The sequence below is a fragment of the uncultured Allobosea sp. genome (assembly GCF_945956895.1).
GTDB lineage: Bacteria > Pseudomonadota > Alphaproteobacteria > Rhizobiales > Beijerinckiaceae > Allobosea.
This window is the reverse complement of the sequence record NZ_CAMFJF010000004.1, coordinates 110,368-166,831: the sequence shown is the minus strand read 5'-3', so window position 1 is coordinate 166,831 and position 56,464 is coordinate 110,368. Positions and strand designations below refer to the sequence as shown.

Annotated in this window: 51 protein-coding genes (2 of these 51 running past the window's edge); 22 read left to right on the top strand and 29 right to left on the bottom strand. The window is 66.3% G+C overall.

Annotated elements, in window-relative coordinates:
* Positions 1-2,404: the 5' portion of a DNA polymerase I gene (polA, locus tag Q0Q02_RS04510; RefSeq protein WP_293807275.1), read on the bottom strand. It extends 641 nt beyond the left edge of the window; only the first 2,404 of its 3,045 coding nucleotides appear in the window; the start codon lies at positions 2,402-2,404; the stop codon falls past the left edge of the window.
* 112 nt (positions 2,405-2,516) lie between these two features.
* On the opposite strand from polA, the gene Q0Q02_RS04505 reads away from it, so the two are divergent.
* A complete protein-coding gene (locus Q0Q02_RS04505; protein WP_293807343.1) occupies positions 2,517-3,164 on the top strand; it encodes a nitroreductase family protein in 648 nt (215 codons plus the stop codon).
* A 241-nt stretch (positions 3,165-3,405) separates the two neighbouring features.
* Here Q0Q02_RS04505 and Q0Q02_RS04500 read toward each other — a convergent pair whose 3' ends face one another.
* Positions 3,406-4,344: an aldo/keto reductase gene (locus tag Q0Q02_RS04500; protein ID WP_293807273.1), complete on the bottom strand. Its 939-nt coding sequence runs from the start codon at positions 4,342-4,344 to the stop codon at positions 3,406-3,408.
* A 194-nt stretch (positions 4,345-4,538) separates the two neighbouring features.
* Here Q0Q02_RS04500 and Q0Q02_RS04495 point away from each other — a divergent pair, with 194 nt between their 5' ends.
* The gene (locus tag Q0Q02_RS04495) at positions 4,539-5,378 is read left to right on the top strand and encodes a universal stress protein (protein ID WP_293807271.1); all 840 of its coding nucleotides are present in this window, start codon (positions 4,539-4,541) and stop codon (positions 5,376-5,378) included.
* A 46-nt stretch (positions 5,379-5,424) separates the two neighbouring features.
* Here Q0Q02_RS04495 and typA read toward each other — a convergent pair whose 3' ends face one another.
* Positions 5,425-7,248: a translational GTPase TypA gene (gene typA, locus Q0Q02_RS04490; protein ID WP_293807269.1), complete on the bottom strand. Its 1,824-nt coding sequence runs from the start codon at positions 7,246-7,248 to the stop codon at positions 5,425-5,427.
* A 154-nt stretch (positions 7,249-7,402) separates the two neighbouring features.
* Positions 7,403-8,734 carry a TAXI family TRAP transporter solute-binding subunit gene (locus Q0Q02_RS04485; protein ID WP_293807267.1) on the bottom strand — a complete coding sequence of 444 codons (1,332 nt, stop codon included), beginning with the start codon at positions 8,732-8,734 and terminating at the stop codon, positions 7,403-7,405.
* 68 nt (positions 8,735-8,802) lie between these two features.
* Between Q0Q02_RS04485 and Q0Q02_RS04480 the strand changes: the two genes are divergently transcribed.
* The 3 genes from Q0Q02_RS04480 (at position 8,803) to Q0Q02_RS04470 (ending at position 12,740) form a co-directional block, all read left to right on the top strand.
* Complete coding sequence (locus Q0Q02_RS04480; protein ID WP_293807265.1) at positions 8,803-9,486, top strand: phosphoribosylanthranilate isomerase; 684 nt, start codon at positions 8,803-8,805, stop codon at positions 9,484-9,486.
* Complete coding sequence (trpB, locus tag Q0Q02_RS04475) at positions 9,483-10,700, top strand: tryptophan synthase subunit beta (protein WP_293807263.1); 1,218 nt, start codon at positions 9,483-9,485, stop codon at positions 10,698-10,700. The genes Q0Q02_RS04480 and trpB overlap by 4 nt, the downstream gene beginning before the upstream one ends.
* Positions 10,701-10,856: 156 nt before the next feature.
* A complete protein-coding gene (locus Q0Q02_RS04470; protein WP_293807261.1) occupies positions 10,857-12,740 on the top strand; it encodes a glycosyltransferase family 2 protein in 1,884 nt (627 codons plus the stop codon).
* On the opposite strand, the gene Q0Q02_RS04465 is transcribed toward Q0Q02_RS04470, so the two are convergent.
* From Q0Q02_RS04465 to Q0Q02_RS04435, 7 genes are all read right to left on the bottom strand, one after another.
* A complete protein-coding gene (locus tag Q0Q02_RS04465; protein WP_293807260.1) occupies positions 12,685-13,281 on the bottom strand; it encodes an SCO family protein in 597 nt (198 codons plus the stop codon). The two genes, Q0Q02_RS04470 and Q0Q02_RS04465, sit on opposite strands and share 56 nt — an antisense overlap.
* Positions 13,282-13,312: 31 nt before the next feature.
* Positions 13,313-13,489, bottom strand: coding sequence for a hypothetical protein (locus Q0Q02_RS04460; protein WP_156367053.1), 177 nt, complete (start codon positions 13,487-13,489; stop codon positions 13,313-13,315).
* A gap of 318 nt (positions 13,490-13,807) precedes the next feature.
* Positions 13,808-15,241, bottom strand: a complete 1,434-nt coding sequence (locus Q0Q02_RS04455) for an amidohydrolase family protein (RefSeq protein ID WP_293807256.1) — start codon at positions 15,239-15,241, stop codon at positions 13,808-13,810.
* A gap of 228 nt (positions 15,242-15,469) precedes the next feature.
* The gene (locus tag Q0Q02_RS04450) at positions 15,470-17,050 is read right to left on the bottom strand and encodes an ABC transporter substrate-binding protein (RefSeq protein ID WP_293807254.1); all 1,581 of its coding nucleotides are present in this window, start codon (positions 17,048-17,050) and stop codon (positions 15,470-15,472) included.
* 52 nt (positions 17,051-17,102) lie between these two features.
* Entirely contained in the window at positions 17,103-18,014 is a 912-nt protein-coding gene (locus tag Q0Q02_RS04445; protein ID WP_293807252.1) for an ABC transporter permease, read from the bottom strand.
* An 11-nt stretch (positions 18,015-18,025) separates the two neighbouring features.
* A complete protein-coding gene (locus Q0Q02_RS04440; RefSeq protein WP_293807250.1) occupies positions 18,026-18,967 on the bottom strand; it encodes an ABC transporter permease in 942 nt (313 codons plus the stop codon).
* Positions 18,968-18,982: 15 nt separating this feature from the next.
* Entirely contained in the window at positions 18,983-20,629 is a 1,647-nt protein-coding gene (locus Q0Q02_RS04435; protein ID WP_293807248.1) for an amidohydrolase, read from the bottom strand.
* Between the two features lie 325 nt (positions 20,630-20,954).
* Between Q0Q02_RS04435 and Q0Q02_RS04430 the strand changes: the two genes are divergently transcribed.
* The 6 genes from Q0Q02_RS04430 (at position 20,955) to Q0Q02_RS04405 (ending at position 26,688) form a co-directional block, all read left to right on the top strand.
* The gene (locus Q0Q02_RS04430) at positions 20,955-21,533 is read left to right on the top strand and encodes a cupin domain-containing protein (RefSeq protein WP_293807246.1); all 579 of its coding nucleotides are present in this window, start codon (positions 20,955-20,957) and stop codon (positions 21,531-21,533) included.
* Positions 21,534-21,655: 122 nt separating this feature from the next.
* Positions 21,656-22,228: a hypothetical protein gene (locus Q0Q02_RS04425; protein WP_293807244.1), complete on the top strand. Its 573-nt coding sequence runs from the start codon at positions 21,656-21,658 to the stop codon at positions 22,226-22,228.
* Positions 22,222-23,613, top strand: coding sequence for a TonB-dependent siderophore receptor (locus tag Q0Q02_RS04420; protein ID WP_293807341.1), 1,392 nt, complete (start codon positions 22,222-22,224; stop codon positions 23,611-23,613). The genes Q0Q02_RS04425 and Q0Q02_RS04420 overlap by 7 nt, the downstream gene beginning before the upstream one ends.
* 8 nt (positions 23,614-23,621) lie before the next feature.
* Positions 23,622-24,461 (top strand): alpha/beta hydrolase-fold protein, encoded by an 840-nt coding sequence (locus Q0Q02_RS04415; RefSeq protein WP_293807242.1) that lies wholly within the window; start codon positions 23,622-23,624, stop codon positions 24,459-24,461.
* Positions 24,458-25,570: an ABC transporter substrate-binding protein gene (locus tag Q0Q02_RS04410; protein WP_293807240.1), complete on the top strand. Its 1,113-nt coding sequence runs from the start codon at positions 24,458-24,460 to the stop codon at positions 25,568-25,570. Before Q0Q02_RS04415 ends, Q0Q02_RS04410 begins: the two co-directional genes overlap by 4 nt.
* Positions 25,571-25,581: 11 nt before the next feature.
* Complete coding sequence (locus Q0Q02_RS04405; RefSeq protein ID WP_293807238.1) at positions 25,582-26,688, top strand: siderophore-interacting protein; 1,107 nt, start codon at positions 25,582-25,584, stop codon at positions 26,686-26,688.
* 169 nt (positions 26,689-26,857) lie between these two features.
* Here the strand turns inward: Q0Q02_RS04405 and tam are convergent, their stop codons facing one another.
* The 8 genes from tam to Q0Q02_RS04365 all read right to left on the bottom strand — a co-directional run bounded on the left by tam (position 26,858) and on the right by Q0Q02_RS04365 (position 35,199).
* Positions 26,858-27,643, bottom strand: coding sequence for a trans-aconitate 2-methyltransferase (tam, locus tag Q0Q02_RS04400; RefSeq protein WP_293807236.1), 786 nt, complete (start codon positions 27,641-27,643; stop codon positions 26,858-26,860).
* Between the two features lie 261 nt (positions 27,644-27,904).
* Positions 27,905-28,696: a methyltransferase domain-containing protein gene (locus Q0Q02_RS04395; protein WP_293807234.1), complete on the bottom strand. Its 792-nt coding sequence runs from the start codon at positions 28,694-28,696 to the stop codon at positions 27,905-27,907.
* A 59-nt stretch (positions 28,697-28,755) separates the two neighbouring features.
* A complete protein-coding gene (locus tag Q0Q02_RS04390) occupies positions 28,756-29,541 on the bottom strand; it encodes an ABC transporter ATP-binding protein (protein ID WP_293807232.1) in 786 nt (261 codons plus the stop codon).
* Between the two features lie 3 nt (positions 29,542-29,544).
* A complete protein-coding gene (locus Q0Q02_RS04385) occupies positions 29,545-30,588 on the bottom strand; it encodes an iron ABC transporter permease (protein ID WP_293807230.1) in 1,044 nt (347 codons plus the stop codon).
* A gap of 197 nt (positions 30,589-30,785) precedes the next feature.
* On the bottom strand, positions 30,786-31,922 hold the full coding sequence (locus tag Q0Q02_RS04380; protein ID WP_293807228.1) for an ABC transporter substrate-binding protein: 1,137 nt from the start codon (positions 31,920-31,922) through the stop codon (positions 30,786-30,788).
* A gap of 262 nt (positions 31,923-32,184) precedes the next feature.
* Positions 32,185-33,222, bottom strand: a complete 1,038-nt coding sequence (locus tag Q0Q02_RS04375; RefSeq protein WP_293807226.1) for a phosphotransferase family protein — start codon at positions 33,220-33,222, stop codon at positions 32,185-32,187.
* Positions 33,223-33,226: 4 nt separating this feature from the next.
* The gene (locus Q0Q02_RS04370) at positions 33,227-34,444 is read right to left on the bottom strand and encodes an acyl-CoA dehydrogenase family protein (protein WP_293807224.1); all 1,218 of its coding nucleotides are present in this window, start codon (positions 34,442-34,444) and stop codon (positions 33,227-33,229) included.
* Between the two features lie 8 nt (positions 34,445-34,452).
* Positions 34,453-35,199: an SDR family NAD(P)-dependent oxidoreductase gene (locus Q0Q02_RS04365; protein ID WP_293807222.1), complete on the bottom strand. Its 747-nt coding sequence runs from the start codon at positions 35,197-35,199 to the stop codon at positions 34,453-34,455.
* A 120-nt stretch (positions 35,200-35,319) separates the two neighbouring features.
* Between Q0Q02_RS04365 and Q0Q02_RS04360 the strand changes: the two genes are divergently transcribed.
* Positions 35,320-36,039: a TetR/AcrR family transcriptional regulator gene (locus Q0Q02_RS04360; protein ID WP_367275014.1), complete on the top strand. Its 720-nt coding sequence runs from the start codon at positions 35,320-35,322 to the stop codon at positions 36,037-36,039.
* A 64-nt stretch (positions 36,040-36,103) separates the two neighbouring features.
* Complete coding sequence (locus tag Q0Q02_RS04355; protein WP_293807337.1) at positions 36,104-36,439, top strand: GIY-YIG nuclease family protein; 336 nt, start codon at positions 36,104-36,106, stop codon at positions 36,437-36,439.
* Between the two features lie 144 nt (positions 36,440-36,583).
* Here Q0Q02_RS04355 and lepA read toward each other — a convergent pair whose 3' ends face one another.
* The gene (gene lepA / locus Q0Q02_RS04350; protein WP_293807220.1) at positions 36,584-38,389 is read right to left on the bottom strand and encodes a translation elongation factor 4; all 1,806 of its coding nucleotides are present in this window, start codon (positions 38,387-38,389) and stop codon (positions 36,584-36,586) included.
* A 249-nt stretch (positions 38,390-38,638) separates the two neighbouring features.
* Between lepA and Q0Q02_RS04345 the strand changes: the two genes are divergently transcribed.
* Together Q0Q02_RS04345 and Q0Q02_RS04340 are read left to right on the top strand one after the other, a co-directional pair.
* A complete protein-coding gene (locus Q0Q02_RS04345) occupies positions 38,639-39,238 on the top strand; it encodes an XRE family transcriptional regulator (protein ID WP_293807218.1) in 600 nt (199 codons plus the stop codon).
* Complete coding sequence (locus Q0Q02_RS04340; RefSeq protein ID WP_293807216.1) at positions 39,235-39,771, top strand: GNAT family N-acetyltransferase; 537 nt, start codon at positions 39,235-39,237, stop codon at positions 39,769-39,771. Before Q0Q02_RS04345 ends, Q0Q02_RS04340 begins: the two co-directional genes overlap by 4 nt.
* 147 nt (positions 39,772-39,918) lie before the next feature.
* Here the strand turns inward: Q0Q02_RS04340 and Q0Q02_RS04335 are convergent, their stop codons facing one another.
* Both Q0Q02_RS04335 and hrcA read right to left on the bottom strand, forming a co-directional pair.
* Entirely contained in the window at positions 39,919-40,167 is a 249-nt protein-coding gene (locus Q0Q02_RS04335) for a DUF3297 family protein (RefSeq protein WP_257733185.1), read from the bottom strand.
* 281 nt (positions 40,168-40,448) lie between these two features.
* Positions 40,449-41,534: a heat-inducible transcriptional repressor HrcA gene (hrcA, locus tag Q0Q02_RS04330; RefSeq protein WP_293807213.1), complete on the bottom strand. Its 1,086-nt coding sequence runs from the start codon at positions 41,532-41,534 to the stop codon at positions 40,449-40,451.
* Positions 41,535-41,676: 142 nt separating this feature from the next.
* Between hrcA and rph the strand changes: the two genes are divergently transcribed.
* The 3 genes from rph (at position 41,677) to hemW (ending at position 44,371) form a co-directional block, all read left to right on the top strand.
* Positions 41,677-42,393: a ribonuclease PH gene (gene rph / locus Q0Q02_RS04325; RefSeq protein WP_293807211.1), complete on the top strand. Its 717-nt coding sequence runs from the start codon at positions 41,677-41,679 to the stop codon at positions 42,391-42,393.
* Positions 42,394-42,527: 134 nt separating this feature from the next.
* The gene (rdgB, locus tag Q0Q02_RS04320) at positions 42,528-43,175 is read left to right on the top strand and encodes an RdgB/HAM1 family non-canonical purine NTP pyrophosphatase (RefSeq protein ID WP_293807209.1); all 648 of its coding nucleotides are present in this window, start codon (positions 42,528-42,530) and stop codon (positions 43,173-43,175) included.
* A complete protein-coding gene (gene hemW / locus Q0Q02_RS04315; RefSeq protein WP_293807207.1) occupies positions 43,172-44,371 on the top strand; it encodes a radical SAM family heme chaperone HemW in 1,200 nt (399 codons plus the stop codon). The genes rdgB and hemW overlap by 4 nt, the downstream gene beginning before the upstream one ends.
* A 142-nt stretch (positions 44,372-44,513) precedes the next feature.
* On the opposite strand, the gene Q0Q02_RS04310 is transcribed toward hemW, so the two are convergent.
* The 5 genes from Q0Q02_RS04310 to ugpB form a co-directional block, all read right to left on the bottom strand.
* On the bottom strand, positions 44,514-45,593 hold the full coding sequence (locus Q0Q02_RS04310) for a sn-glycerol-3-phosphate import ATP-binding protein UgpC (protein ID WP_293807205.1): 1,080 nt from the start codon (positions 45,591-45,593) through the stop codon (positions 44,514-44,516).
* Positions 45,594-45,600: 7 nt separating this feature from the next.
* Positions 45,601-46,449, bottom strand: coding sequence for a sn-glycerol-3-phosphate ABC transporter permease UgpE (gene ugpE, locus Q0Q02_RS04305; RefSeq protein ID WP_293807203.1), 849 nt, complete (start codon positions 46,447-46,449; stop codon positions 45,601-45,603).
* Positions 46,449-47,198 carry a creatininase family protein gene (locus Q0Q02_RS04300; RefSeq protein ID WP_293807201.1) on the bottom strand — a complete coding sequence of 250 codons (750 nt, stop codon included), beginning with the start codon at positions 47,196-47,198 and terminating at the stop codon, positions 46,449-46,451. The genes ugpE and Q0Q02_RS04300 overlap by 1 nt, the downstream gene beginning before the upstream one ends.
* A gap of 151 nt (positions 47,199-47,349) precedes the next feature.
* Positions 47,350-48,231 carry a sn-glycerol-3-phosphate ABC transporter permease UgpA gene (ugpA, locus tag Q0Q02_RS04295; RefSeq protein ID WP_293807199.1) on the bottom strand — a complete coding sequence of 294 codons (882 nt, stop codon included), beginning with the start codon at positions 48,229-48,231 and terminating at the stop codon, positions 47,350-47,352.
* A 153-nt stretch (positions 48,232-48,384) separates the two neighbouring features.
* Positions 48,385-49,710, bottom strand: coding sequence for a sn-glycerol-3-phosphate ABC transporter substrate-binding protein UgpB (gene ugpB / locus Q0Q02_RS04290; protein WP_293807198.1), 1,326 nt, complete (start codon positions 49,708-49,710; stop codon positions 48,385-48,387).
* A gap of 226 nt (positions 49,711-49,936) precedes the next feature.
* On the opposite strand from ugpB, the gene Q0Q02_RS04285 reads away from it, so the two are divergent.
* Together Q0Q02_RS04285 and Q0Q02_RS04280 are read left to right on the top strand one after the other, a co-directional pair.
* Positions 49,937-51,115: a fumarylacetoacetate hydrolase family protein gene (locus tag Q0Q02_RS04285; protein ID WP_293807196.1), complete on the top strand. Its 1,179-nt coding sequence runs from the start codon at positions 49,937-49,939 to the stop codon at positions 51,113-51,115.
* A 97-nt stretch (positions 51,116-51,212) separates the two neighbouring features.
* Positions 51,213-52,910 carry a hypothetical protein gene (locus Q0Q02_RS04280; protein WP_293807194.1) on the top strand — a complete coding sequence of 566 codons (1,698 nt, stop codon included), beginning with the start codon at positions 51,213-51,215 and terminating at the stop codon, positions 52,908-52,910.
* Between the two features lie 6 nt (positions 52,911-52,916).
* Here Q0Q02_RS04280 and Q0Q02_RS04275 read toward each other — a convergent pair whose 3' ends face one another.
* Positions 52,917-53,813, bottom strand: a complete 897-nt coding sequence (locus Q0Q02_RS04275; protein WP_293807335.1) for a methylated-DNA--[protein]-cysteine S-methyltransferase — start codon at positions 53,811-53,813, stop codon at positions 52,917-52,919.
* A 264-nt stretch (positions 53,814-54,077) separates the two neighbouring features.
* Complete coding sequence (locus Q0Q02_RS04270) at positions 54,078-54,605, bottom strand: DUF2244 domain-containing protein (protein ID WP_293807192.1); 528 nt, start codon at positions 54,603-54,605, stop codon at positions 54,078-54,080.
* Between the two features lie 20 nt (positions 54,606-54,625).
* On the opposite strand from Q0Q02_RS04270, the gene nth reads away from it, so the two are divergent.
* Together nth and xylF are read left to right on the top strand one after the other, a co-directional pair.
* Positions 54,626-55,327: an endonuclease III gene (gene nth / locus Q0Q02_RS04265; protein ID WP_293807190.1), complete on the top strand. Its 702-nt coding sequence runs from the start codon at positions 54,626-54,628 to the stop codon at positions 55,325-55,327.
* A 142-nt stretch (positions 55,328-55,469) separates the two neighbouring features.
* A protein-coding gene (gene xylF / locus Q0Q02_RS04260) for a D-xylose ABC transporter substrate-binding protein (protein ID WP_293807188.1) crosses the window boundary here: on the top strand, positions 55,470-56,464 show its 5' portion. 52 nt of this gene lie beyond the right edge of the window; 995 of the gene's 1,047 nt are visible here — the first part of the coding sequence; its start codon is at positions 55,470-55,472; its stop codon lies off the right edge, out of view.

Here is a 56,464-nt window from a genome sequence, read left to right as displayed (position 1 = left end):
TCTCGGCGATATGGGCGAGCAGGCGCAGTTCGATCTGGCTGTAATCGGCCGAGACCAGCTTGAAGCCCTTTTCCGGCACGAAGGCAGTGCGGATCTTGCGGCCGGCCTCGGTGCGGATCGGGATGTTCTGGAGATTGGGCTCGGAAGAGGAGAGCCGGCCCGTCGTCGTCGCCGCCAGCGCATAGGAGGTGTGGACCCGGTTGGTCTCAGGGTTCACATAACCCGGCAGTGAATCGGTATAGGTCGATTTCAGCTTCGCGAGCTGACGCCATTCCAGAATCTTCGCGGGCAGCGCGTGGCCCTGCTCGGCAAGGTCTTCCAGCACGCCGGCGCCCGTCGCCCATTGGCCGGTCGCGGTCTTCTTGGCACCCTCCAGCCCCATCTTGCCGAACAGGATGTCACCGAGCTGCTTCGGGCTGCCGATGGTGAATTTCTCGCCGGCGAGCTCATAGATCTCGTCCTCCAACCGGGCGAGCCCTTGCGCGAAATCGCCGGAGAGGCGGGAGAGGATCTGCCGGTCGATGGCGATGCCGCGGCGCTCCATCTTGGCGAGGACCTCGACCATCGGCCGTTCCAGCACCTCGTAGACCGCCGTCTTCTTCTCGGCGACGAGCCGCGGCTTCAGCGCGCGCCAGAGCCGGAGCGTGACGTCCGCATCCTCGGCGGCATAGTCGGTCGCGCGGTCGAGCGGCACCTTGTCGAAGGTGACCTGGTTTTTGCCCGTGCCCGCGACCTGCGCATACGGAATTGTCTCGTGGCCGAGATGCAGTTCCGAGAGCTTGTCCATGCCGTGGCTGTTGATGCCGGCATCGAGCGCATAGGAGATCAGCATGGTGTCCTCGATCGGGGACACGCTGAGCCCATGACGCTCCAGGATGAGCAGGTCGTATTTCAGGTTCTGGCCGATCTTGAGCACACCGGCATCGGCGAGTAGCGGCTTCAGCGCCGCGACGGCCTGCGCCAGCGGGATCTGGCCTTCGAGCAAGCCCTCGTCGAAGAGCCCGCCATCGCCGGCGCGATGCTGGAGCGGGATGTAGCAGGCGCGGCCCGGCGCGACCGCGAGCGAGATGCCGACGAGATCGGCCTGCATCGCATCGAGCGAGTTGGTCTCCGTATCGAGCGCGACGTGCCCAACCTCGTAGGCCCAGCCGATCCAGCGTTCGAGATCGGCGAGCGTGCGCACGCATTCATAGGTGGAGCGGTCGATCTTGCCGGCGATCGCCTCGTTCTTGCGGGCAGCAACGAGATCGCCCGGCTTCAGCCAGCCATCTTCGCCAGCGGGCACGCCTGAGGCCGCAGCGGCAGTCACAGGAGAGGCGGCCGGAGACGTGGCGGAAGCGCCATCCTCAGCGGCATCGGCGCCGGCATAGAGCGCCTTGAGCTCGGCCGCGCGGGCGCCGCCCGGCGCCAGGGCCGGATCGGCGTCGACGGCACCGATATCCGCCTCATAGGCTTCGGCGACGCGCTTGGTGATGGTGGTGAACTCCATCGCCTTGAGGAAGGCGATGAGCTTGGCCGGGTCGGGCTGCTCCAGCGTCAGGTTTTCCAGCGGCGTCTCGACCTTCACGTCGTCGACGAGGCTGACGAGCTTGTGGGAGATGCGGACCTTCTCGATCACTTCGGGATTGGTCAGCGTCTCCCTGCGCTTCGGCTGCTTGATCTCGCCGGCACGCGCCAGCAGGGTTTCGAGATCGCCATACTCGCCGATGAGCTGGGCCGCCGTCTTGATGCCGATGCCGGGTGCGCCCGGCACGTTGTCGGTGGCGTCGCCGGCGAGCGCCTGCACATCGGTGACCTTGTCGGGCATGACGCCGAAATACTCGACGACCTCGGGCTCGCCGATGCGGCGCTCGGCGCGGAAGCCCGCGCCCTTCTTCTGGTCGCCGGAGGCGGGGTCGTACATCGCGACGCCCGGCTTCACCAACTGCATCAGGTCCTTGTCGGCGGAGACGATCAGGACATCGGCGCCGGCCTCGCGGGCCTGTTTCGCATAGGTCGCGATCAGGTCGTCCGCCTCGTAGACATCCTGCTCGACCGGGATGAGGCCGAAGGCGCGCACCGCCTCGCGCATCAGCGGGAATTGCGGAATGAGATCGGGCGGCGGATCGGAGCGATTGCCCTTGTAGGCCGGGTAGATCGCCTTGCGGAACGAGTTCTCCGACTTGTCGAAGACGATGGCGAGGTGGGTCGGGCGGACGCCGAGCACGCCCTCGCGCACGAACTGGAACAGCTTCGTCGCGAAGAGCCGGACGGCGCCGGAGGGCAGCCCGTCCGAGCGGGCATTATATTTCCGGTCCTGATTGATCGACTGGAAATAGGCCCGGAAAATGAAGTTCGAGCCATCGACCAGGAAGAGGTGGTCGCCGGGCTTCAGGGCGGGTGCAGTGGTGGCTTTCTCGCTCATGGCGCGGACCATAAGCGGGCCGACGCAACCGGTCCATTGCATCCAGCCTGCGATTCGCAGCAAGCTGGCCAAAATGCGTCAGGAGAGAAACGCCGTGAGCCTCTATGTCACCATGCCGCTCGTCTTCGAGGGCGTTCCGGAAGCCGAGATGCAGGGCCGGGCCGATGCCTTCCTCGCCCGGATGCGCAAGCGACGCACGGTGCGCGACTTCTCGGACAAGCCGGTGCCGCGGAAGCTGATCGAGACGGCGGTGCGCGTCGCCGGCACGGCTCCGTCAGGCGCCAACCAGCAGCCCTGGAGCTTCGTCTGCATCTCCGACCCGCAGCGCAAGGCGCTGATCCGTGTGGGCGCCGAGGAGGAGGAGCGCGCCTTCTATGCCGGCCGGGCCGGCGAGGAATGGCTGGACGCACTCTCCCATCTCGGCACCGATGAGAACAAGCCGTTCCTGGAGACCGCGCCCTGGCTGATCGCGATCTTCGCCCAGCGCTGGGGCGTCGATGCCGAGGGCAACAGGATCAAGCACTATTACGTGCCGGAATCGGTCGGCATCGCCACCGGCTTCCTGATCGCGGCATTGCATGATGCAGGCCTTGCGACGCTGACGCATACGCCGGCGCCGATGAACTTCCTCAACGCGATCTGCGGACGGCCCGACAACGAGAAGGCGCTGATCCTGCTCGTCGTCGGCTATCCAGAGGAGGGCTGCGCCGTCCCCGCCATCGGCAAGAAACCGCTGGAGGAGATCGCGACGTTCCTGTGAGCGTAGCCTGAGGCGGTGGTTTTCGGAGACGCGTTACTCGAACCTCAACCGTCATTCCGGGGCAGGCCGCAGGCCTGAACCTGGAATCCAGAACCGATGCCATTACCGATTTGGTCGATGACCCGACCACACCTTTCGTGGAGACCGTATCGGTTCTGGGTTCCGGGCTCTTCGCTGGCGCGAAGCCCCGGAATGACGGCGTAGCCACCATGAAGCCGAGGCGGCTAACTGCCCGCAGAGCCTATGCGGTGATCTTGTCGATCTCGGCGAGGTCTTCCGCGCTCAGCGCCCAGTCGGCCGCCTTGACGTTGGCCGCGACCTGCTCCGGCCTGGTCGCGCCGGCGATGACGCTGGAAACGACGGGCTGCGCCGCAAGCCAGGAGAAGGCGAGCTCGACCAGCGTATGGCCACGCTGCTCGGCGAAGGCGGTCAGGCCCTCAATCCGCCGCCAGTTATCGGCGCTGAAGATCTCATCGGCGCGCTGCGGCAGCTTGGTCAGGCGCGCGCCCTCGGGCATTGCCGCGCCGCGCTTGTACTTGCCGGTCAGAGCGCCGTTGGCGAGCGGGAAATAGGGCAGCAACCCCATGCCGTAATGACCGAGCGCCGGGATCAGGTCCTTCTCGGCGCCGCGCTTCAGCAGGCTGTATTCGTCCTGCGCCGAGGCGAAGCCGGGAAGGCCGAGATCGCGCGCCGTCCACTGGGCATCGGCGACCTGCCAGGCGACGACGTTCGAGCAGCCGATATAGCGGACCTTGCCCTGGCGGACGAGATCGTCCATGGCGCGCAGGGTTTCCTCGATCGGGGTCAGCGGATCGGGGCGATGGAGCTGGTAGAGATCGAGCCAGTCGGTCTTGAGACGCCGCAGGGAATCCTCGACGGCATTCATGATGTAGCGACGCGAGCCGCCCTTCTTCACGCCCTCGGCATCCATATCCATGCCGAACTTGCTGGCGAGCACGATCTGCTTGCGGCGCGCACCCAGCACTTCGCCGAGCGCCGTCTCGGAGCCGCCGCGCTCGCCATAGATGTCGGCCGTGTCGAACAGGGTGATGCCATGCTCGATCGCGGCATCGACGACCTTGCGCGTGGCATCGAGATCAATGCGGCCGCCGAAATTGTTGCAGCCGAGCCCGACGAGCGAGACACGCAGGCCCGAGCGGCCGAGATTGCGGAATTGCATGGTGGTGATCCTCCGTCCGCACACAGAATCAGAGCCGGAACAAGCCGACAAGTGCAGCCGCCGTCATCCACGCACTGCACCGGGCGCAGGGCAGAGCCCTCGGCCGCAGCAACCGTATTTGACCCAGCGCAAGGCGCGGGCACCATGATGCGGACAGCCTATGTCCTGGACATTGCGAACCACCGGAGATCTCGATGGCCCCGTCAATCAAGAGCATCTTCACCGCCTATACCGAAGAAGGCCAGGGCGAGCGCGAATCCGCGCTCGGCTATGCCCTGTCGCTCGCGCAGCAAGCGGGCGCGCATCTGACAATCCAGGCCGCGGCGATGCGCTACGCGATCCCGGCCTCGCTGATCGGAGACTTCGGCGTCGCCTTCGTCCACGCCGAGAACCGACGCATCGGCGTTCTGGCCGAACGTTTCGCCGAACTCGCCAAGACCAGCGCCGGCCTGGCCGGCGTGACCAGCACGATCGAGACGCCGCAACTGGTCTATGCCGAGCTCAGCGACCGGCTCGTCGCCCAAGCCCGCGTCCACGACCTCAGCGTGCTCGATCTGGAGAAGGATGCCGCCGAGCGCGACCGCGGCCTGATCGAAGCCGCGCTGTTCGACAGCGGCCGGCCGGTGATCATCGTGCCGCCGGGCTGCGAGACCTTCGCGGCCGGGCGCATCCTGATCGCCTGGGACGGGAGCGCGGGGGCGGCCCGCACGGTGGCGGAAGTCCGGCCGTTCCTGAAAGGCGCCGAGGTCGAGATTCTCTCCGTCACCGGCGAGAAGGATCTGTCGCGCTTCGTCGCCGGGGCGGAACTGGCGCCGCATCTGGCCCGGCACGGCGCTTCCGTAACCGTTCGAAACGTCGCGCTGAGCGGAAAGAATGACGTAGCCGAGACGATCCGGCAGGCCGCAACGGATTTCGGTGCCGATCTGATCGTCTGCGGCGCTTACAAGCACTCGCGGCTGCGCGAATGGCTGCTCGGCGGCGTCACGCAATCGCTGCTGAAATCGACGCCGCTGCCGCTGCTGATGAGCCGCTGAGCCAGGCCGAAATGAAGAGGGCCGCCAAATATGGCGGCCCAATTCCTCAGGCCACTTCGGCCTTCTGCTTCTGCGAGCGCTTGCGCTCGTTCGGGTCGAGGATGCCCTTGCGCAGGCGGATCGACTTCGGGGTGACCTCGACGAGCTCGTCATCGTCGATCCAGGCCAGCGAACGCTCCAGCGTCATCCGGATCGGCGGAGTCAGGCGCACCGCCTCGTCCTTCGACGTCGTGCGGATGTTGGTGAGCTTCTTGCCCTTGAGCACGTTCACCTCGAGATCGTTCTCGCGGGTGTGCTCGCCGACGATCATGCCCTGATAGACCTTCCAGCCCGGCTCGATCATCATCGGGCCGCGATCTTCGAGGTTCCACAGCGCGTAGGCGACAGCCTCGCCGGTCTCCATCGCGATCAGCACGCCGTTGCGGCGGCCGGCGATCTCGCCCTTATAGGGCAGATAGGCGTGGAAGAGCCGGTTCATGATCGCGGTACCGCGCGTATCGGTCAGCAGCTCGCCCTGATAGCCGATGAGGCCACGGGTCGGCGCATGGAAGACGAGGCGCAGGCGATTGCCGCCGGACGGGCGCATCTCCAGCATGTCGGCCTTGCGCTCGGCCATCTTCTGCACGACGACGCCGGAATGCTCCTCGTCGACGTCGATCACGACTTCCTCGATCGGCTCCAGGAGCTGGCCGGCCTCATCGCGCTTCAGCACGACGCGCGGACGCGAGACGCCGAGCTCAAAGCCCTCGCGGCGCATCGTCTCGATCAGGATCGCGAGCTGCAATTCGCCACGGCCGGAGACGATGTAGCTGTCCTTATCGGTGGCTTCCTCGATCTTCAGCGCGACATTGCCCTCGGCCTCCTTGAACAGGCGGTCGCGGATGACGCGGGTCGTGACCTTGTCGCCTTCGGTGCCGGCGAGCGGGGAATCGTTGACCGAGAAGGTCATCGACACCGTCGGCGGATCGATCGGCTGGGCCTTGATCGGGTCGGTGACGGCCGGGTCGCAGAAGGTGTCGGCGACGGTGCCCTTCACCAGGCCGGCGATCGAGACGATATCGCCGGCGACGGCCTCCTCGATCGGCTGGCGCTCGATGCCGCGGAAGGCGAGAATCTTCGAGATGCGGCCGGTCTCGACCGTCGTGCCGTCGCCCGAGAGCACCTTGATGGTCTGGTTCGGCTTCGCCGTACCGGAAGTGACGCGGCCGGTGATGATGCGGCCGAGATAGGGATTGGCCTCCAGCAGCGTGCCGATCATGCGGAACGGGCCGTCCTCGACCGCCGGGGCCGGGACGTGCTTGAGGATGAGGTCGTACATGGGCGCGAGGCCCTGGTCCTGCGGACCTTCCGGCGAGTGCGCCATCCAGCCCTGCTTGCCCGAGCCGTAGAGGATCGGGAAGTCGAGCTGCTCATCGGTGGCATCGAGCGCGGCGAAGAGGTCGAAGACCTCGTTGATGACCTCGGTGGTGCGGGCGTCGGGCTTGTCGACCTTGTTGATCGCGACGATCGGACGAAGGCCGAGCTTCAGCGCCTTCGAGACCACGAACTTGGTCTGCGGCATCGGGCCTTCGGCGGCGTCGACCAGCACGATGGCGGAGTCGACCATGTTCAGGATGCGCTCGACCTCGCCGCCGAAATCGGCGTGGCCGGGGGTGTCGACGATGTTGATGCGCGTGTCCTTCCAGACGACCGAGGTCGCCTTGGCCAGGATGGTGATGCCGCGCTCCTTCTCGAGATCGTTCGAATCCATCACGCGCTCGGCGACGCGCTGGTTCTCGCGGAAGGCGCCGGACTGCTGCAGGAGCTTGTCGACGAGGGTCGTCTTGCCATGGTCGACGTGCGCGATGATGGCGATGTTGCGCATGGACATGCGGGTCTGGGCCTTGCTTTCAAGGCCACGAGCCGGTCTGGAGCGATGCCCCGCCGGCGCAGCCTGTTTCACGTGAATCTGGAATTCGTTGCGCTGCACATAAACGCTGGCGGGCTTTTCGGCAACCGCCGAGGCTGCCGAAAAGTAAATAGGCTCAGGCTTCCGCCAGCGCCCGCTGCCTTTCGGCGACGGCCCGGCCGACCTGATCGATGGCGAGGCGGTAGGCGGCGAGCGCGGCCACGTCGAGATCGCCCTTGGCATAGTCCGCCAGCACGCGCGTCAGGATCTGGTCGGCTTCCTGGCCGAGACGCATCAATTCCGTCTCGTCCTCGCAGGAGCGGATGACGGCGAGCAGCTCCAGCAACTCGTCGAGGCCCGACATGGCGCGCCGGCGCCGGTTGGCGCTTTCGCGGCCGAGCAGCGCGGCGCCGCCCGTGCCCACGGCCGAGAGCGCCATGGCGCCGATATAGAACCAGTCGCCGTAGCGGTCGAAGAAGCTCTCCTGCTCACCGTCGATATAGGCGGCCGCGCCGGAATGGACCGGCAAGGGAGCATCCTTGTCGGTCGAGGGCGTCTCGAGCGCCTGCACCGCCGGCAGTTCCGAGGCCAGCGTCAGGCGCAGGCCGAGGATGTCCTTGGTCAGTTCACCGACAAGATTGTCGTCGAGGCTCTGCGCCGCGACGAGACGCGAGGTGATCGAGATGGTCGGCTGGCTCTCGGCCGGGCGGGGTGGATCGCCGCCGAGCGCGCCGCGCACGATCTCGCCGGATTCGATCGCGCGGTAATGCGCGGCGAGCGCGTCGGCCTCGCGAACCGGGATCAGGACAGGATCGTTGCCCCAGGCTTCGCGCAGACGGCGCAGACTGTCATTATTGGCGTGGGAGCCGACCGCATTGATCGAGAAGAAGACATCGATGCGCTTCTCCTTTGCCGCCGGCACGATCTCTTCCTGGCTCAGGCCGACGATCTCGACCTCCTCGGGCCGGACCTCGTACTGCGCCAGCACGCGCTTCAGCAGCGCGGCATTGCCGGCCGGATTGCGGCCGACACCGATCTTCCGGCCACGCAGGTCGGCGATGCGTCCGATCGCGGTCTCCGCCGTGGTGATGAAGAACGGAAAGGTCCGCCGCGTGATCAGGACCGTGTCCGCCGTCGAGGGCATGGCGATGTCGGCGCGCAACATGGCGAGATCGGCCTGGCCTGCATCGATCTTCTTGGCGCTGTCTTCGGAACCTTCGGTCAGGACGAGGCGCAGGCGCACGGAAGCCTTGTCGCGGTTGAGACCCTGCACGAAGGCTGCCGCCATGCGGGCATCCTCGGAGCCGAGCGGCCCGACGGCGAGGCGCAAGGTTCGGGGCTGGTTGATATAGTAGAACGTGGCCGCAACGAGGCCGGAGATGGCGAGCAGGCCCGCCATCATCGTCAGCCCGCGTCTGCCCATGCCCAGCCGGATCAACCCGTCCCCCTCTTCGCCTTGTCCGAACATGGCTTCCTTCGTCATCATGTCGCAAGTACGGCATGCGCCCGCGAACGGACCGTGCTAAACGCCGGGCCATGTCCATCGGTTCGCCCTTCCTGATCAAGATCTGCGGTCTCTCGACGCCTGAGACGCTGGAGGCCGCGCTTGCGGCCGGGGCCGACATGATCGGACTCAATTTCCACCCGAAGAGCCCGCGCTACGTGACGCTGGAGCGCGCCAGGGAATTGGCGGCGATCGCGCGCGGCAAGACGGAGATCGTCGCGCTCGTCGTCGACTGGAGCGAGCCGGAGGCGGCGGAGCTCGCGGAAGCGCTGAACCCCGACTGGTTCCAGTTCCATGGCCGCGAGACACCGGAACAGACCGCAGCGCTGCGCCGCGCCGTCGCCCGGCCGGTGATGAAGGCGCTCGGTATCGCGACGGCGGAAGACCTCAGAGCCGTCGCGGGCTATCGCGATGCCGCCGATCTCATCCTGCTCGATGCCAAGCCGCCGAAGGATGCGGCCTTCCCCGGCGGGCATGGCAGACCCTTCGACTGGGGCCTGCTCGCCAGTCTCGACCCTTCGCAGCGCTTCATGCTATCGGGCGGGCTCGATCCGGCGAATGTTGCCGAGGCCATCGGCATCACGCGGCCGGCGGGCGTCGATGTCTCCTCGGGCGTCGAAAGCGCGCCGGGGATCAAGGATCCCGCGCGGATCGCGAAATTCATCGCATCGGCCCGCAAGGCCGGGGCGGCACTGCAAGAAGGTTTGACGGCATGAACGCCCCCTCGACCCCGAACAGCTATCGCAACGGCCCCGACGAGAACGGCCGCTTCGGCCTGTTCGGCGGCCGCTTCGTCGCCGAGACGCTGATGCCGCTGATCCTCGAGCTGGAAGAGGCCTACAAAGCCGCCAAGGCCGACCCGGCCTATCACGCCGAAATGACCAGCGGGCTGAAGCACTATGTCGGCCGGCCCTCGCCGCTCTATCTCGCCGAGCGTCTGACCGAGCATTTCAACGGCGCCAAGATCTATCTGAAGCGCGAGGAGCTGAACCACACCGGCTCCCACAAGGTGAACAATGTGCTCGGCCAGATTCTGCTGGCGCGGCGCATGGGCAAGAGGCGCATCATCGCCGAGACCGGCGCCGGTCAGCACGGTGTCGCGACCGCGACGCTCTGCGCCCGCTACGGCCTGGAATGCATCGTCTATATGGGCGCGGTCGACGTCGCCCGGCAGGCCCCGAACGTCTTCCGCATGCAGATGCTCGGCGCCAAGGTCGTGCCGGTCGAATCCGGCACCAAGACGCTGAAGGACGCGATGAACGAGGCGCTGCGCGACTGGGTGACCAATGTCGCGACGACCTTCTACTGCATCGGCACGGTTGCGGGCCCGCATCCCTATCCGGCGATGGTGCGCGATTTCCAGTCGATCATCGGCAAGGAGACGCGCGAGCAGATGCAGGAGGCCGAGGGCCGCCTGCCGGATTCGCTGATCGCCTGCATCGGCGGCGGCTCGAACGCCATGGGCCTGTTCCACCCCTTCCTCGACGATCCGTCCGTCGAGATTTACGGCGTAGAGGCGGCCGGCCACGGCATTCCGAGCGGGCTGCATGCGGCATCGCTCACGGGCGGGCGCCCCGGCGTGCTGCACGGCAACCGCACCTTCCTGCTGATGGACGATGACGGGCAGATCAAGGATGCCCATTCGATCTCGGCCGGGCTCGACTATCCCGGCATCGGCCCGGAGCATTCCTGGCTGCACGATGTCGGCCGGGCGACCTATCTCTCCGCCACGGACGAGGAGGCGCTGGAGGCGTTCCAGCTCATCTCAAGGTTGGAAGGTATTATTCCAGCGCTGGAGTCCGCGCATGCGCTCGCCCGCGTCGCCGAGCTCGCCCCGCAGAAGCCGAAGGACCATCTGATGGTGGTCAATCTCTCCGGCCGCGGCGACAAGGACATCCCGCAGGTCGCGGAGATCCTGGCGGCGCGCTGACGCCGCCGGCCTCGTCCAAAGTTCTAGGCGCGGCCCCTCGACTTCCGTAGCGTCAACAGCAACCATGGGTTGTTGCCGGTGCCTCCGCACCGGGCATCGTTGCGTGGGGCGGGACCGGGGCCAGTGGGGGGCAGCGGTAACGACGACAGTCCGGATGTGTCCGGGCCTGCCTCGGCAGGCCTGCCGATCGAACTCGCCTTCCTGACGCGGCACGGCCTGGCGCCCTCCCTTCTCGCCCGCGCGGCCGAGAGATCCCGGCGCAACCGTACCGAGCCGGTCCGCGAGGCGATCGCGCTCGGCCTGATCGACGAGGCCGGCTTCTGCCGCGCGCTTGCCGCCGAGATGGGGCTCGCCTTCGTGCCGCAGCCACCGCCTCTGCGGCCGGGCGGCGGCCATGATGCGATCCTGCGCCAGGGCATCGCGCCGACCGTCGACGACAGGCGCTTCCGCTTCATCCTCGCGCCCGAGGGACCGGCGCTGCGGCGGATGCTGGAAGCCGGGCCGCGCAACCGCGACGATATCGCGGTGACGACCCCGCGCCGCTTCGCCGCCGCCTTGCGCCAGAGCAATGCCGAAACCCTGGCGGAGCAGGCAGCCGGGCTCGACCCTGTCGGGCTCGCACGCGACAGCGCCCGCACCGGCGCCAGTCGTGGCCAGATCATCGCTGCAGGGGGCGGGGCAACTGCCGCCGCACTCGGCGGCGTCTTCGCACCGTTTGAGACCTTCTTCGGGCTTTCACTCCTGCTCGGCCCGCTCTTCCTCGGCCTGATCCTGCTGCGGCTGGCGGCGTCGATCGAGCGTTCGGCTCCCGATCTCTGGCGCAGCCATCGCTGGCGGATCGACGATGCCCGCCTGCCCGTCTACACCGTCGCGGTGCCGCTCTATCGGGAGCTTGCCGTGCTCCGGCAATTGACGGATGCGCTCGGCGCGCTCGACTATCCCGCAGCCAAGCTCGATATTCGCCTGCTGATCGAGGCCGACGACACCGGCATGCGCAACGCGTTGGCGCAAATGGCGCTGCCGCCGCATTTCTCCGTGACCGTCGTCCCACCCGGCGTTCCGCGCACCAAGCCACGCGCACTCAACCTCGCGCTGCTCGAAGCGCGCGGCTCGCTCTTCACCATCTTCGATGCTGAAGACATTCCCGACCCGCAGCAATTGCGGATGGCGGCGGCGCGCTTCCTCGGCGGCCCGAAGGATCTCGGCTGCCTGCAGGCGCGGCTCATGATCGACCATGCCGAGGAGGGTGTGCTGCCCGGCCTGTTCGCACTCGAATATGCCGGGCTGTTCGAAGTGCTGAATCCCGGCCTGCTGCAATTCCAGCTGCCGATCATGCTGGGCGGGACCTCGAACCATTTCCGGACCGAGGCGCTACGCACTGTGGGCGGTTGGGACGCCTGGAACGTGACGGAGGATGCCGATCTCGGCTTCAGGCTGGTACGTGCCGGCTATCGCATCGGCGACCTGCCCTCGAACACCCACGAAGAAGCGCCGGTTACCGTCCCAGCCTGGCTGAAGCAGCGCTCGCGCTGGATCAAGGGCTATATCCAGACGCTGGTAACGCATTCGCGCGCGCCCCTGCGGCTGCTGCGCGAGGCCGGCCTTGCCGCGACCCTCGCCTTCCTCTCGCTGGTTTTCGGCACTGTCGCGACGGCGCTCGGCTATCCCGCCTTCGCCATCGCCGCCCTGATCGCCTGTTGGGACGGCTCGCTCTTCGCGCCGGTCGGCACCGCCGCAACCCTGACCTCGATCATCGCGCTCGGGGTCTGGATGCTCGGCAGCGTCGCGCTGTTCGTGCCGCCGATCGTCGGCGCGCTGCGCCGGGGCTCGCCGGGCCTGCTGCTGCTCGTGCCGCTGTTGCCGCTCTATTACGCGCTGGTCTCGGTGGCCGCCTGGATGGCGCTCTACGACTACTTCAACCGCCGCTTCGTCTGGAACAAGACCGAGCATGGACTGGCGCGCCGGCGCGCGCCTGTTCAGCCGGTTACGAGTGACGCAGCCATTCCGCTGCCGCCTGCGCCGGAGACTGCTCGATATTGAAGGCGCCGACGAAATTCCCGTCCTTGCCCATCAGATAGACCAGGGCCGTATGGTCCATGGTGTAGTCGCCGTCCTTCAACGGCACCTTCTTGGCATAGGCGCGATAGGCCTTGATGACGGCGTCGATGGCGGGCCGGTCGCCGCTCAGGCCGACGATGCGCGGATCGAAGGAGCCGAGATAGCTCTTCATCGCGTCCGGCGTATCGCGCTCGGGATCGACCGTGATGAACAGAGCCTTGAGGCTCTTCGCCTTGGCGCCGTCGCCAGCCGCGCGCAACGCCTCCGAGATCTCGAAGAGCTTGGTCGGGCAGATGTCCGGACAATGGGTGAAGCCGAAGAAGACCAGGAAGGGCGAGCCCTTCAGATCGGTGTCGGAGAGCGGCTTGCCCTCCTGCGTCGTCAGCGTGAAGGGGCCGCCGACGCTCGCCGTGCCGCTGCCGCCGCTCTGGCGGCCGGGCGAGAAGGTCAGGATCGCAGCCGCAGCGAGCGCGAGCGCGCCGGCCAGGAAGACGACGAGGGGCAGGATGAGACGGCGGTTCACGGAGGCATTCCCGGGCAGGCGGCAGCAGCCGCTAGAAGCATGCGACGATGGCGGCGATCAGACCGTCGGTGAAGAGCCGGTCGCCTTCGCGCCACCAGAGCAGCAGGCCGGTGAGGAACAGGGCGAAGAAGCCTCCGCCGATCAGCATGAGGCCCAGCCGACTCGAAGAGCCGGCCTCCGTCTGCGTTGTCTCATCTGCCTGCGACATGGGCACAACCTAGCGCCGGATCGCGCCGTCCGAAAGCGGGCGGCGTGACGCAGGGGGCTCACGATGCAGCAATGGGCTCTGGGCGCGGATCGTTCTCGAATCTCGGCGTCATTCCGGGCCTTCGCGAAGCGGCGAGAAATCCATGAACACGACATATGCCGTCATGGTCGGGCTTGTCCCGACCATCCACGTCTTCAGCAACGCCATGCGGTGTTCAAGACGTGGATGCTCGCCACAAGGGCGAGCATGACGAACTGGAGCAGCTTCTCCTTGATGAGATGCTCGGGTCAAGCCCGAGCATGACGGCGGAGGCTCCGCTTACTTCACCGGGAAGGTCAGCGGGGAGTAATCCGTCACCGGACGCTTGACCCAGTCATTGCCGGGCGCGGCGGCTTCCGTCCGCTTCTGGCCCTCATGGAGGCGCAGCGCGGCAGCCGGATAGTCCATGGTCAGGACGGTGCCGTCGCGGACGACGAGCCTGCCGTCGACATAGACGCGGTCGACGGCGCGCTCGGCCGCGGCATAGACCATGCTGCGTACGGGATCGCGGCGCGGCTGCATCATCGGATGCGTGAGGTCGACCATCACGAGGTCGGCCTTGCAGCCCGCTTCCAGCCGGCCGATGTCGTTGCGGCCGAGCGCAGCGGCGCCCGCCGTGGTCGCGGCCTCGAAGATATCGGTCGTGGTCAGCGTGCGCGGGTTCTCCGCCATCATGCGGGCGACATAGCCGACATGGCGCATCTCCTCGAGCATGTTGTGCGGATAGGTGTCGGTGCCCATGCCGATGCGGACACCGGCGCGGCGATAGCGGCCGAAATCGTCGAGCGCGATGCCGCGGCGCATGAAGACCGTCGGGCAATGGGCGACCATCGTGTCGGTCTCGGCCAGCAGCGCGAGATCGCGGCGGCTGTGCCAGCCGACGCGCGGGTAGTCGTCGAGGAAGATGCCGTGGCCGACGATGCTGGTCGAGCCGAGCACGCCGAGCTTCTCCAGCCACTGGATCGGCGTCACGCCATGGCGGCGGGTGATCTCGTGGAACTCGACCGTCGACTGGGCGGCATGGATCTGCCAGGGCAGGCCGCGACGCTTCGCTTCGGCATGGCTGTCCTTGATCAGGCCCTCGCTGCAGGTATCGATCTGGGCCGGGCAGACCATGCCGAAGAGCCGGCCGGACGGGTGTTTCTGCGCCTGCTCGATGACGTCGAAGGCGGTCTCCATGGCAGCGGCGCCGGCCTTCTCGTCCCACTCGTATTCAACGACATGGCCGTTCTTCGTGTACCAGCGGGCCGAACGGAACATCGGCGAGACGCAGACGCGCAGGCCGCTATTGGCGGCGAGATCGATCCAGCCGGGATGGGCGACCGAGAGATCGGCCAACGTGGTGACGCCGGAGAGCAGCAGCTCGGAATAGGCGACCTGCACGCAATCCGGCACCGCCTCGGCATCGGCGCGCAGGATCGGCATGAACTCGTAAAGCGAGGAATTGTAGAGCGCGGGCGAGCCCAGCTCGTCGAGGAAGCCCTTGTTCAGCGGCTCGCTCGAGGGATGCGAATGGATGTTGACGAGGCCCGGCATGACCATGCGCCCGCTGCCGTCGACGGTCTCGTCGGCCTGGCCTTCGTAGCGCGGCCCGACATGGCGCAGCGTGCCGTCCTCGAAGGCGACATCGGCTCCGTGCAGATAGACATGCCGGGAGGCTTCCGCATCCCAGGCGACAACGACTTCGGCATTCTTGATGACCGTGATCGTCATGATCTTTGTTTCCTCCTTCTTGGTGGTCTTTCTCGGAACCACGGCGTCATCCCGGGCCTGTCCCGGGATCCATCGGAGGGCTCCGGGGCTCTACGATGGATCCCGGATCGACGCCGCTTCGCAGCTTGTCCGGGATGACGCCGTGGTTCCGAGAAAAGTCACCAGGCTGGAGCAATCAGACATAGAAAAAGTGCCGCGTGGCTTGAGGCCACGCGGCACTGGAGAAGCTCAGCGCTTCAGCTTGAGGTCGAGCCCCTTGTAGAGGCCCGCTCCGTACAGACCGTGAGCGCGCGCGCCTTCGACCCGGTCGGTCGCGACAACCCAAAGCGGTTGCGAGACCAGCGGCACCCAGACATTCGCCTCGGTGAGCTGGGTCTGGACCTCGGCCAGCACTTGCTTGCGCTTGTCTGCATCTGTGGCCATCGATGCGGCCTTGAGCAACTCGTCCGTCTTGGGGTTCTTCCAGTTCATCCGGTTCGGGGTCGGAGCCTGCTGGCTGCGGAAGTAGAGGCTCATTGCCTCCGTCGCGGTCACGTAAGGATAGGACATCAGGAAGGCGTCGAATTCCTGCGTCGCCAGCTTGCCCCAGGCGACGGTCGCGTCCCAGAGCTGGATCTTCATGTCGATGCCGACCTTGCGCAGATCCGCCTGCATGGCCTCCGAGATGCGCGGGTTGTCGCTGTTGCGGATGCCGTAGACGGTGAAGCTCGCCTTCTGGCCATCCTTCTCGCGGATGCCGTCGGCGCCCGGCTTCCAGCCGGCTTCATCGAGCAGCTTGGCAGCACCGGCCGGGTCATATTTCGGCATCTTGTCGGCCGAGGACTTGTCGTAATCGACCACTGCCGGATTGAGCAGCGAGGGCAGGGTCTGCCCCTTGCCGAAGAAGATTGCCTTGGCGATCGCCTCCTTGTTGGTCGCCATGTTCGCGGCCTGCCGGATCGCCTTGTCATTCGACACAGGCTTGTCGACCTTGAAGCCCATGAAGACGTCGTAGATGTAGTTCTCTTGCCGCTGCACCGTCATGCCGGGGATGCGCTGCATGGTGTCGAGCGCGATATAGGGCATGTAATAGGTCACGTCGGCCTGCTTGGCCTGGATCGCCGCCATCAGCGTGTTCGTCTCTGGAATGATCTTCCAGACGATCTCGTCGATCTGCGGCTTCGGGTCCTTGTAGATCGGCGGACCCCAGCTGTAATGCGGGTTCTTCTTGAGCACGAGCTCCTGGCGCGGGGTCCATTTCGACCAGCAATACGGGCCGGTGCCGTTGAAGCCCTGAACGCCGAAATTCGGCCCGAGCTTCTCGACGGTCGCCTTGTCGACCACCGAGGCGAAGGACAGAGCGAGCTGGAACATCAGGTCGCTATAGGGTTCCTTCAGCTCGTAGATCAGCGTGGAATCGCCGTCGGCGCGGATGTCCTTGACCGGGCCGCCGCGGAAGGAGACCGGCGACTTGTTGGCCGGGTCGGTCCAGCGCTTCAGCGAGTAGACGACGTCGTCGATCGTCATCGGACGGCCGTCGCAGAACTTCACATCCTTGCGGATCTTGAAGCTGTAGGTCGTCCCATCCGGCGAGATCGTCCAGCTCTCGGCGAGGCCGGGCTTGATCGTCTTCATGTCGAAATCGACCGTCACCAGCGTGTCGGCCAGCATGTACATGACCTCGGCGGCCGCGGTCGCGGTGGTCCGGATCGGGTCGTAGTTGTCGGCATCGATGACGCGCAGGATCGAGAGTGGCGCCTTCTGCTGGGCGATAGCGGGCGCGGCCGCGAAGGTCGCGGCCGCGGCGCCGGCGAGAAGCAGAGTTGACAATCTGAACATCGAGCAAGTCCCCTTTTTTGACGCTTCTTGGTTGATATCAGCGCTATTTGCGCAGCTTGGGATCGAGGGCGTCCCGCAGGGAGTCGCCAAGCACGTTGAAGGCGAGCACCACCGCGAAGATCACCAGGCTCGGCAGGACCGAGACATGCGGGGCGAAGAACAGGAAGTTGCGGCCGTCCGCCGCCATCGCCCCGAGTTCGGCCGTCGGCGGCTGGGCGCCCAGCCCCAGGAAGGACAGGGCCGCGCCGAGCAGGATGACCTGGCCGAAGCGCAAGGTGACGAAGACGAAGATTGCCGAGAGGCAGTTCGGCAGGACATAGCGCAGGATGATGCGCAGGTCGCTCAAGCCCAGCGAGCGTGCCGCCTCGATATAGCCCTGCTGCAGAACGACCAGCGCCGAGCCGCGCACGACGCGCGCCATCAGCGGCACGGTCGCAATCGAGAGCGCGATGATCACCGCCGGCAATCCGGGTCCGAAGATCGCGGCGATGGCGAGGCCGAACAGGATCGCGGGGAAGGACAGGAGGATGTCCATGAAGCGCATCAGCACGCCGGACAATTTCGGATAATAGGCGGCGGCGAAGCCGATGACGCCGCCGATCGCACAACCGAAAACGACCGAGGCAGACCCCATCAACAAGGTCGTGCGCAGGCCGTAGAGCAGGCGCGTGATCATATCGCGGCCCTGCCCGTCCGTGCCGAGCAAACTCCCCTCACCCGGCGGCTTCAGCGTGTTGGCGAGGTCGTTGCCGAAAGGATCGGTCGGAGCGAGCCAGGGCGCGAAGACCGCGCCGAGCACGGCGAGGACGACGAGCGCCAGCGCGATGCAGGAACCGACATCGGAGATCAGCATCCGGAGCACGGTCTTGCGGCGCACGGGCGTGGCGGCGGCGACACTCACGGCCGCTTCGACCGTCTTGGCGCCGGACTGGAACGCGTTGCGTTCGAGCTTCATGGGGGAGCTCATCAGGTGCCCCTCACGCGTGGATCGAGCACGGCATAGAGGACGTCCACCGCGAGATTGACCAGGATGAAGCCGAGCGAGAGCATGATGATCGTGCCCTGCGCCATCGGCAGGTCGCTCGACAGGATGGCACCGACCGCGAGCCGACCGATGCCCGGCCACGAGAACACGGTCTCGGTGACGACGGCGCCGCCGAGCAGGAAGCCGATCTGCAGGCCGATCAGCGTCACGACCGGGACCAGCGCATTGCGCAGGGTGTGGCGCAGCACGACCGTGGCCTCGCCGAGCCCCTTGGCGCGGGCGGTGCGGACATGGTCGGCGCCGAGCTCGTCGAGCACCGAGGTGCGGGTCATGCGCGCGACCGGGCCGACGAAGACGCCGCCCAGCGTGATCGCCGGCAGGATGATCCCCTGGATGCCCTCCCAGGTCCAGAGCGGGCCGGTGCGGCCGGTGAAGGGCAGGATCGGATAATAGAAGCCGAAGAGCCAGATCAGCCCGAGGCCGAGGAAGAAGACCGGCAGCGAAACGCCGGCAACCGAAACCGCCATGATCGCGCGGTCGATCAGCGAGCCCCGGTAATAGGCGCCGACGGTGCCGAGGAACATGCCGAGCGGGATCGCCCAGACCAGCGAAGCCAGCATCAATTCCAGCGTCGGGCCGATGGTGTTGCCGAGTTCCTGCGTCACCGGGACGTTGTTGATGATGGAGACGCCGAGATCGCCCTGCGCAAGGCGCCCGATATAGATCGCGAACTGCTTCCAGAGGGGTTGGTTCAACCCGAGTTCCTGGCGGATCGCCTCGACCACGTCCTGCGTCGCGGTCGGGCCGGCGCGGACCTGGGCGGGGTCGGTCGGCACGACCTGCATGAGCAGGAAGCCGATCAGCAACACGCCGAGCATCACCGGCAGAACCAGCAGCAGCCTTTGCAGCGTATGTTTGAGCATCGCGGAGGTCCCGGCCTATTGCGCGGCGGCCGCGAGTTGGCCGTGCCGGTCGAAGACGACTTCGCCGCCGAGCAGGGTCAGATCGCAGCGCACCTCGTTCTCGACCTTCTCGACGGGAATCGCGAAGATGTCGTGCGAGAGCACGGCGATATCGGCGAGCTGGCCCGGCACCAACCGGCCGAGCTTGTCCTCGGCGAACTGGGTATAGGCGCCGAGCAAGGTATAGGCGTGGACCGCCTCTTCCATGCTCAGCTTCTCGGCGCCACCGATCTCTGTATGGCGCTTGGTCTGACGGGTGACCATGGTGAAGAGGTTCTTGAACGGGTCGGTGGCGCAGACCGGCGCATCCGAGCTCGCCGCGGCGTGGAGGCCGCCATCGAGCCATTTGCGCATCGGGTAGGAGGCACCGGCGCGTTCTTCGCCGAGATTGATCACGTAGAGATCGCCGAACTCGTAGATGAAGGCCGGCTGCGGCACCGGATCGATGCCGGCGGCGGCCATGCGGACAAGCTGGCCATCGGTCAGGAAGCCGCAATGTTCGATGCGGTGGCGGCGACCCTTGATCGGATGTTCGGGGCTGTCGGCCTTTTCCATGCCGGAGAGCACCTGCTCGATCGCGGCGTCGCCGATCGCGTGGATCGCGAGCTGGTAGCCGAGTTCGTGGTAGTGCCGGAGATAGCGATGCATGTCGGCATCGGAATAGATGAAGATGCCGCGATTATCGGGATCGCCAACGCGGTAGGGCTCGCTCATCGCGGCGGTCAGACCACCGGCACTACCGTCGCCGAAGACCTTCATCGCGCCGTAGCGCAGCAGGCCGGTCTCGCGACCGAAGCGGTAGCCAGCCGCATAGGCCTCATCGCCGATGCCATCGGCATTGCCATAGATGCAGACCCAGGTGCGGACCGGCAGCGACCCAGTGCGCGCGACCTCCTCATAGGCTTCGATCTCGGCCATGCCGGCGCCCATGCCGACGCCGGCATCCATCACGCTGGTGAAGCCCTGCGCGAGCATATAGTGCCCGGCCTTCTCGATCGCGGCCTTGAGTTCGGCAGCGCTCGGGCGCGGCATCGCCTCGACGATCAGGCGCATGGCGCTCTCGGCCAGCAGGCCGGTCAGCTTGTTGTCGCGACGCTCGATCAGGCCGCCATCGGGGCTCGGCGTGTTGTGGCCGATGCCGGCCGCCGCCATGGCGCGGCTGTTGACGACGCCGACATGGCCGCAGGTGCGCTTGATATAGACGGGATTGTCGGGCGCGACGCAGTCGAGTTCCTCAGCCGTCGGATGGCGGGCTTCGGCCAGCTCGTTATGGTCGTAGCCGCGGCCGGTGACCCATTCGCCGGGCTTCTTGCCCTTCACCGCGGCCGCGATGCGGCGCAGGATTTCGTCGATGCTGTTGACGCCCTCCTCCGGGCGCAGATTGACCTCGCTCATGGCGAGACCGAGCGGCAGCAGATGCATATGCGCGTCGTTGAGACCGGGAATGGCGACGCGACCGGCGAGGTCGACGACCTTCGTCGCAGGCCCCTGCAAGGCGGCGATCTCGGCCGCCGAACCGACGGCCAACACCTTGCCATCTCCGATCGCCAGGGCTTCCACGAAGCCTTCCGCCAAACCGCAGAAGATGCGGCCATTCAACAAAACAGTCTCGGCTTGCGTCATCGGCCCGGATTATCCTGCTTTCCCTGTTGAATTCTCGCCGCGAGGCATTGGCGAGGCGGTAGCCTTCGGCAAGCATCTCCCGTGCCAGGCACGCGATAACGCGCATGCAGGCAGCCCTATCGTATCGAATGGGGTTTTTAGTCTGGACGGTGTGCTTTGAACGCGAAAACTATTCCACTCCACCGTTTCCCCATGACACTATTTTCTTATTGGCTTTCTGGCAGCATTGCTCAGAATATTGAACATGGCAAGGGCCGTCGAGCAGGCGGCCCCTGCATGACGCGCAGGAACGACAAGGCGCGCAGGATGGGGGAACGGAACAACCATGAGCTTTGACGTCGGCGGCAGGCTGAAGGAAATCAGGCTTGCGGCCGGACTTTCCCAGCGCGAACTCGCGGCACGCTCGGGCGTGACCCATAGCCTGATCTCGCTGATCGAGCAGAATCGCAACAGCCCGTCGGTCGCGTCGCTGCGCAAGATCCTCGACGGCATCCCGATGACCATGGTGAGTTTTTTTGACGAGGAACGGACACCGCGCGACAAGGTGTTCTTCGAGGCCTCGGACCTGCTCGACCTGACCTCGCGCCTGCATCAGGTCAATGGCGGCGAGAGCCGGGGCCAGATGTCCTTCCGCCAGGTCGGGGACGCGCAGGCCCACAACCTGCAGATCCTGCACGAATCCTACGACCCCGGCGCCGACACCGGCGCCGCCATGCTCAAGCATGACTCCCATGAAGGCGGGGTGGTGCTGGCCGGCGAGCTCGAGATCACCGTCGGCGATCAGATCAAGGTGCTGAAGCCCGGCGATGCCTATCTCTTCGACAGCCGCATCCCGCATCGCTACCGCAATATCGGGACGGAACGCTGCATCGTCGTCAGCGCCTGCACCCCGCCTTATCTCTGAAGGTGGCGCGCCCCAAGTGTGCGCCACCTTGCCTCATAACCTTAGAATCCATTTAAACTATTGATATTATTTGATTTTTATCAGCGCCTCGGATAGAGCTTCGCTCCTTTCCAGAGGTCGAGATGCAGATCGGTTCCAGCTCCACCCCCAAATCGGCCACGAGCCTGGAGCTGTTCTCGCGCAATCTCTCGCTCTCGGCCGGCACCTTCCTGATCCAGGAAGGCGAGCGGATCGTCGGCCCGATGCGGCTCGGCTTGAAGGTCGCGGTCATGCTCGAAGGCCGGCAGGCGCTGGAGCTCGATGACCGCCCGGCCGTGCTGTTGGACGGCCCCACTGTCCTCGTCGCCGCCAATGGCGGCGAACATACCCAGCAGCGCACCGGACTTGCCGACGGCGCCTTGCGCTGCGCGCTGATGCAGTTCGATTTCGATTTCGTCGCGCGCGAGTTCGGGCCGGATGTGGCAAAGGCGGCGCGCCTCGCCTGCTCCGACGATGCCGGCTTCTGGGTGGGGCCCGCCGATGCGCCGATCCGCTCACTGGCATTGCAGATGGCGGAATGCCCGGTCGGCGAGGCGCTGGAACTCGGCGCGCTGGTGCTGGACCGGATGCTCGGAGAGCGCCCCGTCCGCCCGGCCCGGCTCAGCCCACGCTTGCGCGAGCAGGTCCATACCGCGCGACGAGCTTCACCCTGCTGACCTCGTTCCAGCGCGATCCGGAAACCGGCTTCTACGGCTTCATCCCGGCTGTCGGCACCGTTCAGCCGAGCCGCGCCGGCCGCATCCGCAGCAACTTCTTCCCGGGCGAGCCGAATTTCGAGGGCTATAGCCGCAACCAGACCAATGTCGGCTACAGCTTCGAGCATCGCTTCAACGACATCTTCTCCTTCCGCCAGAACGTCCGCCTCTCCGATCTCGATTCGCGCAACCGCACCGTCGCGGTCGCCGGCATCGCGGCCGACCAGAAGACGCTGACGCGCCGCGCCACCATCTCGAACGAGCATGCCCGCACCGCCGGCATCGACAACCAGTTGCAGGCCGATTTCCGCACCGGCCCGCTGACGCACAAGGTGCTGTTCGGCATCGACGGCTACTGGACCGACGCCAAGGCCTTCACCGGCGCCGGGGGCACCGTGCAGTCGCTCGATTTCACCAATCCGGTCTACGGCCGCCTGCCCTTCATCCTGCCGGCCGTGCCGGGCACCACCCAGACGACCGCGCAATACGGCGTCTATCTGCAGGACCAGATCAAGCTCGACCGGCTCTCGCTGCTCGTCGGCGGCCGCTTCGACCAGGCCGAGGCCCGCACCCGCGCGCTCACCACCGGCGTCTTGACCAAGCAGGACGACACGGCCCGCACCGGCCGCGTCGCGCTGATGTACAATTTCGACAACGGCTTCGCGCCCTATGCCAGCTACTCGACCTCGTTCGAGCCGGTAGCCGGCACGGCCTTCGGCGGCACCCCGTTCAAGCCGACCGAGGGCGAGCAATACGAGGCCGGCTTCAAATACGAATTGCCGGGCACCAATGCCTTCCTGCAGGCCTCGGTCTACCAGCTGACCCAGAGCAACGTCACGACGACCGACCTCGCCAACCCGACCTTCCAGATCCAAACCGGCGAGATCCGCGCCCGCGGCGTGGAGGTCGAGGCCCGCGCCAGTGTCTACGACAATCTCGATCTCGTCGCGGCCTATGCCTATACCGACGCCGAGGTGACCAAGAGCAACGGCGCCGACCTCCACAAGCGCCCGGCAGTCGTGCCGCGGCACACGGCGTCGCTCTGGGCGCATTACACCTTCCGGGCGGGCGTGCTCTCCGGTCTCGGACTCGGCGCTGGCGTGCGCTATATCGGCGGCGGCGCGGGCGATCCCGGCAACACCTTCTCCACATCGGACTACACGCTGGTCGATGCCGCGATCAGCTACGAGTTCGGTGCGGCCAGCCCGGCGCTCAAAGGCTGGAAGCTCCAGGTCAACGCCCAGAGCCTGTTCGACAAGGAGTATATCTCCGGCTGCTACGGCACGACGCAATGCTCCTTCGGCCTGCGCCGCACCGTGCTGGCGACGCTGTCCTATCGCTGGTGAGCGCGCCGATGCAGCCGAGCAGTCCTCCCGATCCAGACCTCGCCCCCGTTACCCTGCCGCAGGCCCGACAGCGCGGCTTCGAGGCGCGGGACGGCTCGCGCTACCGGCTGCTGATCTCCGTGCCGGAGGGCCCTGCTCCGGCACGCGGCTTCCCGAGCCTGCTGCTCGTCGATGGCCACGCCCTGTTCCCGGTGGCTGCCACTACCGCCCGCCTGCAGGCGCAACGCCCCGAAGCGACCTGCGTCGGCCCTGCCGTCGTGATCGGCATCGGCTATCCCGACGGACGCCCCTTCGATGCCGAGCGACGCCAGCGCGACCTCCTGCCCGTGCCTGATGGAGCCGACCGGTTCCTCGACATGATCGTGGAGGAGGTGCTGCCGACCGTCGCCCAGATCGCGCCGCTCGACCCGGCAAGGCGCGCGCTCGCCGGCCATTCCTATGGCGGGCTCTTCGTCCTGCACACGCTGTTCACCCGGCCCGGCCTGTTCGAGGCCCATGTCGCGGGCAGCCCGTCGATCTGGTGGCAAGATCGCGCCATTCTCGCGAGCGAGGAAACGTTCCGGCACGGCGCTTCGGCTTCGGCCGGACGATTGCTGATCACGGTCGGCAGCCACGAGCAGGCCCCGCCCCTCGCCGTCACGCCGCAGCGGGCCGAACGGCTTGTACGGGCGCGGATGTGCGACAACGCTGCCGAGATGGCCGAGCGCCTGGCTGCTTCGGGCCGCGTCGCCTGCAGCTTCACCGAATTCCCTCACGAGAACCATGTCTCGGTGATCCCATCGATGCTTTCGCGCACCGTGGCCTTCACGCTCGCCGGCACGGCCCATGACAGGGCTGCCGCCGCATGATGATCGATAGACGCTCGCTGATCCTGGGCGGCTTGAGCCTGCCGGTGCTGCCGGCCATGGCCTCCTCTCCGGTTGTCGCGACCGATATCCTCGGCCGCACCGTCAAGCTTCAGGCGCCGGCAAAGCGCATCGTGCTGGCGCAGGGCCGCCAGCTCAACGCGCTCGGCCTGATCCATCCCGATCCCGTCAGCATCCTGGCCGGCTGGGGCAGCGATCTCGAACGCCAGAACCCCGATGGGCTCGCCCGCTACCGGACGCGCTTCCCGGCCATCAATGCACTTCCCCTCGTCGGCGACGGCGGGACGGCTGCCGGCTTCTCACTGGAACGGGCGATCGCGCTTAGCCCCGATCTCGTCGTGCTCAGCAAATCGCTCGCCGGCACGCGCCGCGGCCCCGGCGAGCTCGTCGAGAAGCTGGAAGCGGCGGGCATCGCCGTCGCGGTCGTCGATTTCTACCTGGAGCCGCTGCGCGACACCGTGCCGAGCCTCAGAACGCTCGGCTTCCTCATCGGCCAGCAGGAGCAGGCCGATCGATTGATCGCCTTCTACGAGGAACACATGAAGCGGATCGCGAGCCGGGTCGCGGACGCGAGGCGCCCCTCCGTCTTCATCCATGCCCATGCCGGCGGCTACGATTGCTGCATGACGGCCGGGCGGGGCACGTTCAACGAATTCATCCAGGCCGCCGGCGGGCGCAATATCGCCGCCGCGATGCTGCCGGGCGCGACCGGACAGATCGGCCTCGAACAGCTCATCGGCGCCGACCCGGATGTCTATCTCGCGACCGGCGGCACGCATCTCGCCAAGCTCGGCGGGCTCGTGCTCGGCCTCGGGGTGAGCGAGACGGATGCCGCCGCCAGCTTCGCCAAGCTCCTCGCCACGCCCTCGCTCGGCACGCTCAGCGCGATCGGAAAGCGGCGCGCCTTCGGCTTCTGGCACCTGTTCAACGATACCCCACTGCATGTCGTCGCGATCGAGGCGCTGGCGAAATGGCTCCACCCGGAGCGCTTCGCCGATATCGACCCCGCCGCGACGCTTGCCGAGGGCGCCCGCTTCTCGGCGATCCCGCTCGACGGAACGCTGTGGATCGCAGCGCCGCCCAAGCCTTGACGGAGACCATCATGCTGGCCACCTCGACCCGGATCGCGCTCGCCAACCCGGCCGGCGTCCTGAAGCCGCTCTGCGAACATCTCGTCGAGCACGAGGCGGTCATCGCCGAGCAGGAGGGCACCACGGTCATCACCCTTGATGGCAGCAGCGCGCGCATCGACCTTACCGACAGCGCGCTCGATATCAGCGTCGAGGCGCCGGATCTGGCCACGCTGCTCGGCATGAAGCGCGCGATCGCGAGCCATGTCATCGAATTCGCCTCGAAGGGCACCACGCCGGAGATGCGCTGGACCGGCGACGGCACCGGCCCCGCTTTGCCGCCCGAGTTCCGCATCCTGACGGTGACCGGCGTCGAGCGGATCACGCCGCATATGGCCCACATCCGCTTCACGGCCGAGAATCTCGCCCGCTACGACCATATCGACGCGCTGCATGTGCGGCTGTTCATCCCGCCAGTCGGCGTCACCGAGCCGAGCTGGCCGATGGTCGGCGACGACGGCTTGCTGCTGCCCTCGCCGGCGGAAACCCGTCCGCTGGTGCGCAAATACACGATCCGCGAGATCGACGCCGCCGCGGGCACGCTCGCGCTCGATTTCGTGCTGCACGAGGATGCCGGCCCCGGCTCGGCCTTCGCCTTCCGGGCCAAGGCGGGCGACCGGATCGGCATGGCAGGGCCGGGCGGGCGCGGGCTCAAGCCGGCCGAGCGCTATATCTTCCTTGCCGACGAGACCGGGCTGCCGGCCATGGCGCGCATGCTGGAGAACCTGCCGGAAGACGCCAAGGGGCAGGCCTTCATCGAAGTCGCCAACGCCAGCGAGGAGCAGCCCCTGCGCCATCCGGCCGGCATGTCGCTGACCTGGCTGCATCGCGGCGCGGCGGCGCCGGGCAGCCTGCCGCTCTTGCAGGATGCCTTCGCGACGATCGACTGGCCGGCGGACGGCCCTTCCACCTATCTCTGGGCTGCGGCTGAGCATGCCGCGTTCAAGGCGATCCGTGCCGCGTCGCGCGGCAAGCTCAGACCGGAGCGCGACCAGAATCTCGTCGTCAGCTACTGGCGCGCCGGGGCTTCCGACGAGGAGCATGTCGCCGCGAAGAAGGCGGAGGCCGCGAAGGGCTGAACCCAACCGCTTGGACGTGTGGATTTAGCTCGGAACCACGCGGGTCATCCCGGGCTTGCCCCGGGATCCATGCCGGAGCGCTTCCGATCAAGGTTCAGGCATGGATCCCGGCTCTCCGCTTCGCTGCGGCCGGGATGACGGCGCGTTTCAAATTAAGAGCTTGCGGGCTCTAACCTTCCCTGACCGCGACCACGAACAGGCGCGGGAAGCGCAGCAGCACCTTGCCGTCGCTCTCGACCGGGTAATGCGGCGCGATGCGCTCGAGATAACGGGCGAGGAAGTCCTCCTGCTCCTCGGCCGTCAAACGGTCGAGATAGGGCTTCAGGCCGGTGCTCTTGAACCATTCGGCGATGGCTTCGAGATTGGCGAGCGCATGGACATAGGTCGTCTGCCAGATATCGACACGGCAGCCGGCCTCGATCAGCCAGCGCCGGTAATCGCCGAAGGAACCGATCGCCGAGCGCTCGGCCTTGGCGTTCGCGAGCTTCTCCGCCCAGGGCCCTTCCGCCGCCACCTCGCGCATCGCGACATGGGAGGGCTCGTTCAGGTTGTTCGGCATCTGCACGGCCAGGCCACCACCGGGCGTCAGCGAACGCGCCAGGCGCGGAAACAGGCCCTCGTGATCCGGCAGCCATTGCAGCACGGCATTGGCGAAGATCAGGTCGTAGCCCGCCGCATCGGACCAGGTGTTCACGTCGCCGAGGATGAAGGAGAGGTTCGGCAGGCGCTTGCGCGCCTTCTCCAGCATGTCCGGCGAAGAATCGAGGCCTTCATTGACCGCATCGGGATAGCGGGCCGCGACCAGCTCCGTGCTGTTGCCGGGGCCGCAGCCGAGATCGATGCAGCGCTTCGGATCGCTCAGCGGCACGCGGGCGAGAAGGTCGATCGAAGGCCGCGTCCGCTCGTCTTCGAAGCGCAGATATTGCGCGGCGTCCCAATCCGGCTTGGCATTCATCGCTCGCTCCTGTCCCGCGACACAGCCTGAAGAAGCGGCGCGCTGTCAATTCCTTTAGAGCATGCCGATTCTACACGGAACCTCCCGGTCATTCCGGGGCAGGCCGACGGCCTGAGCCCGGAACCCAGAACCGATGCCGTCATGAATCGAAGCGGTGACCCGACCGCGCTTCTTCCGGAAGCGGCGTCGGTTCTGGGTTCCGGGCTCTTCGCTTTGCGAAGCCCCGGAATGACGGCAGCGGTTCTGCGTGAAACGACAATCCTAGCGCGAAACGGCGGCGGCAGGCTTGCGCGCGAGAAGGGCGAAACGGGTCGAGGAGGCCAGCCGGATCGCGTCATGCAGCGGCGCCGCACGCTGCTGCTCGCGCACGACCTGATGGTAATCGGCCGGGACGATGTTGGTGAAGCCGGCGGCGGTGAGCATCGCTTCGAGGCGCTGCCGGCTCAGGCCGTTTTTGAAATAGAAGCGGCTGGTGATCGAGGCATGGGTGTCGGCATCGATCTGGTGAACGGCGGCGCCGCGCTTCTCGCGCAGCCAGGTGCCGAAGCGGTTGACCAGCGCCTGCCAGCGCGTGCGGTTGACCCAGTCGCCGTCGATCACCAGCAGGCGGCCGCCGGGGCGCAGGACGCGGAACCATTCGCTGAGCGCCGCTTCCGGATCGGTCAGCGTCCAGACGAGGTGGCGGGTGATCGCCGCGTCGTAGCTCGCATCCTCGTCGAGCAGGTGCTCGGCATCGCCGAGGCGGAAGCGAGCCGCCTTGCCGTGCTTGGCGCGGGCGCGCTCCAGCATCGCTTCGGAGAAGTCGAGCGCGGTGACCCGGTGCTTCAGCGAGAGCAGGGCGCGGGTGATCTCGCCGGTGCCGCAGGCGAGGTCGAGCACGTCGAGCGGCTCGAGGCCGAAGGAATCGCCGATCAGGCGCTGGAAGGCCTTCAATTCGCGATCCGACTTGATCGCGTGGCCGAAGGAGAGATCGAAGCTCTCGGCCCGCGCCGACCAATAGGCGCGGATCTCTTCCTTCAGGGTGAAATTGTCGTGGGAAGCGGGAGCGGACATCGCTTTGCTTTCTCGCATTTTCTTGACGCGAACCGGTGTCCACTTCGCTCGAAAATGCTTCAGTGAACCTGGATATAGGGCTCGACCAGAAGCGTGCCCCGGGCCGAATGCTCCAGATGCACGCCGACGGCATATGTCTCCGCGACCGCCTCATGCGCAAGCACTTCGGCCGGCGCGCCGGCCTGCGCGATGCGCCCGGTATTCATCACCAGCACCCGGTCGGCGAAGCGCGCCGCCAGCGAGAGATCGTGGATCGCCACGACCGTGACGATGTCGCGCCGGCGCGTCGCCGCGCGGATCGTCGCCATGACGTCGAGCTGGCGGCGCACGTCGAGGGCGCTGGTCGGCTCGTCGAGCAGCAGCACGTCGGGCTCGCGCACCAGCGCCTGGCCGATCGCGGCAAGCTGGCGCTGGCCGCCGGAGAGCGTCGCGATGTCACGCGAGGCGAAAGGCGCAAGGCCCAGTTCCTCGACCACCGCCTCGACGGCGCGGGTATCTTCAGGCGAGGCCGCAAGGGCATAGCCGCGATGCAGGCTCTTGCGGGCGAGCAGGATGATGTCGAAGACCGAGAGCGCCACGCGCGCGCCGGTATCCTGCGCGAGATAGAAGACCTTGCGAGCCCGCTCGCGCTGCGAGAGCTGCGACAGGTCATGGCCGTCGAGCGCGACCGTGCCGCGCTCGGGCCGCAGCAGGCCGGCGGCGCAGCGGAACAGCGTCGACTTGCCGGAGCCGTTGGGGCCGACCAGCGCGGCCAGCTCGCCGCGCGGCAGGGCGTCGGTGCCGAGCCCCTGCAGGACCGGCGTCGTGCCATAGCGGAAGTCGAGGTCGCACAATTGCAATGCCATCGCTCAGACTCCCCGCCCGCGGATCGACATGACCAGGCTGATGAAGAAGGGCACGCCGATCAGCGCCGTGATGATGCCGATCGGATAGATCACGCCGGGCGTGATCACCTTCGAGACGGTGGAGGCGAGCGAGAGCAGCACGGCGCTGGCGATCGTCGCGGCCGGCAGGAAGAAGCGCTGGTCCTCGCCGACGAGCAACCGCGCGATATGCGGGCCGACGAGGCCGATGAAGCCGATGCCGCCGACGAAGGAGACCGAGACGGCCGCGAGCAGCGAGGTCGCGATCAGGATCTCCAACCGCAGGCGATCGACGCGGACGCCGAGGCTCTCGGCGCGCTCGTCGCCGAGGCGCAGAGCCGTCAATGCCCAGCCGCGCATCAGGAAGAACGGCAGGGCGAGCGCGATCAGGACGGCGGCGACGCCGACCTTGTCCCAGCTCGCACGGGCGAGGCTGCCCAGCGTCCAGAACACGATCTGGGTGAGTTGCACCTCGTTCGAGCGGTATTGCAGCAGCGCGGTGATCGCATTGCAGGTGAAGAGCAGGGCGATGCCGACCAGGATCATCGTCTCGGCGCTGACGCCGCGCAGCTTGGTCATGAAGAACAGGATAAGCGAGGCCGCCAGCGCGAAGACGAAGGCATTGGCGGTGACGATGAAGGGACCGGCGCCTGGCACAACGCTCCAGCCGAAGACGATCGCGACGGAGGCACCGACCGTCGCGGCGGCGGAGACGCCGAGCGTGAAGGGGTCGGCCAGCGGATTGGCGAGGATGGTCTGCATGCCCGCGCCACTCAGGCCGAGCATGGCGCCGACGGCGAGCGCCATCAGCGCGATCGGCAGGCGCAGGTCCCAGACGATGACGGCAAGCCGCGGCGTGGCCGATTGCGGATCGACCAGCGTGCGCAGGACATCGCCGAGCGGCAGATTACCGGGCCCGATCGAGACATCGAGCGCCAATGCGACGGCGAGCGCGACGAGCCCGACCAGGACGAGCTTCAACCGGCGCGCGTTGCGCCGGCGATAGTCCCCGGTGGCTGTTGCCGTCATGGGCAGGGTTGCGGCCATCTTCGCTCAGGCCGCGCTCGGAGGCTGTTTGAAACCACCCTCAGCCCTCATCCTGAGGAGCCATTCCCTTGGGAATGGCGTCTCGAAGGATGCTTCAGGAAGCCCCGGCATCTGGAGCATCCTTCGAGACGACCCTGCGGGCCTCCTCAGGATGAGGGCTGGTGTTTCCAAACGGATTCTCACTGGAGCCTGGCCCAGAACACGCCGGAATAGGAGATCGGCAGGAATTTCTCGTGGAATTCCTTGAAGACTGCCTCCGGATCGACGTCCTTGAACCGGTCCGGATAGAACTCCTTCGCCATGGCGAGCTCGGCGATGAAGTAATAGGGCATGTCGTAGAACTGGTGGTAGAAGGCCATGACCTTCTTGCCCTGCACCGCCTTGAGCTGCTGGAAGCCCGGGCGGTTCATCAGCGCCACCAGTTGCTTCTGCACCTGCTCCGGCGTCGCATCATAGCCGAGCGCGACCGCATTGCTGCCGGGGTTGCTGGCGTACCAGTTGGCGCCGGTGAGAAAATAGATGTCCGGATTATCGGCCAGCACCTTCTCTTGCGCAGCCTGCGCCTGGAAGGCGGAGAAGAACTGGCTGCCCCAGTTGCGGCCACCGGCCTCCTCGATATAGCGACCGAAATTGAAGGGGCCGAAGGTGGCGCAGCAAGGCAGGAGGCCGGCTGCGCGCTCGACGAAGACCACCGGCTTCTGCTTGTCGGGGATCGCGCCGACGCGGGCATAGATGCTGCGGGTCTGGCGCAGATAATAGTCGGCGAAGGCGTTCGCCTCCTTCTCGCGGCCGAGGATGCGGCCCAGCAGCTGCACGCTCGGCAGCACGTTCTGGGTCGGGTCCTGACGGAAATCGACGAAGACGGTGGTGATGCCGGCCTTCTCGAGCTTGGCGAGCAGGCCCGTCTCCTGCGCCTTGAAGTAGTTGGAGAGGTCGAGAATGTAGACCTCGGTGCCGAGCGCCGCGATCTTCTCCATGCTGACATCGGCGGCATAGGGATTGCCCATGTTCGCGACGCCCTTGGCCTTCGGGAACTTGGCGAGGTATTTCTGCCAGGCGCCCGGATCGTTCTCGATCAGGTCGTTGCCCCAGCCGACGACACGCTTGAACGGGTCTTCGCGGTCCAGCATCGCCAGCGTGTAGAGCTGGCGGCCCTCGCTGAGCACGATCTTCTGGGGATCGCGGGTGACGTTGACGACGCGGCCAGCGAGATCGGTGACCTCGATCGTTTCGGCGCTGGCGGCTCCCGCAAACAAGACGGCAGCGCCGATGAGCACGGCGGAGGACAGACGGGCAAGCCAAAGGGGAGCGGACATCGGAAGAGCATCCTGCCAAGGAAGATGCCCTCGCGCTAACACAGCTCGTCTTGGGACGGCAAAGCAATTCTAGCTGTTTTGAGTGGATCTAAATTATAATTACTTTAGAATAGAGCCAGCTTTCAAAGCAAACAGCTTATCTTGAGCTTGATAAATTCTGCCAGACCAGGGTGTCATTCCGGACAAGCTGCACAGCAGCGCAGATCCGGGATGACAGCGCAGTTCCACGGCAAGCACTCAGCCCGAGCGCCGCAAGGGGCGTTCAGGCAAGCTTTTCATGCCCTTCCATCGCCTCGCGCGCGCGCATCGCGAAGTGCCGGGCGAGCGGCGCGACCTCGGCCGCATTGGCTGCCGCGGCCGTGCCGGCGCGGACCCGGTCGGCGATGCCGACGAAGATCACGGCGAAGCGAAACAGCGCGAAGACCAGGTGGAACCGCAGCAGCGGTGCCGTCGGCACGGCATGGGCATAGTAATGCGCGAGGAATTCGATTTCCGTGGGAATGCCGAGCGCGGCCCGGTCGAGGCCGAGGATACCGCCATATTCGTCCGGCGCGGTGTGCCAGGGCATGGCGCAATAACCGAGATCGGCGAGCGGGTGGCCGAGCGTCGAGAGTTCCCAGTCGAGGATGCCGATCACCTCCGGCTTATCCGGGTGGAAGAGCAGATTGCCGAGCCGGAAATCGCCATGGGCGATGGAGACTTGACCGTCATCGTCGGGCAGATGGGCCGGCAGCCAGTCGGCGACGGCCTCCAATTCGGGGATCGGCTCGCCCGGCGATTCCCGCAACTGCCTGGTCCAGCGCGCGATCTGACGCTCGAAATAATTGCCCGGCCGGCCGAAATCGTCGAGCCCGACCTCATCGGGCTTCACCGCATGCAGCTTCGCCAGTGCCTCGGCCATGCCGAGATAGAGGCCGTGACGCTCTTCGGGAGTGAGACCGGGCAAGGCGGCATCATGGAAGACGCGGCCCTCCAATCGCTCCATCAGGTAGAAGGGCGTGCCGAGCGCTTCGGGATCGGCATGGAAGAGCACGGCGCGCGGCACCGGCACATTCGTGTGCGAGAGCGCTTCGAGCACGCGGAACTCGCGGTCGACCGCATGGGCGCCGCGCAGGATCGGCCCGGCCGGCTGCTTGCGCAGCACGAGGCGGCGCGTGCCCCAGTCGACGAAATAGGTCGGGTTCGACTGGCCGCCGCCGATGCGTTCGAGCGCGAGCTCGCCGATGCCGAACTGCGCGCGCAGGAGGTTTGCCAGGGCGGTCGGGTCGAAATCGATGCTGGACGGTGCCGGCGCGGCCATGGCCTCAGCCCTGGGCCTGACCGGCCACGGGCCAATGCCAGAAATCCCGCCCCTCCTGCGTGAGGAAGCGGTTCAGCACCATCTTGTGGACCTCGTCGGCGCCGTCCACCAGCCGCGCCTGACGGGCATAGCGGTAGATCCATTCGAGCACGGTGTCCTTGGAATAGCCGCGCGCGCCATTGACCTGGATCGCGACATCGGCGGCATCGTGCAGGACATTGGCGACCTGGACCTTGGCCATCGAGACCTCCTTGCGGGCGAAGCCGCCGCGATCGAGCTCCCAGGCCGCCTTCATCACCAAGAGGCGGCCGATCTCGATGCGCATGGCGAGGTCGCCGAGCTTGAGCTGGATGCTCTCGCGATCGGCAAGGCGCTGGCCGAAGCCGTAGCGCTCGGCGGCATAGGCCTGGGCGATCTCGATGCAGCGTTTGGAGAGGCCGAGCCAGCGCATGCAATGGGTCAGGCGGGCCGGGCCCAGCCGAACCTGCGTCACCTTCATGCCCTTGCCCTCGCCGGCGAGCACGTTCTCCGCGGGGATTTCGAGCCCGTCGAACTCCAGCTCGCAATGGCCGCCATGCTCCTCCGGCCCCATGATCTCGATGCGGCGCAGGATGCGCCAGCCCGGCTGGTCGGCATGGAAGAGGAAGGCGGTGAGGCCGTTGCGCGGATCGTCCGAGGTGCGGGCGACCAGAATGAAGTGCTTGGCTTCCTCCGCGCCGGTGATGAACCATTTGCGGCCGCTGACAATGTACTTGTCGCCGTGCCGCTCGGCCTTCGTCCGGATCATCGAGGGATCGGAGCCGCCGCCCGGATGCGGCTCGGTCATGGCGAAGGCGGAGCGCACCTTGCCCTCGACGATCGGCTTCAGCCAGCGCTCCTTCTGCGCGGGCGTGCCGAGCGCCTCCAGCACCATCATGTTGCCGTCGTCGGGCGCCGCCGAGTTGAACACCGCCGGGCCGAAGATCGAGCGGTTCATCTCCTCGTAAGCAACGGCCATGCCCATCTTGCCGAGCCCGATCCCTCCGGTCTCCGGCTTGAGCTGCAGGCACCAGAGCCCCTCGGCGCGAGCCTTGGCCCGCATGGTATCGAGCAGCGGCAGGGCGATGTTGCCGTGGGCGTCATAGGACGCCCGGTCGGCTTCGAGCGGCAGGATCTCGCGCTCGACGAAGGCGGCGATACGCGCGCGGTAGTCTTCGATCCGGGGAGAAATCTCGAAATCCATGATCGTGCTCACAGGGATGAAACGAGGTGGCCGCCATCGACTTCGATGGTCGCGCCAGTGATGTAACTGCCGGCGGCGGAAGCGAGCAGCAATAGCGCGCCGTCGAGCTCTTCCGGTTGGCCCAGCCTGCGCTGCGGGATGCGCTTGATCAGGTTCAGGCCGGCTTCGGTCGCGAAGAAATCGCGGTTGATGTCGGTCTCGATATAGCCGGGGCAGAGCGCGTTGACGCGGATGCGATCACGCGCCCATTCGAGCGCCAGCGCCTTGGTCAACTGGATCACGCCCGCCTTCGAAGCGGCATAGGCGCTGACGCCGCCGGCGACGCGATGGCCGAGGATCGAGGCGATATTGACGATGCTTCCGCCCCGGCCGCTCTCGCGCATGCCGCGCGCCACGGCCTGGGCAACGAAGAAGACGCCCTTCAGATTGGTGTCGAGCACCGCGTCCCATTCGGCTTCGGAGAGGTCGGCCGCCCGACCGGCACCGCTGACCCCGGCATTGTTGACGAGGATGTCGAAATGCCGGCCGTCGAGCGCATCCGCAATCGAGGCCGCATCGGCCACATCCAGGACCAGATGTTTCGCGCTGCCGCCCGCCGCGGCGATCTCGGCGCCCGCCTGATCCAGCGCAGACTGCCTTCGCGCAGCGAGCGTCACATCGGCGCCATGGCGCGCAAGCAGCTTGGCGAAATGCAGCCCCAGCCCGCCGGACGCGCCCGTCACCAAAGCCGTCCGGCCTGAAAGGTCCTCGAACATCGCGGCGGTTCCTCCACCAAAAATCGAGCGAGCGCTCGCTATTTTTATGGCGATGCATCCGCGCTTGCAATAGGCTTGTTTCGACAGCGGAAGCTTGAGCCAGACGGAGGCGAGGACAGGTTGCAGCCGGCCGATCACAAGGACGACGCCGGCGCCTTCTCGATGGAGGCGCTGTGCCAGCGCATCTTCGAACGGCATCGCGACGCCATCCGCGTGCGCAAACCGCATGTCGCCGTCGCCAATCTCGCGCGCATCGTCGAGGCCACGCTCAAGCTCTCGAACCGGCAGGGTTTTCACGCCACCAGCCTGCGCGACCTCGCCGAGGCCTCGGGCCTCAGCATGGGCGGGCTCTATGCCTATTTCCCCAACAAGACGACGCTGCTGGCGATGATTCTGGGCGAAGTCGCCGGAACGGCGCAGGCCCTCCTGGGGAGCCCGCCGCCCACGGTGACAGACGATCCACGACGCCATCTCGCCTGGCTGATCGAGAGCCATATCCGCCTGACCGAGGCGATGCAGCCCTGGTTCGTCTTCGCCTTCATGGAAGCGAAGTCGTTCCCCGCAGCTGAGCGCCGGCAGGCTGTCGACAGCGAGGCCGCGACCGAGACGATCATCGCCGATGTGCTGCGGCGCGGTGCGGCGGGCGGCGTCTTCGCGATCGGAGACGTCGATCTCTCCGCCGCGCTGATCAAGCCGCTGCTGCAGGAATGGTATGTGAAGCGCGCCAAATACCGGAAACGCGGCACCTCGATCGAGACCTATGTCGCCGCAACGACCGACTTCATCATGGCGGCGGTGCGAGCGCGGGCGACCGGCCATTCGAGTAAATTACCCGGATAAAAACTTGCCTTATTAAAATCCGGGTATTATTGGATCGCCCATCACGAACAGGATGGGCCTGATGATGCAGATAGCTGACAGGAAGGCGGCAACGGCCGCCTATAAGGAACGGAAGACGATAGCCGGCATCTTTGCCTTCCATTGCGAGGCGGCCGGGCTGACTTGGGTGGGGCGCGCGCCCGATCTCGCGACGATCGAGAACCGCCTGCGCTTCACCTTGCGCCATGGCAGCCATCGCCAGCGCTCCTTGCAGGCAGCCTGGAACGCACATGGCCCCGAAGCCTTCCGCTTCGAGGCGCTGGAAAGGCTGGAGGACGAGAATATCGCCTATGTCTTGGATCGCGTGCTGAAGGAGCGCCTCGCCCATTGGCAGGCGAAGCTCGGCGCCGAGGCGCTCTGACGCCTTCGAAAACCGCCGCGTCATTCCGGACAAGCCGCGACAGCGGCGCCGATCCGGAATCCATCGGAGAGTTCTGCGCTTTACGATGGATTCCGGGTCAAGCCCGGAATGACGGCGTGATGGAAAGGCGCGAGAGGCGCCTGCTCAATCGTCCATCTTTAGGGCGGCGATGAAGGCTTCCTGCGGGATTTCGACCTTGCCGAACTGCCGCATCTTCTTCTTGCCTTCCTTCTGCTTCTCCAGAAGCTTGCGCTTGCGGGTCGCGTCGCCGCCATAGCACTTGGCGGTGACGTCCTTGCGCAGCGCCCGGATGGTCTCTCGGGCGATGATCTTGCCGCCGATCGCCGCCTGCACCGGAATCTGGAACATATGCGGCGGGATCAGCTCCTTGAGCTTCTCGCACATGGCGCGGCCGCGCGACTCGGCCCGCGTCCGGTGGACCAGCATCGAGAGTGCGTCGACCGGCTCGGCATTGACCAGGACCGACATCCGCACGAGGTCGCCCTCGCGATAGTCGGTGATCTGGTAGTCGAAGGAGGCATAACCCTTCGAGATCGACTTGAGGCGGTCGTAGAAGTCGAAGACGACTTCGTTGAGCGGCAGGTCGTAGACGACCTTGGCGCGCGAGCCGACATAGCCGAGATCGATCTGAAGACCGCGGCGGTCCTGGCAGAGCTTCAGCACCGAGCCGAGATACTCGTCCGGCGTGAAGATGGTGGCGCGGATCCAGGGCTCGTCGATCGCCTCGATCTTCATCACATCCGGCATGTCGGCCGGGTTGTGCAGCTCCAGCGTCGAGCCGTCGCGCAGGCGCAGGTGATAGACCACCGAGGGCGCGGTCGAGATCAGGTTGAGGTTGAACTCGCGCTCCAGCCGCTCCTGGATGATCTCCAGATGCAGCAGGCCGAGGAAGCCGCAACGGAAGCCGAAGCCGAGCGCGGCGCTCGTCTCCATCTCGTAGGAGAACGAGGCATCGTTCAGGCGCAGCTTCGCCATGGCGCCTCGCAGCAATTCGAAATCGGCGGCATCGACCGGAAAGATGCCGCAGAACACGACCGGCTGCACCGGCTTGAAGCCCGGCAGCGGCTCGGCGATCGGCTTCTTCTCGTCGGTGATGGTGTCGCCGACGGCGGTATCCGCGACTTCCTTGATCGAGGCGGTGAAGAAGCCGACCTCGCCGGGGCCGAGCTGCTTGACCTCGGCCATCTTGGGCTTGAACACGCCGACGCGGTCGACGCCATAGGAGGCGTTGGCGCGCATCATGCGGATGGTCATGCCCTTCTTGAGCACGCCGTCGATGATGCGCACGAGCACGACGACGCCGAGATAGGCGTCGTACCACGAGTCGACCAGCATCGCCTTGAGCGAGGCATCCGGGTCGCCCTTCGGCGGCGGCAGCTTCTCGACGATGGCTTCCAGCACGCCCTCGATATTGAGGCCGGTCTTGGCCGAGATCGGCACCGCCTCCGAGGCATCGAGGCCGATCACGTCCTCGATCTGCTGCTTGATCCGGTCGGGATCGGCCGCCGGCAGGTCGATCTTGTTGAGGACGGTGACGATCTCGTGATTGGCGTCGAGCGCCTGATAGACGTTGGCGAGCGTCTGGGCCTCGACGCCCTGCGAAGCGTCGACCACCAGCAGCGAGCCCTCGCAGGCCGCGAGCGAGCGCGAGACCTCATAGGCGAAGTCGACATGGCCGGGGGTGTCCATCAGGTTCAGGATGTAATCCTTGCCATCCTTCGCCTTGTAGTCGAGCCGCACCGTCTGCGCCTTGATGGTAATGCCGCGCTCCTTCTCGATATCCATCGAGTCGAGGATCTGCTCGCTCATGTCGCGGGCAGCGACGGTGCCGGTCTGCTGGATCAGACGGTCGGCCAGCGTCGACTTGCCGTGGTCGATATGGGCAACGATCGAGAAGTTGCGGATATTGTCGATGGAACGGGTGCTCATGCGCGCGCCATAGCAGTGAAGCCGCCTTCCGCCAAGCGGTTGGCCCGCTCGAAGACATCTTCGTGCTGCTTTTCCCGGAACCACCACGTCATCCCGGACGCAGCGAAGCGGAGATCCGGGATCCATGCCTGAACTTCTTTCGGAAGCGCTCCGGCATGGATCCCGGGTCAAGCCCGGGATGACGGCGAGGTTCACGTCGATCGCAAATGAAGCTTGCAAATTCTAATATCTGATAATTATTCTCCATTCATGGAATTCGACCACGACACCGAGATCGACCGGCTGCTCGGCCAGCGCCTCAAGGCCGCCCGCCAGCGCCATGGCCTGACGCTCGATGCGCTTGCCGAGCGCAGCGGGGTGAGCCGGGCGATGATCTCCCGCGTCGAGCGCGGCGAATCGAGCCCGACGGCAGCGTTGCTGGTCCGGCTCGGCTCCGGGCTCGGCCTCTCGCTCTCGGCCTTGCTGGAGGAGAATGCAGGAAGCGGGCCGCTGACGCGCAGCGACGCCCAGCCGGTCTGGCGCGATCCGGCGAGCGGCTACCTGCGCCGCAACGTCTCGCCGCGCGGGACAGGCTCGGGCTTCGAGATCGTCGAGGTGGAATTGCCGGCAGGTTCCGAAGTGAGGCTCGACAACGCGACCGGCGCGGCCGCACTCGACCAGCAGATCTGGGTGCTGCGCGGCCGGCTCGACCTGACCGTCGAAGGCATCCCCTACACGCTTGCCGAGGGCGACTGCCTGCAGATGCATCTGCGCGGCCCGATCATCTACCGCAATCCGGGCGATGCACCCGTCCGCTATGCCGTCATCCTCGCCGCCAGAAGCGGCGCCTTTCCGGGACATATCGCATGAACGCGACCAGCCTCGCCGTCTCCATTGAAACGCTCGACGCCAAGGCTGCCGAGGCGGCCATCCCGGCGCTCGCCGAGATCCTGCGCGACAGCGTCGCCAACGGCGCCTCCGTTGGTTTCATGAGCTGGAACACATCAGCCGATTACGAGCGCTTCTGGCGTGATGTCGCGGCGGGTGTCGCGAGCGGGCAGGTCATCCTGCTGGCCGCCCGAAACGGTGACGGCCTCGTCGGCACGGCCCAGATCCACCTGACGGCCAAGCCGAACCAGCCGCACCGGGCCGAGATCGCGAAGGTGCTGGTGCATTCACGCGCCCGCCGGCAGGGCATCGGCGAGGCGCTGATGCAGCGTGCCGAGGCGATCGCGCAGGAGAAGGGCCGCGACCTCTTGGTGCTCGACACGGACGAGCATGGCGCGGCACGGCGGCTCTATAACCGATTGGGCTGGACCGAGGCCGGCACCATCCCGCGCTATGCGCTGATGCCGGATGGTGCCGATTGCGGCTCGACGTTTTTCTACAAGAGCCTGGCTTGAACCACCCTTGTCATTCCGGGGCACGCCGCCGGCGTGAACCCGGAACCCACGACTGGGTGGAGCATTTGATATCCCACGACTAGCGGCTCGCCCGGTCGTGGATTCCGGGCTCTTCGCTGCGCGAAGCCCCGGAATGACAATGGAGGCTCAGCCCTCGACCTTGCCGCGGATGTAAGGCTCGACCGGGCCCTTGAGCGTGATCGTCATCGGGCGGCCGAAACGGTCCTTGGCGTTGCCGGCGGAGACCTTCACCCAGCCCTCGGAGACGCAATACTCCTCGACATTGGTCTTCTCGACGCCCTTGAAGCGGATGCCGATGTCACGCGCCAGCACCTCTTCATTATAGAAAGGGCTGTCCGGATTGACGGAAAGCCGGTCGGGAAGCTGCTCGGACATGGGTCGTAACCTGAATTGCGGAAAGGATTGCTTTGCCCGCTCGATAGCCGCTTCCGCCCGCAAAGCCAACTTTCCTGGGAAACACGTCGTCATTCCGGACGGCCCTTGTACCGCGCCGGGGTCCATAAGCACGACGCTGCTTCGCCGTCATTGCGAGGAGCGAAGCGACGAAGCAATCCAGAGGGACCGGGTGAAATGGTTCAACCCGGTCCCTCTGGATTGCTTCGCTGTGCTCGCAATGACGGCCCTGTCGGCGAATTTTCCCATGGAGAAACCGCGCTTCAGCGGCTGCCGTCGAGCAATCGGCCCACAACCTTGGCGGTGTAATCGACCATCGGGACGATGCGGGCATAGTTCAGGCGTGTCGGGCCGATGATGCCGACGACGCCGACGATGCGCTGCTCGGCATCGCGGAAGGGTGCGGCCACCATCGAGGAGCCGGACATCGAGAACAGCTTGTTCTCCGAGCCGATGAAGATGCGCACGCCGTCGCCATCCTCGGCCCGAGTCAGCAGGTCGATGACGTCGGTCTGCGTCTCCAGATCGCCGAACAGCATGCGGATGCGCTCGAGATCCTCTTGCGCCCGGAGATCGTCGAGCAGATTGGCCTGGCCGCGCACGATGAGATGGCGATCGCTGCCGGGGCCGGCCTGGGTCGCGATACCGCTCTCGACGAGCCGAGCGGTCAGGGCGTCGAGCTCGCGCTCCATCAGGGCGCGCTGCCCGCCGATCTCGCTGCGCAGGTCGGCCAGCGTCTTGCCGAGGATACGGGCGTTGAGGAAATTCGCGGCCTCGCTCAGCGCCGAGGCCGGCAGGCCGGGCGGCAAGGCCAGCAGGCGGTTCTCGACCGTGCCGTCCTCGGAGACGAGCACGACCAGCGCCCGCAGCGGGTCGAGCCGGACGAACTCGATATGCTTCAACCGGACGTCGGCCTTGGTAGTGACGACGACGCCGGCACCACGCGACAGGCCGGAGAGCAGCGCCGAGGCTTCCGTCAGGGTCTGGTCGAGATTGCGATTGCTGGCGGCGACCCTGATCTGGGCCTCGATGCGCGAGCGCTCGTCGGTCGTGAGATTGCCGACCTCCATCATCGCATCGACGAAGAAGCGCAGGCCTCTTTCCGTGGGCAAGCGCCCCGCAGAGGTATGCGGCGCGTAGATCAGCCCGGCCATTTCGAGGTCGGTCATGACGTTGCGCACCGTCGCCGGCGAGAGCGACATCGGCAGAAGGCGGGCGATGTTGCGCGAGCCGACCGGCTCGCCGGTGGCCATGTAGCCGTCGACGATCTGGCGAAAAATCTCGCGCGAGCGCTGGTCGGTCTCGACCAAGCTGCTCATCGTCTCAGGGCGGGGCGTATGGGCGCTCATGAACCTTTTCAGGCGAACCGTCGTTCTCGTCCTATTGTCGTCATGCAGAGCGCAGGGATCAAGGGGCAGAACCAGCCCGTACCTTGCCGCGCGCAGCGCAAACGCCTACAAGCCGCCTCTTCCCCAGATACAGGACAGTTTCATGCGACCCTCCAAACGCGCCGCCGACGAGATGCGCAAGGTCACGCTCGAACGCGGCGTGGTGCGCTATGCCGAGGGTTCCTGCATGGTGACGTTCGGAGAAACCAAGGTTCTCTGCGCCGCGACCGTCGAGGAAAAGGGGCCGCCGTGGCTGCGCGGCACCGGCAAGGGCTGGGTCACCGCCGAATATTCGATGCTGCCGCGCGCCACGCATGAGCGCACCCGCCGCGAGGTCACCTCCGGCAAGCCGTCCGGCCGCACGCAGGAGATCCAGCGCCTGGTCGGCCGCTCGCTTCGCGCCGTCGTCGACCTCACCGCGATCGGCGAGCGCCAGATCGTCGTCGATTGCGACGTGCTGCAGGCCGATGGCGGCACCCGCACCGCCTCGATCACCGGCGCCTGGGTCGCGCTGCACGACGCGTTGAAATGGATGGAAGGCCGTGGCCTGCTCAAGGGCACGAACCCGCTGAAGGACCATGTCGCCGCCGTCTCCTGCGGCATCGTCGCCGGCAACCCGGTGATCGATCTCGACTATGTCGAGGATTCCGGCGCGCAGACCGACGCGAATTTCGTCATCACCGGCTCAGGCGGCCTCGTCGAGGTGCAGGGCACGGCCGAGGGCGCGCCCTTCTCCGAAGAAGAGCTGCTCGCGCTGCTCAAGCTCGCCAAGGGCGGCGTCTCCAGGCTCGTCACGCTGCAGAAGGCTGCGGTGGCGTAGTCCCCGTCATAGAACACAGCGTCATCCCGGACGCAGCGAAGCGGAGATCCGGGGTCCATCGTAGAGTGTGACGCCCTTCGATGGATCCCGGGTCAAGCCCGGGATGACGGCGTGGTTCCAGAGGATACGAAGAGATGTCGGAGCATCGCCTCCTCACCGGCAAGGTCGTGATCGCGACCCATAACCAGGGCAAGCTGCGCGAGATGCGCGAGTTGCTGGCGCCCTATGGCATCGCGCTCGTCTCGGCCGGGGAGCTCGGTCTGCCCGAACCGGTCGAGGACGGTTACATGTTTTCCGAGAACGCGGCGATCAAGGCGGTCGCCGCCGCGAGCGCCAGCGGGCTGCCGGCGATCTCCGACGATTCCGGCATCTGCATCGACGCGCTCGACGGTGCGCCGGGCCTGTTCTCGGCCAATTGGGCGGGGCCGGGCAAGGATTTCGCCCCGGCGATCGGGCGCGTGCAGATGGAGCTCGCCAAGCGCGGCGCGATCACGCCGGACAGGCGCAAGGCGCATTTCGTCTCGGCGCTGGTGATCGCCTGGCCGGACGGCCATCAGGAGCTGTTCGAAGGCCGGGTCTTCGGCACCGTGACCGAGCAGGCGCGCGGCCTCGGCGGCTTCGGCTACGATCCGATCTTCCTGCCCGACGGCCACGACAAGACCTTCGGCGAGATGACGGCTGAGGAGAAGCACGGCATCCCGGCGGATGGCTCGCCCGGCCTGTCGCACCGCGCGCGTGCCTTCCATGTTCTCGCCGCTGCCTGCCTAAGGAAGCCGGCGTGAGCGCCCCGGCCGCCCTGTCCACGCGGCCTTCCATCCTGCATCCGACCGCGGATGCGGGCTTCGCCGTCTATGTGCATTGGCCCTTCTGCCTGGCCAAATGCCCTTATTGCGACTTCAACAGCCATGTCCGGCTGCAGCCGCCGGATCAGCAGCGCTATATCGCCGCCTTCCGCCGCGAGATCGCGCATCGGGCGGCGCTTGTGCCCGGCCGCACGGTCTCCTCGATCTTCTTTGGCGGTGGCACGCCCTCGCTGATGGAAGGCCGCACAGTCGGCGCGATCCTCGATGCCATCGGCGAGCACTGGGCGGTCGATCCCGATTGCGAGGTTTCGCTGGAGGCCAACCCGACCAGCGTCGAGGCCGGGCGCTTCCGCGATTTCCGGGCTGCCGGCGTCAACCGCGTCTCGCTCGGCGTGCAGGCGCTGAACGACGCCGATCTCAAGGCGCTCGGCCGGATGCATTCGGCCGAGGAAGCGCTCGCCGCGGTCGCGATCGCGCGCCAATATTTCGAGCGCTATTCCTTCGACCTGATCTATGCCCGCTCGCCCTCGCAGACGCCCGCGCTCTGGCGCGCCGAGCTGGAACTGGCGATCAGCCATGCGGCCGAGCATCTCTCGCTCTACCAGCTCACGATCGAGCCGGGCACCGCCTTCGAACGGCTGTTCCGCGCCGGCAAGCTCGCCATTCCCGATCACGACGCCGGCGCCGCGCTCTACGAGACGACGCAGGAGATTACGGCCAAACACGGCCTGCCGGTCTACGAGATCTCGAACCACGCCCGGCCCGGCGCCGAGTGCCGGCATAACCTCGTCTACTGGCATTATGGCGAATATGCCGGCGTCGGCCCCGGCGCCCATGGAAGGCTGGTGACGGCGCAGGGCCGCATGGCGCATTCGACCGAAAAGCGACCGGAGGTCTGGCTGGAGCGCGTGGAGGCCGAAGGCCATGCGCTGGTCGAGGACGAGCGCCTCAGCGAGGAAGCGCAGGGCGACGAATATCTGCTGATGGGGCTTCGCCTCGTCGAGGGGATCGATCCCCAGGTGTTCAGGGCGCTGGCGGGTCGCGCGCTCAACGCTAAGCGCGTCGCCAGCCTGATCGAGCAGAAGCTGCTGATGGAGCGCGCGGGCGGCCGGCTGGCGGCGACACCGGACGGCGCCCTGCTGCTCGACGCGCTGGTGGCCGATCTGGCGGCTTGAGCGCAAACTGCCTTTCACACGCCGTCATTCCGGGCGACCGAAGGGAGACCCGGAATCCATCGTAGAGCGCGGCGCCCTCCGATGGATTCCGGATCAGCGCCGCTTCGCGGCTTGTCCGGAATGACGATAACAGTTGGCTGTGTCAGCCCTTGCCCAGCCTCGCCCCCGTCTTCGGATCGAAGACATGGACCTTGTCGGGGTCGACGGTGATCCAGAGCCGGCCTTCCTGCGCGGCGACATCGCCGGTCGCCGCCTGCATCACGAAGGGATGGCCGGAGAGCTTGCCGTGGAAGAGCTGCGCCGCGCCCAGTTCCTCGATGAACTCGACATCGAAGGGCAGCGAGCCCGCCTGACCTTCCGAAGTGATCTCGACGTCCTCGGGCCGCAGGCCGACCTCGACCGGCGTCTGCGCCGGCAGATCCTCGCGCAGGTCGCGCGCCTCGAGGAGCGCGTCACCGAGCGCGACGATGCCGTGGCCGTCGACCTGACCCGGCAGGATGTTCATCGGCGGCGAGCCGATGAAGGTCGCGACGAACTTGCTCGCCGGCTTGCGATAGACCTCGGCGGGCAGGCCGATCTGCTCGACCTGGCCAGCGTTCATCACGACCAGCTTGTCGGAGAGCGTCATCGCCTCGACCTGATCGTGGGTGACGTAGATCGAGGTGACGCCGAGCGCGCGCTGCAGCTTCTTGATCTCGACGCGCATCTGCACGCGGAGTTTCGCGTCGAGGTTCGAGAGCGGCTCGTCGAAGAGGAAGACCTGCGGCTTGCGCACGATGGCGCGGCCCATGGCGACGCGCTGGCGCTGGCCGCCGGAGAGTTGGCGCGGCCGGCGTTCCAGGAAGGGCTCGATCGCGAGGATGCGCGCGGCTTCCTTGACGCGCTTGTCGATCTCGTCCTTCGGCGTGCCGCGGTTGCGCAGGCCATAGGCCATGTTGTCGTAGATGTTCATATGCGGATAGAGCGCATAGTTCTGGAACACCATGGCGATGTCGCGGTCGGCGGGCTCGATCTGGTTGACGACGCGCTCGCCGATCGCGACCTCGCCGTGCGAGATCGTCTCCAGCCCGGCGACCATGCGCAGCAGCGTGGACTTGCCGCAGCCCGAAGGGCCGACGAGGACGCAGAAGCCGCCATCGGGGATGTCGAAGGAGACGCCTTTCACGGCCTCGACGCCGCCGGCATAGACCTTCTTGACGTTGCTGAGAGTGACCTGGGCCATTCGCGGATTACTTCTCGGTTTCGACCAGGCCCTTCACGAAGAGCCTCTGCATGGCGATGACGACGAAGACGGGCGGCAGCATCGCCAGCATGGCGGTGGCCATGGCGAGCTGCCATTCCGTCAGGGCGTCGGCGGTGACGATCATCTTCTTGATGGCGATGACGATGGTCTGCATCGAGTCCTTCGTCGTCACCAGGAGCGGCCAGAGATACTGGTTCCAGCCATAGATAAACTGGATGACGAACAGCGCCGCGATCGTGGTGATCGAGAGCGGCAGCAGCGTGTCCTTGAAGAACTTGAACGGGCCGGCGCCATCGATCTTCGAGGCTTCCAGCAATTCGTCGGGGATCGTCATGAAGAACTGCCGGAAGAGCAGCGTGCCCGTCGCCGAGGCGATCAGCGGGATCGCGAGGCCCTGATAGGTGTCGAGCATGTTGAGATCGGAAACGATCTTGAAGGTCGGGAAGATGCGGACCTCGACCGGGAGCATCAGCGTGATGAAGATGATCCAGAATGCCGCCATGCGGAACGGGAAGCGGTAATAGACCACCGCATAGGCCGAGAGCACGGAGATGAAGATCTTTCCGAGCGCAATCGCCATCGCCATGATGAAGGAGTTCAGCATCATCCCGATCACCGGCTCGCGCGTCGTGCTCGACGTGCCGACGAAGAGGATGCGCTTGTAGTTCTCCAGGAAATACGGGCCGGGATAGAGCGGCATCTCGCCGTTGATCACGGTCGAGGCGTCCCAGGTCGAGGCGACGAAGGTCAGCCAGACCGGGAAGGCGACGATCAGCACGCCGATCGTCAGGATGATATAGGCGATCAGGTCGCCCAAGCGGCGGTCCTCGACCATCAGGCGGCCCTCCCCATCTCGCGCAGCAATCCGGCCAGCGCGTCCGCACAGGCGTCGAGGCAGGCCTGGCCCTTCTGCGGCGTCGCCCGGCGGGCATCGCCGATGACGCCGGTCTCGGTCATCTCCCGGAAGGAGCGGTGGCGCGAGACGGTCGGGCGCCCCGGCAGGCCATCGCGCGCGCCGAAGGCCTCGGGCAGGCGCGGCTCGCGGACCGAACCCGGCGCCAGCACCATCATCATCGAGGTCTCGACCTCGCAGGCATGCTGGACGCCCTTCTGGTCTTCCAGCAGGGGGCCAAGTGCCGTCTCGGCCAGCATGAAATAGGTGGTCGCCGCGACATGCAGGCTGGTCTCGCGGGCGAAATCGGGCAGGAAGGCGGTGAGAGCGGCGATGTTGCCGCCATGGCCGTTGACGATCAGAACCCGGTGGAAGCCGTGGCGCTCGATGCTCTTCAGGAAGGCGAGCAGCACGGCGCGATAGGTCGGGATATCGAAGGTGAAGGTGCCGCCGAAGGCCATGTGATGCTCGGCCATGCCGCACCAGAGCGTCGGCGCGACGACGACGTCGACATCGCCGGCGCGCTCGACCGCCGCCTTGCAGACGCCGCTGCAAAGAATGGTATCGACGCCCACGGGCAGATGCGGGCCATGCTGCTCGATCGAGGCGACGGGCAGGACGACGATCGTGTCCTTCGCCGCCTTGGCGCGCAATTCCTCGGCGGTCAGGTCCATCCAGAGCACGGAAGCCATCAGCGCAAGCCTCCACCGTCATGCTCGCCCTTGTGGCGAGCATCCACGTCTTGGACACCGCAATCGCCGAAGAAAGACGTGGATGGTCGGGACAAGCCCGACCATGACGGAAAGAGCCCGCCCTCGCAAAAGCGATTAAGGACCGAGGCCATCAGTAGCTCACCTTGCGCTCGATGAAGCGGAACTGGATCGCGGTCATCCCGATGACCATGATCAGCAGCACCACGGACTGCGCCGCCGAGCCGCCGAGATTGGAGCCGCCCTTGCCGTCGGAGAAGACCTTGTAGACCAGCGTCTCGGTCGCGCCCGAAGGCCCGCCGCCGGTCACCGTGTCGATGATGCCGAAGGTGTCGAAGAAGACGTAGACGATGTTGACGACGAGCAGGAAGAAGGTCGTCGGCGAGAGCAGCGGGAAGACGATCGTCCAGAAGCGGCGCATCGGGCGCGCGCCGTCGATCACCGCCGCCTCGATCACGCTCTTGGGGATCGATTGCAGGCCGGCGAGGAAGAACAGGAAATTGTAGCTGATCTGCTTCCAGGTCGCCGCGAGGATGACCAGCAGCATGGCATGGTTGCCGTTGAGGCGCGGGTTCCAGGGAACGCCGAGCGATTGCAGGCCGCGGGCGAGCATGCCGAGCGAGGGATCGAACATGAAGATCCAGAGCACGCCGGCGATGGCGGGAGCCACCGCATAGGGCCAGATCAGCAGGGTCTTGTAGATCTCGGCGCCGCGGATCTGCCTGTCCGCCATCACGGCGAAGAGCAGAGCGATCGACAGCGAGAACACGCAGACGAAGGTCGAGAAGACGATCGTGTTGATGAAGGCCTTGAGGTAGCCGGGATCGGCGAAGAGCATCTGGTAGTTCTCGAACCAGACGAATTCCGTCGAGGTGCCGAAGGCATCCTCGAGCAGGAAGCTCTGCCAGACCGCCTGGGTCGCCGGCCAGTAGAAGAACACGACGGTGATGGCGAGCTGCGGCAGAAGCAGCAGGAAGGGGATCGTGAGCCCCTTGAAGTATGCGTTCTTCTGCATGAATCGCCTTATAGGATGTCGCCGTCCGGACGCGGCGTCATTCCCGGGCTTGACCCGGGAATCTCATGACCAGAGTTGTCTGGTTTCCGAGATGGTCGGGGCAAGCCCGATCATGACGCCAGAATACGGACGGCGATGCGTGTCGCAATAGACTCAGCGGGCCGCGGTGCGCTCGAACTGGCGCAGCATCTGGTTGCCGCGCTCGGCGGCCGCGTCCAGCGCCGCCTGCGGCGACTTCTGGCCGTTCAGCGCCGCCTCCAGCTCCTCCGACCAGATGTCGCGGATCTGGACGAGGCTGCCGTAACGCAGGCCCTTCGAGTTGTCGGTCGGGGTCTTGTTGGTCAGCTCGAGGATCGGGGTCTCGAGATAGGGCTTGTCCTTGTAGAAGCCGGACGCCTTGACCTTCTCATAGGCCGCCTTGGTGATCGGCAGATAGCCGGACTCGGTGTGGAGCTTCACCTGGCGGTCGACATCCGAGAGGAAGGTGAAGAACTTCGCGACGCCCTTGTACTCGGCCGGCTTCTTGCCGCCCATCACCCACAGCGAAGCGCCGCCGATGATCGAGTTCTGCGGGGCGCCCTGCACATCCGGGTAATACGGCATCGGGGCATTGCCCCAGTCGAACTTGGCGTTCGCCTTGACGTTGCCGAAGAAGCCCGAGGAGGTCAGGAAGATCGGGCATTCGCCCGAGGTGAAGCGACCTTCGCCATTGTTGGTGCGGCCGGAATAGTCATAGGTCTTGTCCTTCTGCAGCTCGACCAGATTGGTCCAGTGCTTCAGGAAGGCCGGGCTCTTGTTGAAGTTCAGCACGGCGTCGAAGCCGGCCATGCCGTTGACCTTGGTCGAGAGCGCCACGTTATGCCAGGCGCCGAACTGCTCGATATTGGCCCAGGTCGCCCAGGCGTTCGAGACGCCGCACTTGTCGTAGCCGGCGGCCTTCAGCTTCTTGGCGGCCTCGAAGGTCTCGGGCCAGGTCTTCGGCGGCTTGGCCGGGTCGAGGCCCGCCTTCTTGAAGGCGTCCTTGTTGTACCACATCACCATCGACGAGGAGTTGAACGGCATCGAGAGCATGTCGCCCTTGGCCGTCGAGTAATAGCCGGTGATAGCGGGCAGATAGGCGTTCGGATCGAACTTCTCGCCGGCTTCCTTCATGACCTCGTGGACCGGCTTGATCGCGCCCTTGGCCGACATCATCGTGCCGGTGCCGACCTCGAAGACCTGCAGGATATGCGGCGCCTGGCCGGCGCGGAAGGCGGCGATGCCGGCATTCAGCGTGTCGGGATAGGAGCCCTTGTAGACGGGAACGACCTTGTAATCCTTCTGCGAGGCATTGAAATCCTCGGAGAGCTTGACGACGACGTCGTTATTGGCGCCGGTCAGCGCGTGCCACCACTGGATCTCGGTCTGCGCCAGGGCGGGCGAGGCGCCGGCCAGCGCAAAAGCCGCAACCGACATCAGGATGCGCGTTTTGATGGTCATGGGGTGTCTCCCTTCCGCGCGCGGGCGCGCCGCGGTTCTTGTCGTTGGTGCGCAAGCTAGCATGAAGCGCAGGCGACATTTCAATGACAAATCGATGACGTCCCGTGCAATCCGTCTATCGTCGCGGTCAAGCCGCTACGCAGACGCATGACAGTTCCTCGCTTGCGCATTTGTGCATAACCGGCTGATCTGCGCTCCCGATCCGAATCCGCCCGTGGATGCAGCCATGCCCAGCCTCGACCTTGCCGTAACCGCGACCCTGCCGGGAGACGCCGATGCCGCAACGCTCGCCGGCCGCGTCTGGCGCCCCGATCTCGGCGGGCCGGCGGTGGTGACGCTCCGCGACGGGCAGGTCATCGACATCACCCGGAGCTTCCCGACCAGCCGCGATCTCTGCGAAAGCGCCGATCCGGCCGCCGCGCTGCGCGCCACTGAGGGCGAAGCGATCGGCTCGCTCGCCGACATCCTCGCCAATACGCCTGTGGACGGCCGCGACCCGAAGCGCCCCTGGCTGCTCTCGCCGCTCGATTTGCAGGCGGTGAAGGCGGCCGGCGTCACCTTCGCCGTCTCGATGCTGGAGCGCGTCATCGAGGAGAAGGCGCGCGGCAACCCCGCCGCCGCCGCGACGATCCGCGAGGAGATCGGCAAGCTCATCGGCGACGACCTCTCCAAGCTCAAGCCCGGCTCGTCCGAGGCGATGCATCTCAAGGATGTGCTGATCAAGCAGGGCGCCTGGAGCCAATACCTCGAAGTGGGGATCGGGCCGGATGCCGAGATCTTCACCAAGGCGCCGCCGATGTCGACGGTCGGCACCGGGGCCGATGCCGGCCTTCATCCGGCCTCGAGCTGGAACAATCCCGAGCCGGAGATCGTCCTGATCGTCGCCTCGGACGGGCGGATCGTCGGCGCCACGCTCGGCAACGACGTCAACCTGCGCGATGTCGAGGGCCGCTCGGCGCTGCTGCTCGGCAAGGCCAAGGACAACAATGCCGCCGCTGCCGTCGGCCCGTTCATCCGCCTGTTCGATGCCGGCTTCACGCTCGACCATGTCCGCCGGACCACGGTGACGCTCACAGTCGAAGGCGAGGACGGCTTCCGGCTCGAAGGTTCCTCCTCGATCGCCAGGATCAGCCGCGACCCGGCCGATCTCGCCGCACAGATGATCGGCCCGCATCACCAGTACCCGGACGGGGCGGCGCTCTATCTCGGCACCATGTTCGCGCCGATCAAGGATCGCGATGCGCCGGGCGGCGGCTTCACCCATAAATACGGGGACATCGTCACCATCGCCGCGCCCGAACTCGGCAGCCTCGTCAACCGGATGAAGCGCACCGACGAATGCGCGCCCTGGACCTATGGCGCCTCGCATCTAATGCGCCATCTGGCGCAGCGCGGCCTGCTCTGAATGCGGGGCGAGCGAAAAAGCGCAATTATGGGTTGCATGGAAGCGTTCAAGTAAGAATTTCATCGTAGGATCGCGCCGATCCGAGCGGGACCCTACGATGACCACCGTTGATGCGAAGGACTCGCATGCGATGCGGCCGATGGCGCAGGCCTTCTGGCTGAGGCTGGCGGCCAGGCCCTCCGTCTGGATGACGGCCTTCCTCGGCTTCGTCATTGCCGGCCTTGCTTTGCCGGTGCGCCTGCCGCTCGGCCCGAATTACTGGGATACCGACATCTATCTGGATGCCATCCAGCGCATCCGGCTCGGACAGATCCCCAATATCGACTTCTTCACCTCGATCGGCCCGCTCGGCTTCTATCTGGCGAGCTGGATGGGCTCGCTGTTTCCGCAGGCGCAGCCGGCCCTGCTGGCCAATTGGGCCGTCCTGCCGGTGGCGCTGCCGTTGATGCTGCTCATCATAAGGGATGTCGACCGCCGCTCGCGCGGCATGGCGCTGGCGCTGCTCGTCCCCTTCCTGTTCCTCGCCTCGCTGCCGATCAACCTGCACAGCCTCTACCCGTCGCCCGGCTTCGACGGTTTCGGCTATTACAACCGCCATGTCGCCCTGCTGCTCTATATGCTGCTGGCGGCGCTGCTCTTCGTCGAGAACCGGGTCCTGCTGACGGTCCTCGTCATCCTGCTGATGACCTCGCTGTTCCTCATCAAGGTCACGGGGCCGGTCTCGGGCGCCGCGCTCGTCGGCTACGCGGTCCTGGCCGGGCGCCTGCGCTTTCGCGATGCCCTGCTCGCGGCGGTCGCAGTCATCGCCGTGCTGGGCGTGCTGGAGCTCACGGCCGGGCTGGTCCACGCCTATCTCGAGGACGTGCTGACCCTCGTCGCCCTCAACTCGGCCTCCTTCGTCTCGCGCTTCTTCACCCTGGCCTCGATCAAGTTCAACGTGATCGTGCCCTGCCTGCTGCTGCTCGGCGCTCTCGCACTGGCGATGAGGCAGCGGCCGGACGTCACCCTACAGAGCCTGCTGGCCTCGCCCCTGGGCTGGCTCTGCGCCAGCCTCTTCGCGCTCGTCCTCGGCGAAACCCAGAACAGCGGCTCGCTCGAATTCGTCGGCCTGTGGCCTGTGCTGCTGCTGGTGCTCTGCGATTTCCGCCTGCGCTACGGCGATCCCTTCCGACCCTATGTGCTGGTGCTGGTGATGGCGGTGGCGCTGCCGAGCGCGGTGATCTTCTTCGAGCGCGGCGCGCGCGCGCTGATCGCCGCGCCGCGCTACACGGCGCTCGACGTGCCGAGCGTGGGCCCGCTCGGCCGGGTCAGCCTGAAGCCGGCGCTGGCAGCCCGCTCAGCCAGCATGATCGAGCACTACGCCAAGCATCAGGAGGCCTATGAGGATCTGGTGCACTACCGCCAGTTGCCATCCGCCATCCTGTTCTCGGAAATCGACCATCAGGCGACCTGGCTGCTCGAGCTGCAGCAGGGGCTCGATGCGATCGAGCGCTGGGAAACGGCGAACCGACGCCAGCTGAACGGCTTCTTCGCGCTCGACTTCATCAATCCCTTCAACCACCGGCTCAAGCGCCAGCCGCCCCGCAATGTCGCGCTCGGCATCGATGTCGATCGCACCAATCCGGCGGTGACGCCCGAGATGCTCGATGCATTGCGCGAGACCGACGCGATCCTGCGGCCGAAATGCCCGGTCGAGTTCAAGCGGGCGGCGATTGCGGCGCATTTCCAGCAGGCCTGGAAGGATCGCCGGCTGGTGCCGCTCTCGCCCTGCTGGGACATGTATCTCAGGAAGTAGCCGCTCTCAGCCGGCCGCCGTCTGTCCAGCCTCCCAGCCGAGGATGGCGCGCTTGCGCGTCAGGCCCCAGTGATAGCCGGTGAGCGCCCCGGATTTTCCGATGACGCGGTGGCAGGGCACCACGAAGGAGATCGGGTTCTTGCCGACCGCCGTGCCGACCGCCCGCGCCGCGCTCGGCTTGCCGATATGGTTGGCCACTTCGCCATAGGTGGTGGCGCAGCCAACCGGAATCCGAAGCAGCGTTTCCCAGACCCGGACCTCGAAATCGGTGCCGATCAGCACGACGCGCAGCGGCGTTTCCGGCGACCAGGCCTTGGGCTCGAAGATGCGCGCAGCATAGGGAGCCGTCAGCATCGGATCATAGCGATAGTCCGCATGGGGCCAGCGCCGCATCATATCGGCCAATGCCTCGGCGCGACCGCCGACGACCTTGCCGCCATCGACGCTGTTGGAAACCCAGCCCAGGCCGGCGAGGCCGCGCTCGGTGATGACGACGAGCGCCTCGCCGAAGGGCGATGCGTGGAAGCCGTAGGAGAGCTTCAGACCCTCGCCACCCGTCTTCCATTCGCCGGGCGACATCGCCTCATGCGTCACGAAGAGGTCGTGCAGGCGGCCCGGACCAGAGAGGCCGACCTCCAGCGCGGTGTCGAGAATGCTGGCTGAGGAAGCCAGCAGCCCCTTGGCATGATCGAGCGTGATCGCCTGCAGGAACGCCTTCGGCGTCAGCCCGCACCAGCGCCGGAAGAGATGATGGACATCGGTCGGGGTTGCGCCGGCCGCTTCCGCGATCGCCTCGATCGTCGGCTGCTCGCGCCAGTTATGGGTGATGAAGGAGAGGATCCGCCGGACCGTGTCGTAGTCGGAGCCGGGCGCGACGGCCGGGAAATCGGCCTCGCTCGGCATGGCCTCGGCGGCACGCGCCAGCACCGCATTGGAGAAGCGCGTCGGGGTCATCGCCGTTTTCATGGAAGCATGAGCGTTCATGGGAACCTCGCATCATTCGTCATGATGCGAATCTAAGGCGCCCACCATGCCGTTCCCACCCGAAAGCTGGCAAGGGCGGCCTTGATCCGCAAGACTATCGCGCGTGACGGAGAACGGGTTGTCGGTCGTCGAGGACCAAAGCTGCGGCGGCCATACGATCCGGCTCGTCCAGGCCGAGCCTGCTCAGGGCGCGCCGTAGTCAGGCCCGCGGCGGGCGCTCGACAGCGCCGAGCCCAGCGCATCGGCGAAGCCCGAGCGCTCGTGCGGCGACAGCGCGGAGGCGACCGCGACGCTCTGCCCGCGCGAGACCAGCTTCAGGCCGAGCAGGCCGTAATCCTCGTCCGTCTGGCGTTCGAGCCGGGTCCAAGCCGGATTGAAGCGCCAGACCGCCTCGCGCCCGCGATGCGAAACCTTGCGCAGGAAGACCTCCAGCGGCGTCACCACGATGCGCTCGAAGGCGCGCGCATGCCGGAAATTGACATGGAAAGCGACGAAAAGCGCGACGACATCGAGCCCGAAAAAGCCGGCGACCGGCCAGGCGCCGAGCACGACGAAGGGGATCGAGGATACGACGCTCGTCAGGCAGACCAGCGTCATCACGATACGGAAGCCGTTCCGGCCGAGCGAACGATGCGGCGTGATCGTCGCGTCGAAGACCGGCTGCTGCGCCACGTCCGCGATCTCGCTGCCAAGGCTATTGCCGGGTGTCATGCGGCGATTATAACGCCGTCATGGATCAGCGGAACAGGCCCCCTCGCACGGCTGCGCCGGCAAAGCGCATCACGTTGCCGCGCGCCCGCAAGCCGGCGGAGATCCGCGAGATCTTCCGCCGGTTCCAGGCCGCCAATCCCGAGCCCAAGGGTGAGCTGGAATCGGTGAACGCCTTCACGCTGCTGGTCGCCGTCGTGCTCTCGGCGCAGGCGACCGATGCCGGCGTCAACAAGGCGACGCGCCCGCTCTTCGCCATCGCCGACACGCCTGAGAAGATGCTGGCGCTCGGCGAGGACAAGGTGCGCGACTACATCAAGACGATCGGGCTCTACCGCACCAAGGCGAAGAACGTCATCGCGCTCTGCGAGAAGCTGATCGCGGAGTTCGGCGGCGAGGTGCCGGCGACGCGCGAGGCGCTGGAGAGCCTGCCCGGCGTCGGCCGCAAGACCGCCAATGTCGTGCTCAACATCGCCTTCGGCGAGGTCACCCACGCGGTCGACACCCATGTCTTCCGCATCGCCAACCGCCTGCGCATCGCGCCGGGCAAGAACGTGCGGCAGGTCGAGCTCGGGCTGGAGAAGGCGGTGCCGCCCGAGTTCGGCCGGCACGCCCATCACTGGCTGATCCTGCACGGGCGCTACACCTGCAAGGCGCTGCGCCCCGAATGCGAGCGCTGCATCCAGAGCGACCTCTGCGATTCCCCGGACAAGCGCATCGCCTGACCCGCGCACCTGACGCTGCGAGAGCCCTCCCTTGGTCTGCTTGACAGCCTTCGATGCTAGGCCGAGTTTCACGCGCCGGATGCCTTGGAGGCTCGGAGAAGCCTGAGAGTCTGCGGCAGAGGAAGCTCAGGAGGCCATCGAGATGAAGCGTTTCGTCCTCGCGGCGAGCATCGCCGTTGCCGCCCTTTCCGTTCACAGCCAGGCCTTCGCCCAGTCCAAGGGACCGGTCGTCGGGGTCAGCTGGTCTAATTTCCAGGAAGAGCGCTGGAAGACCGACGAGGCCGCCATCAAGGCGGCGATCGAAAAGGCCGGCGGCACCTATCTTTCCGCGGATGCGCAATCATCGCCGGCCAAGCAGCTCACCGATGTCGAAAGCCTGATCGCGCGCGGCGCCAAGGCGATCATCGTGCTGGCGCAGGATGCGCAGGCGATCCGGCCCGCTGTCGAGAAGGCGGTGAACGAGGGCATCGCCGTCGTCGGCTATGACCGGCTGATCGAGATCCCGCAGGCCTTCTACCTGACCTTCGACAATGTCGAGGTCGGCCGGATGATGGCACGCGAGATCCAGAAAGCGAAGCCGGCCGGCAACTACGTCTTCATCAAGGGCTCGAGCCAGGACCCGAATGCCGGCTTCCTCTACCAAGGCTCGATCGAGATCCTGAAGCCCGCGATCGACGGCGGCAAGATCAAGAATGTCGGCGAGGCCTTCACTGATCAATGGCTGCCCGCCAATGCCCAGCGCAACATGGAGCAGATCCTGACGCGCAACCAGAACAAGGTCGATGCCGTGATCGCCGCCAATGACGGCACCGCTGGCGGCGCCATCGCGGCGTTGGCTGCGCAGGGGCTTTCCGGCTCGGTGCCGGTCTCCGGCCAGGATGCCGACCGTGCGGCGCTGAACCGCGTCGCGCTGGGCACCCAGACGGTGACGATCTGGAAGGACGCGCGCGAGCTCGGACGCAACGCCGCCGAGATCGCGCTCAAGCTCGCCGGCGGCACCAAGCTCAACGAGATCCCGAAATCGGTGAGCTGGGACCAGGGGCCAACCAAGCAGAAGATGACGGCGCTGTTCCTGACGCCGGTGCCGGTGACCAAAGAGAACCTCAATGTCGTGATCGATGCCGGCTGGGCGCCGAA

Coding starts and splice junctions, on each gene's coding strand:
- Q0Q02_RS04440 (WP_293807250.1), bottom strand. CDS start 18,967: ATGCTCAAACATACGCTGCAAAGGCTGCTGCTGGTTCTGCCGGTGATG.
- Q0Q02_RS04280 (WP_293807194.1), top strand. CDS start 51,213: ATGACCACCGTTGATGCGAAGGACTCGCATGCGATGCGGCCGATGGCG.
- Q0Q02_RS04335 (WP_257733185.1), bottom strand. CDS start 40,167: ATGTCCGAGCAGCTTCCCGACCGGCTTTCCGTCAATCCGGACAGCCCT.
- Q0Q02_RS04375 (WP_293807226.1), bottom strand. CDS start 33,222: ATGGCCGCGCCGGCACCGTCCAGCATCGATTTCGACCCGACCGCCCTG.
- Q0Q02_RS04370 (WP_293807224.1), bottom strand. CDS start 34,444: ATGGATTTCGAGATTTCTCCCCGGATCGAAGACTACCGCGCGCGTATC.
- tam (WP_293807236.1), bottom strand. CDS start 27,643: ATGAATGCCAAGCCGGATTGGGACGCCGCGCAATATCTGCGCTTCGAA.
- rph (WP_293807211.1), top strand. CDS start 41,677: ATGCGACCCTCCAAACGCGCCGCCGACGAGATGCGCAAGGTCACGCTC.
- Q0Q02_RS04270 (WP_293807192.1), bottom strand. CDS start 54,605: ATGACACCCGGCAATAGCCTTGGCAGCGAGATCGCGGACGTGGCGCAG.
- Q0Q02_RS04340 (WP_293807216.1), top strand. CDS start 39,235: ATGAACGCGACCAGCCTCGCCGTCTCCATTGAAACGCTCGACGCCAAG.
- lepA (WP_293807220.1), bottom strand. CDS start 38,389: ATGAGCACCCGTTCCATCGACAATATCCGCAACTTCTCGATCGTTGCC.
- typA (WP_293807269.1), bottom strand. CDS start 7,248: ATGTCCATGCGCAACATCGCCATCATCGCGCACGTCGACCATGGCAAG.
- Q0Q02_RS04405 (WP_293807238.1), top strand. CDS start 25,582: ATGCTGGCCACCTCGACCCGGATCGCGCTCGCCAACCCGGCCGGCGTC.
- Q0Q02_RS04445 (WP_293807252.1), bottom strand. CDS start 18,014: ATGAAGCTCGAACGCAACGCGTTCCAGTCCGGCGCCAAGACGGTCGAA.
- ugpB (WP_293807198.1), bottom strand. CDS start 49,710: ATGACCATCAAAACGCGCATCCTGATGTCGGTTGCGGCTTTTGCGCTG.
- Q0Q02_RS04395 (WP_293807234.1), bottom strand. CDS start 28,696: ATGTCCGCTCCCGCTTCCCACGACAATTTCACCCTGAAGGAAGAGATC.
- Q0Q02_RS04500 (WP_293807273.1), bottom strand. CDS start 4,344: ATGCAATTCCGCAATCTCGGCCGCTCGGGCCTGCGTGTCTCGCTCGTC.
- Q0Q02_RS04390 (WP_293807232.1), bottom strand. CDS start 29,541: ATGGCATTGCAATTGTGCGACCTCGACTTCCGCTATGGCACGACGCCG.
- Q0Q02_RS04415 (WP_293807242.1), top strand. CDS start 23,622: ATGCAGCCGAGCAGTCCTCCCGATCCAGACCTCGCCCCCGTTACCCTG.
- Q0Q02_RS04275 (WP_293807335.1), bottom strand. CDS start 53,813: ATGCCGAGCGAGGCCGATTTCCCGGCCGTCGCGCCCGGCTCCGACTAC.
- ugpE (WP_293807203.1), bottom strand. CDS start 46,449: ATGGTCGAGGACCGCCGCTTGGGCGACCTGATCGCCTATATCATCCTG.
- Q0Q02_RS04505 (WP_293807343.1), top strand. CDS start 2,517: ATGCCGCTCGTCTTCGAGGGCGTTCCGGAAGCCGAGATGCAGGGCCGG.
- Q0Q02_RS04300 (WP_293807201.1), bottom strand. CDS start 47,198: ATGGCTTCCGTGCTCTGGATGGACCTGACCGCCGAGGAATTGCGCGCC.
- nth (WP_293807190.1), top strand. CDS start 54,626: ATGGATCAGCGGAACAGGCCCCCTCGCACGGCTGCGCCGGCAAAGCGC.
- ugpA (WP_293807199.1), bottom strand. CDS start 48,231: ATGCAGAAGAACGCATACTTCAAGGGGCTCACGATCCCCTTCCTGCTG.
- Q0Q02_RS04430 (WP_293807246.1), top strand. CDS start 20,955: ATGAGCTTTGACGTCGGCGGCAGGCTGAAGGAAATCAGGCTTGCGGCC.
- Q0Q02_RS04435 (WP_293807248.1), bottom strand. CDS start 20,629: ATGACGCAAGCCGAGACTGTTTTGTTGAATGGCCGCATCTTCTGCGGT.
- Q0Q02_RS04425 (WP_293807244.1), top strand. CDS start 21,656: ATGCAGATCGGTTCCAGCTCCACCCCCAAATCGGCCACGAGCCTGGAG.
- trpB (WP_293807263.1), top strand. CDS start 9,483: ATGAACGCCCCCTCGACCCCGAACAGCTATCGCAACGGCCCCGACGAG.
- Q0Q02_RS04455 (WP_293807256.1), bottom strand. CDS start 15,241: ATGACGATCACGGTCATCAAGAATGCCGAAGTCGTTGTCGCCTGGGAT.
- Q0Q02_RS04310 (WP_293807205.1), bottom strand. CDS start 45,593: ATGGCCCAGGTCACTCTCAGCAACGTCAAGAAGGTCTATGCCGGCGGC.
- Q0Q02_RS04380 (WP_293807228.1), bottom strand. CDS start 31,922: ATGTCCGCTCCCCTTTGGCTTGCCCGTCTGTCCTCCGCCGTGCTCATC.
- Q0Q02_RS04485 (WP_293807267.1), bottom strand. CDS start 8,734: ATGTTCGGACAAGGCGAAGAGGGGGACGGGTTGATCCGGCTGGGCATG.
- Q0Q02_RS04345 (WP_293807218.1), top strand. CDS start 38,639: ATGGAATTCGACCACGACACCGAGATCGACCGGCTGCTCGGCCAGCGC.
- Q0Q02_RS04495 (WP_293807271.1), top strand. CDS start 4,539: ATGGCCCCGTCAATCAAGAGCATCTTCACCGCCTATACCGAAGAAGGC.
- Q0Q02_RS04355 (WP_293807337.1), top strand. CDS start 36,104: ATGCAGATAGCTGACAGGAAGGCGGCAACGGCCGCCTATAAGGAACGG.
- hrcA (WP_293807213.1), bottom strand. CDS start 41,534: ATGAGCGCCCATACGCCCCGCCCTGAGACGATGAGCAGCTTGGTCGAG.
- Q0Q02_RS04365 (WP_293807222.1), bottom strand. CDS start 35,199: ATGTTCGAGGACCTTTCAGGCCGGACGGCTTTGGTGACGGGCGCGTCC.
- Q0Q02_RS04480 (WP_293807265.1), top strand. CDS start 8,803: ATGTCCATCGGTTCGCCCTTCCTGATCAAGATCTGCGGTCTCTCGACG.
- Q0Q02_RS04385 (WP_293807230.1), bottom strand. CDS start 30,588: ATGACGGCAACAGCCACCGGGGACTATCGCCGGCGCAACGCGCGCCGG.
- Q0Q02_RS04285 (WP_293807196.1), top strand. CDS start 49,937: ATGCCCAGCCTCGACCTTGCCGTAACCGCGACCCTGCCGGGAGACGCC.
- rdgB (WP_293807209.1), top strand. CDS start 42,528: ATGTCGGAGCATCGCCTCCTCACCGGCAAGGTCGTGATCGCGACCCAT.
- Q0Q02_RS04410 (WP_293807240.1), top strand. CDS start 24,458: ATGATGATCGATAGACGCTCGCTGATCCTGGGCGGCTTGAGCCTGCCG.
- Q0Q02_RS04460 (WP_156367053.1), bottom strand. CDS start 13,489: ATGTCGCAGGCAGATGAGACAACGCAGACGGAGGCCGGCTCTTCGAGT.